The following is a 57,671-nucleotide window of genomic DNA, read 5'->3' on the forward strand; positions in this document are numbered from 1 at the left end:
CCCGTGGCAGCGCACGGGTGACCCGATGGAACTGGCCATCGGCAAAGCCGAAGCGGCGTTCGAGTTTTTTTCCAAACTGGGCATCGATTACTACAGTTTCCATGACACCGATGTAGCCCCCGAGGGCAATTCGATCAAGGAATACCGCAATAATTTTGCGCACATGGTCGATCATCTGGAGCGCCATCAAGAACAGACCGGGCTCAAACTGCTGTGGGGCACCGCCAACTGTTTCAGCAACCCGCGCTTTGCCGCCGGTGCCGCCAGCAACCCGGACCCTGAAGTGTTTGCCTATGCCGCCGCACAGGTGTTCAGTGCCATGAACGCGACCCAACGCCTGAAAGGCGCCAACTACGTACTCTGGGGCGGTCGCGAAGGTTACGAAACCCTGCTCAATACCGACCTCAGGCACGAGCGCGAACAATTGGGGCGCTTCATGCGCATGGTGGTCGAGCACAAGCACAAGATCGGCTTCAAGGGCGATCTGCTGATCGAACCCAAACCCCAGGAGCCGACCAAGCATCAGTACGATTACGACAGCGCCACGGTGTTCGGCTTCCTGCAGCAATACGGCCTGGAAAACGAAATCAAGGTCAACATCGAGGCCAACCACGCCACGCTGGCCGGGCACAGTTTCCATCACGAGATTGCCACTGCTGTTTCACTGGGCATCTTCGGCAGCATCGATGCCAATCGCGGCGACCCGCAAAACGGCTGGGACACTGACCAGTTCCCCAACAGCGTCGAAGAGATGACCCTCGCCACCTACGAAATCCTCAAGGCCGGCGGTTTCACCCACGGCGGTTACAACTTCGATTCCAAGGTCCGCCGTCAGAGCCTGGAGGAAGTCGATCTGTTTTACGGCCATGTTGCCGCGATGGACGTGCTCGCTCTGGCGCTGGAGCGCGCAGCGGCGATGGTGCAAAACGACAGGCTTCAGCAGTTCAAGGATCAACGCTACGCGGGCTGGCAGCAGCCCTTTGGCCAGTCCGTGCTGGCGGGTGACTTCAGCCTCGCCTCACTGGCCGAGCATGCGTTTGCCAACGAACTGGACCCGCAGGCGGTCAGCGGACGGCAGGAATGGCTGGAAAGTGTGGTCAACCGGTTTATCTATACCTGAAACCGGCAGAGAGGGACGCCGCAGTGACATTCTCATGACAAATCTGTACCTGCGACGTCCGACAACGTTCTACAGTTCTACAGTTCTACCGGCATCACGCTGCACCTCATGAAGTGTCTTTCAAACAACAATAAAAGGACGCACCCTATGAACACCCTGAAACGCACGCTGCTCGCCAGCGCCCTGGCATTGCTTTCGCTGCCGGTCATGGCCGACTCCGCCCACCCGAAAATCGGTTTTTCCATCGATGACCTGCGTCTGGAGCGCTGGTCACGAGACCGCGACTACTTCGTGGCGGCGGCGGAGAAACTGGACGCCAAAGTCTTCGTGCAATCGGCTGATGCCAATGAACAGAAGCAGATTTCACAGATCGAGAACCTGATTTCCCGTGGCGTCGACGTGATCGTCATCGTACCGTTCAACGCCACGGTGCTGACCAATGCCGTGGCCGAAGCCAAAAAAGCCGGGATCAAGGTGGTGTCGTATGACCGGCTGATCCTCAATGCCGACATCGATGCCTACATTTCCTTCGATAATGAAAAGGTCGGCGAGATGCAGGCCAGTGGTGTGTTGAAAGCGGCACCAAAAGGCAATTACTTTTTGCTTGGCGGCGCGCCCACTGACAACAACGCCAAGATTCTGCGCGAAGGTCAGATGAAAGTGCTGCAGCCGGCCATCGACAAAGGCGATATCAAGATTGTCGGTCAGCAGTGGGTCAAGGAATGGAACCCCACAGAAGCGTTAAGCATTGTAGAGAACGCCCTGACCAAAAACAGCAACAAGATCGATGGCATCGTCGCCTCCAACGACGCGACTGCCGGCGGTGCCATTCAGGCACTGGCTGCCCAGAAACTGGCGGGCAAGGTGCCTATTTCGGGTCAGGACGCCGATCTGGCAGCGGTCAAACGGGTCATTGACGGTACTCAGACCATGACCGTCTACAAGCCGCTGAAACTGATTGCCACTGAAGCCGCCAAACTCTCGGTGCAACTGGCACGCAACGAGAAACCCGCGTTCAGCTCGCAATACGACAACGGCAGCAAAAAGGTCGACACCATCCTGCTCACGCCGACGTCGCTGACCAAGGACAACATCGACCTGCTGGAAAAGGACGGGTTTTACACCAAGGCACAGATGGGCGGGCAGTAAGCTGTCGAACGTCAACACGTCGATGAGCGCCTGAGCATGGCCCTGTGCAACGCGGTTGCACAGGGTCTGTCTCACGCCAGCCCTGATGCCTGTGTATGAGCCTTTAGCCATGTCCGACTAACTGCTGCAAATGAACGGCATCGTCAAAACCTTTGGCGGTGTCAAAGCCCTCAACGGCATTGATATCAAGGTCCGGGCCGGTGAATGCGTCGGCCTGTGCGGCGAAAACGGCGCGGGCAAATCCACCTTGATGAAAGTCCTCTCGGCGGTCTATCCCTATGGCACCTGGGAAGGCGACATTCTCTGGGAGGGGCAGCCACTAAAGGCGCAGTCCATCAGCGAAACCGAAGCCGCCGGTATCGTCATCATTCATCAGGAACTGACCCTGGTCCCGGACCTGTCGGTGGCTGAAAACATCTTCATGGGCCACGAACTGACCCTGCCCGGCGGGCGCATGAATTACCCGGCGATGATTCACCGGGCCGAAGCCCTGATGCGTGAGCTGAAAGTCCCTGACATGAACGTGGCGCTGCCGGTTTCGCAATACGGCGGCGGTCATCAGCAACTGGTGGAGATTGCCAAGGCGCTGAACAAGCAAGCGCGCCTGTTGATTCTCGATGAGCCCTCCTCGGCCCTGACCCGCTCGGAGATCGAGGTGCTGCTGGACATCATTCGCGACCTCAAGGCCAAGGGCGTCGCCTGCGTGTACATCTCGCACAAGCTCGATGAAGTGGCTGCGGTGTGTGACACCATTTCGGTGATCCGCGACGGCAAACACATTGCCACCACCGCCATGACGGAAATGGACATCCCGAAGATCATCACCCAGATGGTCGGGCGCGAAATGAGCAATCTGTACCCCACCGCAGCGCATGACATCGGCGAGGTCATTTTCGAGGCGCGAAACATCACCTGCTACGACGTCGACAACCCCAAACGCAAACGGGTGGACGATATTTCGTTCGCGCTCAGGCGCGGAGAAATCCTCGGCGTTGCCGGGCTCGTGGGCGCTGGCCGCACAGAGCTGGTCTCGGCGCTGTTCGGCGCCTACCCAGGCCGCTACACCGGAGAAGTATGGCTGGACGGCCAGATCGTCGACACACGCACGCCGCTCAAATCGATCCGCGCCGGCCTGTGCATGGTGCCTGAAGACCGCAAGCGTCAGGGCATCATTCCCGACATGGGTGTCGGCCAGAACATCACCCTCGCCGTTCTCGACAATTACTCGAAAATGACTCACATCGATGCCGAAGCCGAACTGAGCAGCATCGACCGGGAAATTTCGCGCATGCACCTCAAGACTGCCAGCCCGTTTCTGCCCATCACCAGCCTGTCCGGTGGCAATCAGCAGAAAGCCGTACTGGCCAAGATGCTGTTGACCCGACCTCGCGTACTGATTCTTGACGAGCCTACCCGAGGCGTCGATGTGGGCGCCAAATACGAAATTTACAAGCTGATGGGCGCACTGGCCGCCGAGGGTGTTTCGATCATCATGGTGTCGTCGGAACTGGCCGAAGTGCTGGGGGTTTCAGACCGCGTGCTGGTGATCGGCGAAGGCCGGCTGTGCGGCGACTTCATCAACCACGAGCTGACCCAGGAACAGGTGCTGGCCGCGGCCCTCAGCCAGCCCGATGAACATAACAACAACGAGCGGAAGACCGAGTAGATGAATCAGGTCAAACAGTTCTTCACCCGCTACAAAATGCTCGCACTGGTGATTGCCATTGCGGTTATCTGGCTGTTCTTCAGTTGGCAGACAGAGGGCGGGTTTCTGACGCCGCGCAACCTCTCTAACCTGCTGCGGCAGATGTCCATCACCGGCATTCTGGCGTGTGGCATGGTGCTGGTCATCATCAGTGGCGAAATCGACCTGTCGGTCGGTTCGATGCTTGGCCTGCTCGGCGGGCTGGCGGCCATTCTCGATGCGGTCTATCACGTGCCGCTGCTGGCGAACCTGAGTCTGGTTGCACTGTGCGGACTGATGATTGGCCTGGCCAACGGCTACATGACGGCTTACCTGCGCATTCCTTCGTTTATTGTCGGGTTGGGCGGCATGCTGGCCTTTCGCGGCATTCTGCTTGGAATCACCGGTGGCACGACCATCGCCCCGGTCTCGCCTTCGCTGGTCTATGTAGGTCAAGGGTACTTGCCGCACGCGGTGGGCACAGGGCTTGGCGTATTGCTGATGGCGCTGACGCTGTTCCTGACGTGGAAACAACGGCGCAACAGAGCCCTGCACGGCCTGGTGGCGCACTCGATGATTCGCGACGTGTTACGGGTGGCGCTGATCGGCGCTGTGCTGGGCGGGTTTGTCTACATCCTGAACAGCTACGACGGGATCCCTGTGCCGGTGTTGCTGTTGCTGGTCCTGCTCGGCGTGTTCAGTTACGTCACCAGCCAGACGGTATTCGGGCGGCGCGTCTACGCCGTCGGCAGCAACATGGAGGCCACACGCCTGTCCGGCATCAACGTACAAGCGGTGAAGCTGTGGATCTTCGGCATCATGGGCGTGATGTGTGCCTTCGCCGGGCTGGTCAATACCGCGCGCCTGGCCGCAGGCTCGCCCTCGGCCGGCAACATGGGCGAACTGGACGCCATCGCGGCCTGCTTCATCGGGGGCACGTCCATGCGAGGCGGCTCCGGCACCGTTTACGGTGCCCTGCTCGGCGCGCTGGTGATTACCAGTCTCGATAACGGCATGTCGATGCTGGACGTCGACAGTTACTGGCAGATGATCGTCAAGGGCGGAATCCTCGTACTGGCGGTGTGGGTGGACGTGAGCACACGCGCCGGGCGGAGGTGATTCGGCGGTGCGTTGCGCACCAGGATCGCAGACGACAGAAGCCACTCATCGAGTGGCTTCTTCTTTGAGCCTGCAACAGTAACCAGGTCAGTAGCCCGATGCGTCGACAGACGCTCCGCTGACAATGCTGACGCCGGAACTCGTCCCCAGGCGGGTGGCGCCGGCCTCGATCATGGCCAGCGCAGTTTCATAATCACGCACACCGCCCGACGCCTTGACGCCGATATCGGGGCCTACGACGCTGCGCATCAACGCAACGTCTTCTACGGTGGCGCCACTGCGGCTGAACCCCGTTGACGTTTTGACGAACGCCACACCCAGTTCGCGGCACAGCTGGCACGCGAGCGTCTTTTGCGCATCGTCCAGCAGGCAGGTCTCAAGAATCACCTTGAGCGGCACCCCGCCGCATGCCTGTTGCACCGCGGCAATGTCGTCGCGCACGGTGTCTGACAGCCCGTCGCGTAGCGCGCCGATGTTGAGGACCATGTCGATTTCGCCTGCGCCGGCTGCAATTGCCTGGCGTGCCTCAAAGGCTTTACTCTCGCTAAGCCCGGCGCCTAGCGGAAACCCGACCACCGCGCAGACCTTGACGGCTTGCCCTGCCAATAGGTGTGCGGCATAGGGCACTTGGCCAGAATTCACGCACACCGAATAGAAGCCGTATTGCTGCGCCTCGGCACAGAGCGCGGTGACTTGTTGACGAGAGGCGTCAGGCGCCAGCAAGGTGTGGTCGATGAACCTGGCAAGTTCTGACGGTTTTACTGAGCTCATGATTCAGTCCTGATGATAAGTCATGGGAGGTTGTGGTTGAAAAACCACGCACCGTGCATGTTAGGATAATATCAATAAATGTTTAAATCACAACAATACTAGTCAATGGAATGCCTGTGGAAAGCAAACAGTCAGAACGCATCAAACTGATCCAGCAAGCGCTGCAACATCAGAAAGCGATCCATTTACGCGAGATGGCCGAGTTGCTTGATGTCTCGGAAATGACCCTGCGCCGGGACCTGAGTCGCTACCCGGAAAAGCTGCACTTGCTAGGCGGCCACATCACGCTGGCGTTCGAGCCCGCCGACGCCCCCGATTACAAAGTGACGGAACAGGGCACCCGGCACGTCGAGGAAAAGCGTCGTATCGGCAAGCTCGCGGCGAAATTCATCAACCGTGGAGACACGGTGTTCTTCGATTGCGGAACCACCGTGCCGTATGTCATTGACTTCATTCCCGATGAAATGGAATTCACGGCGGTGTGCAACTCGCTGAACGTTCTGCTCAAACTGCAGCAAAAGCCCAACTGCACCATCGTGCTGTGTGGCGGAATCTTTCATCGCAAAAACCAGGTGTTCGACCACGCCCACGAGCACAGCATTCTCGACAGCCTGCGCTTGACCTGGGCGTTTCTTTCGGCGGCTGGCGTGAGCGACACGTTTGGTGTGACGTGTTTCAACTTCAATGAGGTCGAGGTCAAGCAAAAGGTGCTGCGCCAGACACAACACAGTGTTCTGCTCGCTGATCACAGCAAGTTCGACGCCGTGCGCACCACCCATTTCGCCACGCTCGAACAATTCAACGTGGTGATCTCCGACAAGAAACTGCCCCGGTCCTACCGCGACTTGATCGCCAAAAACGGCGCCCGATGCGTGGTGTGAAGTGCTCACGGGTTCAACCGGTGCAGCTCTTTAGCCGACAGGTATCCGGTGGTGACATTGAACACCGCAGTTTGCCCGCCCGCCAGTAACCGCACATTGCCTTTGGCTTTTTCCGCCTTGTAGCCTTCCGGTTCACAGGTGGCGGGCAACACAAATGCAGCCACTCGCTGATCGGCGTTGTGAAGAATCCAGCGAACAGCACGGGGAAATTGCTCAGGCGAGTAACGCGTATAAAACGCAGGCCCCGAGGGGTGCTCAAGCAGAAAGTGTGCATGGCCTGCTGCATCCACAGGTACTTCGTCAAAGAAGCACACGATCTCCGGATCATAGAACGCAGGGGCGTCCAGCCGGCTCAGACGAGACGGGTCTTCACTCAGTTGCGCCATGTAAGCCGACCATTCCGGCGTCGGCTTCACGTGGGCGGGCACGCTTTGTCGTACCCGCGCGCCGGCACGGCCAAGTGGCTCGACCAGACGCCCGTCAGGCACGTAGGCGTAGTTCATATGAGCCATGTACATCAGCTCCATCGGACTGCCCGCCAGGTTGGTGACCTGCATGCCAATGTCGAACACAGCGGAGCCTGCGCGCAACGTGACCGAGGGTGCCGCCCGGTAGTGATCACCGAACCCTTGCACGTATTCATATTCCCCGCAGAGCCTCAGGTACGGGCCCGCAGCGTCTTCACCGACTTCAAGCCACGCGAGGTCCATCGGGGCGCAGGGCATTTCGCCATGCAGCGGGTGGTCATCGTCCGGTCCAGGGCAGCCGTTGCGCAGCAGTCCTGCGTGAAACATGAAGCAACCGTAGGTGCCGATAATCGTTGGGCTGGGTCTTGGCCGGCTGAACATGTTGTGCATGGTCAGGTCGCAGCCATCGAAGATCGCCGACCAGATCATCTGCCCCTGGTATGGCAAGACCACCAGGCGCCCGCGCGCGTTTTCCAGTGCCAGCGCCCTGACCCCTCCGGGATAGGTCCAGGCCAGCACCCGGAAATCGGCAGACTCCGCCAGGGTTGTCTCATTTGTGGTGAATTGTTCGGGCGTCAGGGCGATGGAAATTTTTTTCATGACGCGACCACCGCATCATCAGCAGACTGCGGCGCGCGAGTGTGGCGCATGCACGAGTAGGCGTAGGCAACGATCACCACAAAACAGAGCAACGGTACGACGTACGCCAGTTGCATGTTGCCGTGGGTGGCGTCGGAGAGCAGGCCCTGGAAAACAGGCAGTACGCCCCCACCCACAATACTCATCACCAGCAGCGATCCGCCGACACCCGTGTCTTCGCCAAGCCCGTCGATGGTGAGTCCGTAAATGGTCGGCCAGCACGGTCCGAGAAAAATACTGACGCCTACCGCGGCATACACGGCGCTGATATTAGGCACAAGAATGGTGTAGACCAGCAAGATAATGGCCAGCACCCCGTAGATCATCAGCACTTTGGCCGGGTGTGATTTACGCATCAATAGGTTGGCGATCATTTTGCCGATGAAATAGGCAGCAAAGGTGGTCAACAGGAACCATGAAGCACTGCGCTCGTTCATTCCCCCCATCTGCATCGCCAGCCGGATAGTGAAACTCCACACGCCCACCTGAGCGCCGACATAAAGGAACTGCGCCAGTACGCCAAAGGTAAAGCGCGAGTTGCGCGACAGCCGCGAAAGGCTCTGCAGCAGGCTGCGCTTTTTTTCAGTGGTCTGGGTGTTGCCACGGCAGGCAGGAAACCGGGTGATCAGGATCAGGATGAACATCAGCACCAGCACGGCGATCATCCATTTGTAAGGTAACAGCGTCGATTGAATCATTTCCAACTGCTGCGCAGCGGCTTCCGATGCGCTCATTTGAGCAAGCTGCTCATGCGTCGCGTCGGTGTCCTTGAACATGACGAAACTGCCGACGTACACGCCTGCCATCGCACCAAACGGGTGAAACGTCTGCGAGATGTTCAGGCGGCGGGTGCCGGTTTCACGCGGGCCCATCAATGTCGAATAGGTGTTGCAGGCCGTTTCCAGCAAGGACAGCCCGCACGCTATGACGAACAGCGCCATCAGGAACATGCCGTACGTGGCCGTCGACGCGGCGGGAAAGAACAACGCGCAGCCCAGCATGTAGAACACCAGCCCGATCAGAATCGTGCTTTTGTAGCCGAAGCGCCGCACGGCCATCGCCGCTGGAATCGCCACGAAAAAATAGCCCAGATAAAACGCCGACTGCACGAACGCCGTTTGAAAATCGCTGAGCAGAAACGCTTTTTTGAAGTGTGCGATCAGCACGTCATTCATGCTTGCAGCGGCCGCCCACAGTGCGAAGATACTGCACAGCAGCAGGAACGCGAACCAGGGTGTACGGTTGAGGTAAAAACCATCAGGTGTCTGTTGGAGCGGGACTTTTGTCATTGTTATTCTCCGGGAGTAAAGGGATTAAATAGCGCCGCGCGGCATCCACCGTGGATCAGGCTTCACCAACGAAGTGCGCGAAAGAGGCCGCGTCAGGGTAAGAACTCTGCGTACCGAGTGCGGTGACCGAACAAGCGGAGTAGGCCACCGCCTGAGTGATTGCCGCACGCATATCACCTTCTTTGGTCCAGTAGTGGGCAAAGCAGCCAATGAACGCATCGCCGGCACCGCAGGTGTCTCGTGCAACGACAGCGCGCCCCGGCACATGGAACTCGCCCTGCTCGCCGACGTACAAGGCGCCCTTCTCACCCAGGGTAACGATGACGTGGCGGATGCCTTGCGCAGCCAGCTCAAGTGCAGCGATCAGCGCGGTTTCGGGGCCGTCGACAGGCTTGCCGGTAATCAGCGCAAGCTCGCTTTCGTTTGGAACGATGAAGTCCAGCTGTGCCAGATGATCACGGCTCAGCCCTGCCAGCGCAGGTGCAGGATTGAGCAACACCTCAATGCCATGACGTTTTGCAAATTCGATGGCGTAGTAGACCGTCGTCAAATCGACTTCCAGTTGAAGGACGATAAGGCTGCATTCAGTCAGTGCTGTCTCGGCGCAATCCACATCCGCAGGTTTCAAATGCGCGTTGGCGCCTTTGACGATGAGGATGCTGTTATGCGAATCACTCTTCACAAAAATCGGCGCCACGCCGCTGGGCACACCGGCCACACGTGTGACGTAGCGAGTATCAATGCCATGCTGCGTGAAATTGGCGATCGTGTTATCGGCGAACATATCGTCGCCCACCTTGGTCAGCATCAACACCGGTGTGCCGAGTTTGGCAGCGGCCACTGCCTGGTTGGCGCCCTTGCCTCCGCAGCCCATCGCAAAGCCTGGCGCCTCCAGGGTCTCGCCCTGGCAAGGCATTCGGTCGATGTAGGTAATCAAATCCACCATATTGCTGCCGATGACCGCGATCTTGTTCATGAATATCGTTACCTTGTGAACGCCGTGGAGGGCACCGCGACGTTATTATTTTTGTTATTTAAATAACATTCGGTGTGATTATTCAACCTTTTTTTATGGCGACGCGCGCAAACGTCCTCCACACAGCTGGCAGGCCAGGCGCAGTAAAAATGATTGCAGGGGTGGTGAGTCAGGGTGTACGGCGCAATCCAGCCAGTGCAGGCTGCCCGCAATGATCGGATTACCCAATGGCGATTCCTGCCAGTCGACACCGAGCCATTTGTCCGTCCCTCGCCGGGCAAACTGGTTGGAAATATCGACCTGCTCACCCGACAGGATGTTGACCGCGAATCGACCTGCCTGGCGAATCTTGGGATAACTCGCTGAACTGGCCATGACGCTGAAAGATACCAGTGGCGAGCTCATCGACACGCTGTAGAACGACTGACAGTTAAAACCAATAGGCTCACCATCAACGTGTGACAAGGTGACTGTGATACCCGATGCGTAGTGCCCTAGCGCCTCGCGAAAGCTCAAAGGCTCAGTGGCATTACCAAGAAGTGACATGACAGCCCCTAAATAAGGCGTGCGGCTGGCATCTTCGAGAAAGTGGTGCGTTGATCAAACAGACCTGTATGCTCACATAAGCTGTGTATGCCACCGCGCAGTGCGGATTAGCGTCCGCTCAAAAGCTCTCTACGGACGATCTCTGCGCCGGCACTCAGCGCATTCAGCTTGCCGCTCGCCACTCGACGAGGCAGGGGCGCCATACCGCAGTTGGTGCAGGGATAAAGTTTGTCGGCATCGACGAATTGCAGTGCATTTCGCAAGGTATTGGCCACCTCTTCGGGCGTTTCAATAGCATGGTTGGCCACGTCAATGGCGCCGACCATTACTTTCTTGCCTCGGATGAGTTCGATCAGATCCATGGGCACGTGGGAGTTGTGACATTCCAGCGAGACGATATCGATGCTGGATTTTTGTAGCTTGGGGAAGGCTTCTTCGTACTGCCGCCACTCTGAGCCCAGGGTCTTTTTCCAGTCAGTATTCGCCTTGATGCCGTAGCCATAGCAGATATGCACGGCAGTCTCGCATTTCAGCCCTTCGATTGCCCTTTCCAGCGTGGCAACGCCCCACTCGTTCACTTCATCGAAAAACACGTTGAAGGCCGGTTCATCGAACTGAATGATGTCGACGCCAGCAGCCTCAAGCTCCATGGCCTCCTGGTTGAGGATCTTGGCGAATTCCCAGGCCAGTTTTTCACGGCTCTTGTAATGAGCGTCGTAAAGGGTGTCGATCATCGTCATTGGCCCTGGCAGAGCCCACTTGATAGGCTGTCCGGTTTGCTGACGCAGGAATTTGGCGTCTTCAACAAAGACCGGCTTTTTCCGAGCAACGGCGCCCACCACTGTCGGCACGCTCGCGTCATAACGATCACGAATCCTGACAGTCTCGCGGTTTTCGAAGTCAACGCCGTCGAGATGTTCGATGAAGGTCGTCACGAAATGCTGACGAGTTTGCTCGCCGTCGCTGACGATATCGATTCCGGCCAGCTGTTGTTCATGCAGCGACAGGCGCAGGGCATCTTGCTTGCCTTCAGTCAATTCGTCGTCTTGTAATTTCCAGGGTGACCAGAGGGTCTCAGGTTGAGCTAGCCAGGACGGTTTAGGCAAGCTTCCAGCGGTCGAAGTGGGCAACAGTTTTTTCATGTGTGAAAACCTTGATTTCTAAATATTCAGAGAGCGCAGCTAAGCGACCACTGTTCAAGCACGACGTGATAGGGCTTGATGAATTGTTCTTCCGCAAACTTTCCTTGCTCGGCAGCCAGCCGACTACGTTCCTCTCGGTCATACACAATTCGAGTCAGCGAGTAGTCCTGATTCTGCAAGCTCGGCTGATAGGATTTTCCAGCCGCCGAGTTAGCGTTATAAATCTCAGGCCGATAAATTTTCTGGAAGGTGTCCATGGTGCTGATGGTGCCAATCAACTCAAGGTTGGTGTAGTCACCTAGCAAATCGCCCGAGAAATAAAAGGCCAACGGTGCAGCGCTGTTGGGCGGCATGAAGTAGCGAACCTGCAAACCCATCTTCTTGAAATACTCATCGGTCAGCGAGTAAGCGTCTTGCTCGTATTCGAAGCCCAGCACAAGATGCTGATTCTCCGTGCGATGGTAGGTTCGGGTGCTCGACACGCTCAGGCAGATCACAGGCGGCTTGTCAGAATGCTCTTTGTAGGCATTTGAGTTGACGAACGACTTAAACAGCTTGCCGTGCAATTCGCCAAAGTCTTCTGGCGTACTGAACCCGGACTGGTTCTTGTTGTGCTCCAGCAACCGCACACTGAAATCATAGTCCCGCACGTAGGACGAGAAGTTGTTGCCGACGATGCCGTTGATGCGCTCACCGGTCTTCTGATCAACAATCGTGGTCTTTAGCACCTCAATCAATGGAATCGCAGGGTCTCGACTGTGCGCATCGATATTCATTTCGGCGGAAATGATATCCAGCTTGACCGTGTAACGATCACCCGTAGGGTTGTCCCAATGCGCAAGGGCATTAAAGCGGTTATCAATCATCTTCAACGTATTGCGCAAATTCTCCTCACGGCACTCTCCCCTGGCCAGATTGGCAAAGTTAGTCGTCATTCGCGTACTGTCCGAGGGAGAGTAATTTTCATCAAAGCAGATGCTCTTGATAGAAAAGGTGAGTTCGTTGTTCATCGTGCCTGGCACCCTATTCATCGTGCCAGATCTGAATCTGCTGAGTGCTTTTCAGATGTGGCCATTGTCCCGTTTTCTCACGCCGCAGACTCTAGATCGCCGGTCGTAAAGAACTGGGCGCATTTTATGCGGGGAGCGTGTATGAATAAAAACGAATTGATTTCAATAAAAATATTAGGAACGCTCATGATCACGCAGCGAGCGGCGCCAAGGGGAATGGGAAATGGGGAATGGGGAATCTTAGTCTGGTGTTACAGCTGCGTTTGCCGAGTGGAATCGCTGAAATCCCTCTTTTCGATAAGCGTGAAAAATATCGCTGCGTACCCGTATGTTTTTTGGGCTCGCCCGTAAAGTATTTGTGCTCGGCAATGGTTACCGGGCCATACCTGCGTGCAACCTTGTAGCGGGTTTGCCTGACTGATTCGACGACCGGAGGTGCTATTGACTAATTTTGCGGAGTCAAGCCGTTACTTTCTTGGCTCAATGCCTGCCGCGACTTCGACGTCAATCGGATGTCCCTCTGGCCTGGCCGCGTCAGCATCAAACCATCGAGGCCAAGAGCTGCTATGGCGGCTGCCCTGTTCAACGCAAGGAATCAGTCGATCCGCGATAACCTGAATTTGGCGAACCGATTTTGCAGTAGAGTACTTCACGCTATGGATGCACTCCCGACCTTCGAACTCGCACCTGTTGAGGTGGGTGCCGCCGCAGGGGCCATTGGACAACCCTTTCGGGCATGTCTGGCGTGACGCTATTGCACTCCTGCTGAAGCTGGTTGCCCCAGCGGCGTAGCGCGGATTCGACAATACCGAGCGAGCGGCAGTCTTCGATATGGCTATAGCCCTGATCAAGCACGAGGCCTGCGGCCTCGCGTTTGAATTCTGCGCAAAGGTACGGCTTTGCTTGGTCATCAGACATCTCTATCTGACGAGCATTCTCGCCTACAGCCACGTCAGCATTGGCAGCTACAACCGAGAGTAGCGTGCGGATCCAGACTTGATCGTAATCACGACAACTTTACCTGTACATGATCGCCACGGCGCGAACGAAACCTGCCGAGGCATGCTTGATCTTATACGGAAAGCAGGACACCTCGAATCCGTGGTCCGGCAGGCTCTCCAGGTTAGCCAGCTTTTCCATCTGGCCATAACCGATGTCACGACCGGCCTTGTGTCCCTCCCAAATGATCGAGGCATCACCGCTGACAAGAAAGCGCTCGCGGGTTGACTTGAAGGGAGCATCCCAACTCCAGGCATCAGTGCCGACCACTCGCACGCCACGTTCGAGCAGGTATAGCGTGGCCTCGCGGCCCATCCCAATGCCGGCATCCAGGTAACCCGGTTGGCCGAAGATTGCCCCGGCACGGGTATTGACCAGCACGATGTCCAGCGGCTGAAGGTTGTGGCCAATGCGGGCAAGTTCCGTTTCGACTTCAAGCGCGCTGACCACATGGCCATCCGGCAGATGACGAAAGTCCAACTTGACCCCCGGTTGCAGGCACCACTCCAGTGGCAGTTCGTCAATGCCGTAGGCCGGTTTTCCGCCATCGGTCGTCGAGGCGTAGTGCCAGGGTGCGTCCATATGCGTACCGCTATGGGTGGTGATCTGCAGGCGCTCCGCAGCCCAGGCTTCATGGCCTGGCAAATCCTCCAGGCGCAGGCCAGGGAACATCGCCAGCAGTTCAGGGGCGCCGCTCTGGTGATCGACATAATCGATCTTGGGTAACAGCGGTGGCGGGTCAGTATGAGGGTTGTTGTCCAGAGTGACCGACAAGTCGATCAAGCAGCGTTTAGGTTTATGCATGGCGAACCTTCTGGGCAACGATACGTTGGTCAATGGCGCCGAACAGGGTGTCGCCCTCTTCGTTCAAGGCCTCGATGCGCACGCGGTCACCAAAGCGCATAAAAGGGGTACGCGCCTGGCCGCAGTCGATCATTTCAAGCGCGCGACGCTCGGAAATGCAGGCTGAACCTGCCTCAGGGTCGCGATTGGATACGGTGCCGGAACCAATGATGGTCCCAGCCCGCAGACGCCGGGTTCTGGCCGCATGGGCGATCAGATCAGCAAAACTGAAGTTCATCTCGGCGCCACTGGGCTGGCCAAACCACTCTTCGTTAAGGCTTATCCACAACGACAGGCAAACACGACCGTCTCGCCAGGCACTGCCCAGCTCATCCGGGGTCAACGCCACGGGCGAAAAGCTTGAAGATGGTTTGGCCTGGAGAAAGCCGAAGCCGGACTTGATCTCCCTCTGGATAAAGCCCCGCAGGCTGACGTCGTTGACCAGCATGACCAACCGCACGTACTGCAGCGCTTCATCGACCGGGCAGCCCATGGGCACCTCGTCGACAATTACCGCGAACTCGCCTTCGAAATCGATACCGTCGTCCTCGCTGGGCAACACCACATCGGCGCAAGGGCCAAGGAAGTCATCCGAGGCGCCCTGATACATCACAGGAATATGCTCTTGCGCCTGCTCGGGCAGATTGAAGGCACGCTGGATCAGGTGACCATGATTGAGAAAGGCCGAGCCGTCACACCACTGCGGTGCGCGTGGCAGCGGCGCTGCGGCCTGCGAGGGAATGAACGGGAAGCTGTCACACGCTTCGCCGAGGTTCAAGCTCTCGCTCAAACGCTGTAGTCCGGGAGAGACGGTGTTCCAGTTTTCCAGGACCTGCAGCAGGTTGCGGGCATGTGAAGACGCATATACAGCGTGTCGTAAATCCCGGGAAACCAGCACCAGCCGGCCGTCCCGGCTACCGTCATCGAGGGTAGCAAGCTTCATGATCAAGTCCTCTTGAACAAAAATCAGGGCAAACAGCTCCCCGGGACCCGTCAGGGGCCGGAGGGGAACAGTTGTCAAAGGATCAGTGCAGCGGCGCGTCGCCAGAGTTCTGTATCGGGTCACGCAGGCGCAAACCCGCCAGGCGCGGTGCAGCAAGGCAAAAGACAGCCGTGAACAGCAGTCCGAAGCCAATCAATTCGACCGCCTCGGCTCGGTTACCAACCAGGCTGATCGCCGCCATGACCAACAGCGGGCTCGCGAACTGTCCACCGAAAAAGCTGGCGTTAAAGCCGCCCGTGCCCCGGCCACGATTCTGGAAGCTGAGACTCGACAACGCCCAGTTCACCACCGTCGGCAGCATCAGCCCGCAGCCCAGACCGTTGACCACCATCGCGATCAACACGGTGCGGTAGTCGTGAGCGCCGGCCAGCAGCACCAGGCCGAGACCTGAAATGAGGAACGCCACCGCCAGCAGAATTCCGGGCCCGGTACGGTTGAGCCAACGGAAGCTCAGCGCGCCGACGAGGACTGCGGCGTGGCTCAGGCCAATAGCCAGGCCGGTGCTTTTCGGCGAATCGATGCCAATACCTGCGAGCAAATAACCCGTTTGCACCGGTATCACGAAAAAGCCCAGGGTAGCGATGCTCGTCAACAGGTAGATCACCAGCAGCGTACGCCAGGGAAAGGCACTCGACGGGGTGATCGGTGCTACAGCCGCCATCACGTCAACCGTTTTCCGTAGCGGTTCCCAGAGGAACACATGCATCAACGGCACGAACAACAGGCCCACCATGTAAATCACAAAAGGCGTACGCCAACCGTTTTCCCCCAGAATGCCGCCGACCATGAAGAAAGTCGCTGCCGACAGCGCAGTGGCAATGGTTTGCCAAGACAACAGCCGGGCACGCTCACTGCCACTGTAATAGTCGCCGATCAGCGTGGTGCAACAGGTCATGATCGCGGCCTCGGCCAGGCCCAGCCCCGCCCTGCTCAACAGGATCAGCACGAGGTCGTCGAGCAGCAGCGGCAATGCCCCGCAGCAGCCGTACAGCCCCATGGCCAGGACGAGCAAACGCTTGCGCCCGAGCCGGTCGGCGAACCAACCGGCAAACGGCGAGAACAAAGCAATCATCAGTGCCGGCAAGGTCAGAACGATGGGCACCAACAGCGCGACATTGGCACTGCCGGCGAAATGCGCGGCGATGCGTGGCAGTACCGGGGCGATCAAGACCCCTCCTAGAATCGGCAGGCAACTGCCCAGTAACAGCAGCAACCCTGCCCATGAGCGCCGTTGGGTGCCGCAGGCGTTCTCAAATATCGGTGGGTTCATTGGGGTTGCCTCACTTCTGTTGTGGTTGGAATACACGTAGCGCGCTCGTCATCGCCAGTGCGCTGACCCTTGGCAGGGCTCGCGGGATTGCCGGGCCCAGGGGTATCGTCATCGCGCTGGACGGCATTCCAGGCCCAGCGCCACGTACGTGCATGGGGCAACAGGAAGTGCGCCAGAGCGGGTAGCAATACCAGTGCGCCGATCATGTTCCAGAGGAACATGAAGGCCAGCAGGACGCCCATGTCGGCCTGGAACTTGATCGGTGAAAACGCCCAGGTCGACACGCCTACCGCCAGGGTCACGCCCGTCAGCATCACCACTTTGCCGGTGAACAGCAGCGCGTGATAGTAAGCCTGTGACAGGCTCTCCCCGGCTTTCAGACGTGCCAGCAAGATGCTCATGACGTAGAGCGCATAATCGACGCCGATCCCCACACCCAGCGCAATTACCGGCAATGTGGCGACTTTCACGCCGATCCCCAGCCAGACCATCAGCGCCTCGCAGAGTATGGAGGTCAGCACCAGCGGCAGCACCACGCAGACCACCGCCAACATCGAGCGAAAGGTCACGAGGCACAGCAGAATCACCGCGCCATACACCCAGAACAGCATGTCACGGTTGGCCTGCTTGACGACGATGTTGGTTGCGGCCTCAATGCCCGCGTTGCCAGCAGCCAGAAGAAAACGCGCTTGCGCCGTATCATTGGCGGCGGCGAACGATTCCACTTCGTTGACCAGACGACTGAGGGTCACAGCCTTGTGGTCGCTCAGGTAGGCATAAAGAGTGATGGTATTGCAGCCCTGGTTGAACAGCTCGCGGGGCGCACGACTGGTGATGGAGTTGAGCAGCGTTTGGCTCTGTGTCAGGTCGTACCATTTGAGGTTGCCCTCACTCATCCCCACCAACAGCGTTCGGTTGAGGCTGGCCAGCGAGGCCGTCGATTCCACCCCAGGCAACTGGCGTAACCGCCATTCCAGTGCATCCAGGCGCATCAAGGCGTCGTAGTTTGAGCAGCCGCCATCGGGGGTGCGCACGATCACCGCAAACACGTCGCTGCTGGCGCCGTAGTGCTGAGCGATGAAAGCGTTGTCGCGGTTATAGCGCGAGTCGGCGCGCAGTTCGGGCGCCCCAGGGTCCAGGTCACCGACCTGCAACTGCAGGCTGACGAGGAAACCGCCCACGCCCAGCAGCAGGCTGACGATAAGGGTGACCGCGGCCCAGCGGCGTTGGGTGAAGAGGTCAAGCCAGGCCCAGAGCCGGTGCTTGCGCCCCTGCTCGGCTTCTTCCTCGCTACGCAAACTGCGTGTCGCCGCCTCGGCGCCGACACCGACATAGCTGAGCAGGATCGGCAGCAGGATCAGATTGGTGAAGATAAGCACAGCCACGCCGATACTGGCGATCAGCGCCAAGTCCTGGATTACTCGGATCTGGATCATCATCAGTACGGCAAAACCCACCGCATCGCAGAGCAAGGCCGTCAGGCCGGCCACAAACAGGCGACGGAAGGTGAAGCGCGCCGCCACAAGGCGGTGCATGCCCCGACCGATGTCCTGCATGATGCCGTTCATCTTCTGCGCGCCATGACTCATGCCAATGGCCAATACCAGAAACGGCACCAGAATCGAATACGGGTCCAGCTCGAAACCTAACAACGCTACCAAGCCCAGTTGCCACACCACCGCGATTAGCGAACAGGCCATCACCAGCAGGGTGCTGCGGATGCAGCGTGTGAACCAATAGAGCATGGCCGTGGCAATCAGCATGGCAGCGGCGAAAAACAACAGGATCTGGCGCAAGCCATCTATCAGGTCGCCGACCACCTTGGCAAAGCCGGTGATGTGGATGCTCAGCCCCTCGGCCTGAAACTCGCTGCGCAGTGCTTCGAGCTGCGCTGAAATCGCGGTGTAATCGAGTGGTTTACCGGTCTGCGGGTCTTTTTCCAGCAGTGGCACGAAGATGATGCTGGAGCGGCCGTCCAGCGCGATGGTCTGACCTATTTCACCGGAGCGTGAAACGTTGCGCCGAACCTCGGCCAGGCTTGCAGCGGAGCCATCGTAGTTATCGGGGACCACGCGCCCGCCTTCCACGCCCTCCTCGGTCACCGCCATCCAACGCATATTCGGTGTCCACAGCGACTTCATGAACGGCCGATCCACGCCCGGCAGCAGGAAAACCTTATCGCTGAGCTTGGCCAACAGCTCAAGGTAGCGGGCCTCGTAGATCGACTCGCCGGGCGCCTGCACGGAAATGCGCAGGGCATTGCCAATGCCCGTCAGCTCGGCCTGATTTTCCAGATAATTGGCGATGTAAGGATGACTGGTGGGGATCATCTTCTCGAAACTGGCGTTAAGCGCAAGGCGCGTGGATTGCGCCCCCAAAAACAGGCTTAGCAGCAGGCACAGCAGCACTATCCAGACATGGTGATTGAACAGGCTGCGTTCTATCAGTGACCCGGAATTCGGGTCGAACTCGCGCAGGCTTCGCTCAGGGTTCGTCGCATTGGCGGCAAACGTTGTCTCACTGATCATTGCAACACTCCTAGACGTTTCACGCCGCGTGGCCCAGCCACCACCAGGGCGCCGTCAGCGGCTTGCACCACGGCCGCAACGGGAAAGCCTTCGGCCTGCGACAACACGCGCAGGCGCGCGGCCGCGTCATCGACCTGCAGCAGCCGGCCGTTTTGTTCGGCAAGCACAGTGCGCCCATCGCTCAAGGTCACGATGCCCACCAGCGCACTCTGCGCATCCGTGTCCAGACGTTGCCATCCGGGCGCTTGGCCGGTGGAGCGCCAGGCGTTGCCACGCAAGCCCGCCAGTAACGGTGCGCCGCCTGCGTCCAGTTGCAGGGCAAAAAAGCTGCCTTCGTAAGGGCTTTGCAGACGCTTGAAATGCTCACCGGCATCCGTGGACTCAAGCAGAACGCCCTGCTCGCCGGCCACATAGATATGTGACCCGCGCCGAGCAATGGCATACAGGTGGTAGCCGTCCGCGTTATCAGCGCGGTCCACCCAGGAGACCCAAGTCTGGCCACCGTCGGCGGTGTGCAGCAGCAGCCCGAATGCACCCGCGACGATGCCGTTCTGTGCGTCGCTGAACTGCACGGCCAAAAGGGGTTTGTCAGGTCCTTCCTGAACGAAGCGTTCGGCTACCCGTTGCTGCACAAGCAGCGCGGGGTCTGCGGTGGTGTCCTTCGGCACTGCCGCGAGCACACGCTGGGCGGCTGCCCGGCCATCGAGCTGCAACTGCCAGCTCTCTCCGCCATCACTTGTATGCAGGATGCTGCCGGCATGCCCCACAGCCCATCCTTCGTGAGGCGTGGCAAAATCCACTGCGGTGAGCGTCACACTCACCGGTACCGGCACCTGGCGCCAGGCCTTCCCTCCATCGTCAGAAACGATGATCAAGCCCTGCGCCCCGACAGCCACCAGCCGGGGCCCGGCGCGGCCCAAGCCGATCAGCACGGCATGTTCGGGTTCGTCCACTTTGATGGCTGGGCGCAACAGGACATCCCCCACCGGCGCCTCGACCGCCAGTAGCGAACCACTACAGAGCAAGAGCCCCAGCGCCAGAACATGAGCGGCGCGCAGCATCAGCGAACACCCTCCGACGCCATTGCATCCGGGCTGAAATCGCTGTCGGGGAAAGGCTTGACGATTTCGTTGTGGACGCGCTTCTCGGTGACCACGTTATTTGCCATCCAGGCCCCGGTCAGTAAGTCGTACTGGGCGAACATCCCGCGGACCAGACCCGGCAACTCCGGCATCGCATAAGGCAGTTGCAGGTAGGTGCGCCATAATTGACCGTTGGCATCCCAGCTGTCGCCGAGCATGGCCATCCAGGTGTCTTCGTCTACATATAAGCGGCGCTTGGGCATACTGTGGCGTTTGCCGGCGACGAGGTTGCCTTCGATCACCCACACGCGGTGCTTTTCCCAGCGCATGTAATCCGGGTTGAGGAAGCGTTCCTTGAGGATCTCCTCGTCCTTCTTCGGCTGCAGAATTTTGTTGCTGTTGTAGGGGATCAGCATTTCCTGTTTGCCGACGATCTTCCAGTCGTAGCGATCCAGAGGCCCGGTGAATACCGAAACCTCGTCGAAATTGGCCACCCCCGAACTGGTGGGTGTCGGGGTGTCGTAAGACGAGACCGGCAGCTTGCGCACCCGCCGCTGCCCGGTCAGGTAGACCCAGGACTGTGCGCCGCCTTTGGCGTAATCCATCGGCTCACGCCCGAGCAGTGCTTCGCCGACACGCAACGGCGGGCCAAGGTTGACCAGCTTGGTCATCCAATAGATGCCTTTGTAGTCGCTCTTGGCGTCCTTGAAATAATACGGCATCTCGCGCTGCGACTGAATCACGCTGGACAGGATGCGCTGGCCATTGGCTGTAATGATGTAGACGTTGAAGTCGTTCTTCCACGCCTCGCCGCGCCAGCTCAACTGGTGGTTCCACACCACCTCGGCGCCGGTGGCAGGAATCGGAAACGGAATGCCGCCGCTGGCACCTTCAAGCGTGTTATTTTCGTTGATCAGGCGGGCATTGGTGGCGTTTTTCAGTGTGTTGTCATAAACCCACTGTGGGGCGGCGGCGGTGCGACGAGTCGGATACACGTCCATACGGTAGTCGGGGTACTTGGCAAACATCGCCTTCTGCCCTTCGCTCAACGTGTCTCGATAGTCGCCAAGGTTCTGTGCAGTCACCGAATACAGCTTGGTATCAGCGGCAAAGTAATCGGGAATACGGGGACCGGGGTTGACACCGGCGGGGACCTGGGTCAGCCCTCCATTCCAGGCCGGAATGCTACCGTCGGCATTGCCCGCGCGTTCACCACCCAAGGGCGTAAGGGTGGACGTGAGCTGCGCGGCCTTGTCGGCAGTTACAGCCCAAGTGGGCAGCGACAGCCCGACAAGCACGCCGGTCAAAAGCAATTGACTGAGCGGTTTTGATGTCATGACAGATTCCTCATTCTTTTATTGTTATTGCACACGCACTCAAAACGAACGTTGGGCGGTCAAGGCAACGAAGTCGCGATCTTTCAGTGGTTGGCCGAAGGTGTTGGCATTACCGGCGTCGAGAAAGTTGTCCGCCCCGCCTATATAACGGGTGTAACTCACACCGACTTTCCACGTTTGCAGGTAATCGCCCTGCACGCCAACCGTGATGTCGCCGCCCTTGTCACCGACCCCGTTGTTGAACTTGGTGATCACCGAAGACTTGCCTTTAGGGTTGTAGCCAATACCCAACGGCACACTCAGGTCGAGTCCTGGATAGACTTGGAAAAAATTCTGCGTAAACGTCATGCGCAGTCCCCAGGCGTCACGCTCGCTGTTGGGATCGAGTGCCTGAGGGTTCTTGGTGATGCTGGTACGCCGGTGCCAGGCGACCTCCGCGGCCAGGTTGGCGGAGTCCCAGATATCGTTGCGCGAAAACGAATAGAGCGTGGAGAGTTGGGCATGCAGTGAGTTGCCTACGGCATACAGCGGATTGCCGGAATTGTCGCCCGCACCGCTGGGGTTTGCCTGAGCCACGCTGACCAGCGGCGTATTGCGCCGTACCGATACTTCACCGGCGACGTTTGCATCGCCGATCGCGGTGCTGAAACTGGCACCGAAAGCGCGAATGGCCTCGCCATACACCAACTGATACTCACCCAATTGCCCGGTCAGGGGGTTGGGGCCGGTGGCGAACGGCCGGGTATATACCATCGGATCCTTGGCGTGGTAACGGATGACATACAGGCCGAAATCAGTATCCCAGTCCTCTGGCGAGAACCGCAATGAAAGTCCGTACTGCCCAGAGTTCCTGGCCTTCTGATCATCGCCCCGGAAGAACGCCAGACGCTGCTGATTGGGACCAATAGGCCCACCGGCAATCAGACGCTCGCCCCCGTCTCCAACCACATCGGAAGTAGAGAAATAACTGCCCACGGCCGGGATAAGATTTTCTTCCCACTCGAACTGGTAATACGCCGCCAGAGACAGGTTGGAACGCAGTTGCAACTGCCCGGAGAACTGGTTGACCGGACGGATCAATTCCTTGAACGGTGTACTCGGCACCGAAGTTGCCTTAATCACATCGACGGGCGCCTGGCCGCCCGCTATGCCGTTGGCCCCGAAAAACAGGCTTTCGCCCCACAGAACGGTATGCCGACCAAGACGGAAGCTGCTCGGTATCTCACCGATTCGGCCCTGACCGAATACGAATGCATCAAGAATTTCAGCCTTGCCGCCATGCAAGCGACGGGTGTCGTCAGTGAACGCGTCACTGGCAACGGAACGCTGGTTGGCGGTGAACGGCGAATCATTGTCGTTACTTTCCTGGTAGACCGTGTCATACCAACCGGCCGCGCTGACACGGGCGCCGAGATTCTTGTAACGCGCATCGAATTCGGACAACAGGTTCAGGCGATTGGAAATCAGCCCCTTATTGAAGTTGCGGTCCGCGTCGTCCTGGTTGACCGAGCTGGTTAGCTTGTCGTCCGCCTCCTTCAAGCGCCAGCCCGCGTTGTATTTGACGGTGTTATCCCAGCGCAAGCGCAGGTCGGGGTTATCGGTTTCAATTTCGAACGCATTGACCTGGGATCCGCTGGCCACACCTATCGCCACTGCAACAGTGGTGGTAAGGCGCGGCAGCCGACTGGCAAACGCGATACAAGTATCGGCACAACGACGATTGAGCATGATTGCGACCTCTCATTATTGTTTTTGTCGTAAAGGGGTAATCAACACCTGTCCGTGACATCGGCATGGGCCGATGCCCTGGGGCAAAGATGAACTCAGGACACCACAGTGCGTGAAAGCGGAAACGGTGGGATGAGATGGCGCCGACCTCGACACGGGAAAACAACTCGGACGATCTCCATGACCCACTCCTGCGTTTTATTTTTATGGGGGATTGATGTTCAAAAAAAGGCGGCATCTCGCGACCGCGGCCTATCGACTGTCCGCTTTTTTCCTCGATTGAACCTGTCGTGTGATGCAATCATAGGTATAAAAAATGGGCCCGAGAAATCGTTTATCCGGACCCAACCTATATAAATTTTTATATTTGAAAGTACCCTTGGAATCGGGAGTCATGCATGCGTTTCCATCACCTTGACCTCAACCTGCTGGTAGCGCTCGACACCTTACTGCGGGAACAGAGCATCACGCGGGCAGCCGAGCGCCTGAACATCAGTCAATCGGCGGCAAGTGGTCATCTGGCCAAACTGCGTGAGTATTTCGACGACGAACTGCTGGTATCGATGGGGCGTAAAATGATACCCACGGCGCTGGCCCAGGACTTGGCCGACCCGGTACGCCTGGTCCTGCTCGATATTCAGTCCAAGATCGTCAACCGCCCAGCCTTTGATCCGGGGACTTGCAGCCGGCATTTCAAGATCATCGCCTCGGACTTCGTCACCACCGCCTTTCTGGCGCCGCTGACTCAATACCTGCAGATGCACGCACCCAATATCTCATTGGATATCCTGCCCAATGGTAACCACTTCAATGAGTTGCTCAGCCAGGGCGAAGTGGACTTCGTGATTATGCCGGGGCAGTATCTGTCTGCCGACCACCCCAAGGAGTTACTGTTCGAAGATCAGTACGACTGCGTGTTGTGGCGGGACAACCCCTTGGTCGGGAAGCGCCTGTCACTTGAGCAATACCTGCAATTGGGGCATGTTGCGGTGAGTTTCGGTAACGCCCGGGCACCCAGCTTCGAGGAAGAGTTCGCCCGCCGCTTCGGCAAGGAGCGGCGTGTGGAAGTCACAACCAGCAACTTCAATACCCTGCCTCACCTGCTGATCGGCACTCACCGGGTGGCCATCATGCAGTCACGGTTATCGAAGCTGTACGCCCAGTTCCTGCCCCTGAAGATTCTGAAAATGCCGGTCAGCATACCGCCGTTGGTCGAGTACATGCAGTGGAACAGCGTCATGGACAAGGACCCTGCGCACCGCTGGATGCGCTGTGCGTTTCGCGAAGTCGCCCAGCAGCATTGAGCGCCCGGCCCTGAGACCCGATCAGTGCATCGGGCATGTCATCAATCCCTGCAATACAGCTTGTGCAGCAGCGTCAGCAACTGCTCGCGCTCCTCGACAGCGAGTACCGCGGTGCTCTCAAGATCGCTCTGCAACGCGATCTTCTGCAGTTGCTGAACCAAATGTTCTCCGGCATTGCTGAGAAACAATCCATAGGAGCGCTTGTCCGGATTACCGCGGATACGCATCGCCAGGCCCCGGCTTTCCAGCTTGTTGATCGTCCGTACAGCCTGGGGTAGTTCGACCACCAGCGCCTTGGCCAGATCGGCCGGCATCAATCCCGGGGACTGCTCGATGATGCTCAGCGCGGTGAATTACGCTGGGCGAATATCGTGCTCTTCGAATGGTTTGCTCAGAGACTGAGTGATATTCATCTGCGTGCGGCGCATCAGATAGCCGACCAGATTACCCAACCCGAGCAAGGCGCTAAAAGCGCCGATTCATTCGCTACAAAATCACTTGATCAGCGGACAGCGTCATCCGGTTCAGCACTAGCTGAAACTCAGCCAGCCGGGTTGCGCAGGCTGCGCTGACTCAGGACGCGCGGTGGCTAGTGAGCAAGGCGGCACCGATAAGCTACGAAGTTATTTGCTGTCGCAATCAATTGAGGGCACTCCCTCATCCAACATCGCAGTGTTCGACGAGCTGCAATCGCATGGAGTGGTTGAGTCTCCGCCGGAAAGCAATGCCGAACGGTCGTATCCGAGAGTGCAATCGCGAGCGCCTGAACAGAGTCAGGGCCAGATGCTCGTCTCGCTATCCAAGCTGCTCCAGCAAAAAACCGATTCAGTGCATATCCAGATCCAAGATCCTCATTCGGGACTTAAATCGGGACTTAAAAGCACTGGATGGAGCTGGATTTCAGTGGTTCTCGCTGGGACGAAAAAAGGGCCTGAAGGCCCTTATTTCAATCACTCACAGAATTCATTGGAAGTCTGTAGCGTAATATTTGGAGCGGGAAACGAGACTCGAACTCGCGACCCCGACCTTGGCAAGGTCGTGCTCTACCAACTGAGCTATTCCCGCATTGTCTTGATGACGGGCGCTATTCTAGCCTTTCAAATAGCGGCGTCAAGCCTTTGATTCAAAAACTTATTTCTTTTCTGCAGTGGTCTTGAGGTGTGGCCACGCAGCCCTGAGGTATTGCACCATCGACCATAGAGTGAGCCCCGCTGCGATCAGCAGCAATGCGTAGCCGAGAATCACCCAGACGGTAATGGCCGGCGGATTGCCCAGCAGAATGACCAGCGCCAGCATTTGCGCGGCGGTTTTCCATTTGCCCATGTTGGAAACGGCGACCTGCGCGCGTGCGCCTATTTCCGCCATCCATTCACGGAGCGCGGAAATCACGATTTCGCGACCGATGATCACTGCCGCAGGCAGCGTCAACCAGAGGTTGGCATGCGCTTGAACCAGCAGCACCAGTGCAACCGCCACCATCAGTTTGTCTGCCACCGGATCAAGAAAGGCGCCAAACGGCGTGCTTTGCTCAAGACGGCGTGCCAGATACCCGTCGAGCCAGTCGGTCGCCGCGGCGAACGCAAAGACTGCACTGGCCGCCATGTAGCTCCAGTGATAAGGCATGTAGAACAGCAGAATGAAGATCGGAATCAGTAAGACGCGTAATACGGTGATCAGATTAGGGATATTCATCGGCACAACTGGCTACGAGGTGAGCGGGCATTCTACTCGCTGTGCAGGTTTGCATAAATCGACTCTGCCAGCTTTTTACTGATTCCGGGTGCTTTTGCGATTTCATCGATGCTTGCACGGGACAATTCCTGTAATCCGCCGAAGTGTTTGAGCAGGTCTCGACGCCGGGTCGGCCCGACGCAGGCAACGCCCTCAAGGGTCGATGTGCGCCGGGTTTTGCCACGACGTGCGCGGTGACCGGTGATTGCGAAGCGGTGGGCCTCGTCGCGAATCTGCTGAATAAGGTGCAGCGCCGGAGAATCACCGGGCAGCGTGAACTCGTGCGCGGCGTCATTCAGATAAAGCGTTTCAAAACCGGCCTTGCGCGTAGTGCCCTTGGCCACGCCCAGCAGGATCAGGTCCGGGACCTGAAGCTCGTTGAGCACATCGCGCGCCATCGACATCTGCCCCTTGCCGCCGTCCACCAGCAGCACATCGGGCAACTTGCCCTCCCCGGCTTTTATGCGGCTGTAGCGCCGGGTCAACGCTTGGTGCATGGCGGCGTAGTCATCACCTGCGGTCACGCCTTCGATATTGAAACGGCGATAGTCGGACTTTATCGGCCCCTCAGGCCCGAATACCACACAGGATGCGACCGTCGCCTCGCCACTGGAGTGGCTGATGTCATAGCACTCGAGGCGCATGGGCGGTTCATCGAGATTGAGGACAACAGCCAGCGCTTCGAAGCGCGAAGCGACGTGTTGACGATTGGCCAGACGCGCTGCCAGCGCCTGCTCGGCATTGGTGACAGCCATTTGCTGCCAGCGGGCACGAGTACCGCGCACCCGATGGCTGATGACCATTTCAACACCGCGCAGCTCTTCGATGGCATCGATCAAGGCGGGAAAATCTTCGTTGACCACGTTGACAATGACTTCGCCAGGAAGCTCCCGGTCGATTCCGCCAAGAAAGTACTGGGCCAGGAACGCCGACATCACTTCGCCGACCTCCTCTTCTATGCCCACCTGCGGGAAGAAGTTCTTGCTGCCCAGCACCCTGCCGCCGCGTACGCTGATCAGATGCACGCAGGCACCACCGGGGTTCACGAACGCGGCGACCACGTCGACATCGCCCGTCCCGCCGTCCATGCTTTGCTGGTCCTGGACACGGCGCATCAGCGCCACCTGATCGCGAAGCTCGGCAGCACGTTCGAAATCCAGCGCCATCGCGGCTTTTTCCATCGAGGCGTTCAGCTCATCGCTCAGCGCGTTGCTGCGACCTTCCAGAAACATCACTGAGTGACGCACGTCTTCGGCGTAGACCTGCGGCTCGACAAGGCCGACACAAGGCCCTTTGCAGCGTTTGATCTGGTATTGAAGACAGGGCCGGGTACGGTTCTTGAAATAACTGTCCTCGCACTGGCGGACCTGAAAGGTCTTCTGCAACAGGCTGAGGCTTTCGCGAATCGCGCCCGCACTCGGGTAAGGCCCGAAATACCGGCCCTTGGCCTTTTTGGCACCCCGGTGGATGCTCAGCCGCGGAAACGCGCTGTCGGACAGAAACACATAGGGGTAGGACTTATCGTCACGCAGCAGGATGTTGTAGGGCGGTCGCCACTCTTTGATGAGTGTCTGCTCCAGCAACAACGCCTCGGTCTCATTGCCCGTAATCGTGGTTTCGATCTGAGCAATGCGTGCCACCAGCGCACCGGTCTTGGGCGCGTGCCCGGTCTTGCGAAAGTAACTGGCAAGACGCTTTTTGAGGTTCTTTGCCTTGCCGACGTAAAGCAGCATGGCGTCGGCATCGAACATGCGGTAGACGCCGGGGCGACCGCTACAGGTCGCGAGAAAAGCACTGGGGTCAAATGTATGGGTCATGTTCAGGCGCTGGCATCCACCATGCCGTGGCGTACAGCAAGCAAAGCCAGTTCGACATCGCTGCTGATCGAAAGCTTTTCAAAGATACGGTATCGGTAGGTGTTCACGGTTTTTGGCGACAGGCAAAGCTTGTCCGAAATGGTCTGGACTTTCTGGCAGCCGACAATCATCAAGGCGATCTGGATCTCGCGCTCAGACAAAAGATCGAATGGCGAGTTGTTGACCTGCGGCTGAAACGATTTCAACGCAAGCTGCTGGGCAATCTGCGGGCTGATGTAACGCTGACCGGCGAAAACCAGCCGGATGGCCTGAACCATCTCCGCCAGCCCTGCGCCCTTGGTCATGCAACCCGCAGCACCCGCCTGCAGCAAGCGAGTCGGAAACGGGTCCTCTTCACAGACGGTCACGGCGACGACCTTGATGTCCGGGTGGCTGCGCAACATCTTGCGAGTCGCTTCCAGGCCACCGATACCCGGCATCTTGACGTCCATCAGCACCACATCGGGTTTGAGTTCCCTGGCTTTTTTCAGGGACTCTTCACCGGAATCGGCCTGACCGACAACCTGCAGACCTTCTATGTCGGCCAGCATGCGCGTGATGCCTGTCCGCACAAGATCATGGTCATCGACAACTAGCACCTTAATCAAGCAGACACCTCGCGCAACGGTCATAACGAATGCCAATCACCATAACAAAAACAGTGAGGGAGACCTAGCACTGCGAACTCCGACACTCGACAATCTGACAATGACGCGCACCGCGCCCCTGCAAAAGCCTCTCGCCTCAACTGCCCGGAGAGAGTTTTTCCGGCGTCACACGAAAACCGGCATGCTCGGCAATGGTCGTGGTCAGGCGCCTTATTGCATCCTGATCTTCTTTTTCCAGCACCCGGTAGTTGCCCAGAATCTTTTCCTCGATGACGCTTAGATTATCAATCGGCACAGGCGTGTGCGTGCCGGTCAGCACATAAAGTACATCTACACCCTTGGCCGCAACGGCAGCCAGGTAATCAGCCTTTGGAGCACGGTCGCCGTTCTCGTACTTGCCTTGCGCATTCGCTTCAACGCCCCCGATTTCACCGAAGGTGCGTTGAGAAAGTCCCAGACGTTCTCTTTCTTTCCTTAGTCGGTATCCGATTCCACTCATTTGAATGTATAACCCTGTTGACACACCCTGACGGGTGGTAGAACCCAGCTGAATTAAACTGATTTGAACGGTTTTAAACTATGCCCGGAATACGCACCGCAGCACAAGCCAAGGCCTGGCTTGAACAACAGGGCAAATCTGTTCAGGAATTCGCTCGTGAAAACGGTATTGATCGGGCGACAACTTACCAGGTGCTGGCAGGCCGCAAGAAAGGCAGGCGCGGCGAAGCGCATAAAGTGGCGGTAGTGCTGGGCATGAAGAACGGGATTATCCCGACTGCAGAACCCCGGCAGAAAGAAGGCAACGAGTGACGGTCATTCATCTCATCAAGTGGAAGCTGACGGGCACAACGCTTCCAGCGGTATAAACAGGCTGGCAAGATACCTTGTTCCGCCCCCTCCTGTCATCCACCATCGGGCAGTTCGTCTGCCAGGCGTCGGTTCCTTTCCAAGGTCGAATTGATGAGCATGATTGAATTTCTTCATTGAACGCGCCTCAGGTCCTGAAGTAAGCTTCAGCACATTCAACGGAGACACACCATGCTGCAATCCATCTCGCCTGTGCTTCAAGTTCCTGCCGGCATCCTTTGCCTGGTCAGTGCTGTGGCCGTGCGGATTGCGTCGCTGAGCCCGCGTCTTCAGCTTGACTCCTACTATGGGTATTGGTTTAGCCACTGGCGCGCCTGATACCCATCCGGCGCCCACTTGAAGGGGACGCCAACCAGAGAATTCTCTAACCCCCGGTCGGCTTCCCGATCGGGGGTTTTGTTTTTCAGGCTCGACACTTTTTAACGCTTCATAAAAATCACGCTACCTACCGAGGATCACCCCATGAACTACGCCACTTATTACCGCAACGACATCGACTTCGCCTGGCGATTTAGCCACCTCCGTTCGGGACAGCCTGCCGCCTCCGTCCGGTCACTGCCAGGTGGCAACCCTAAACGCCCGGCCCACACGGCCCTTTGTCGAACACCCCGATAGGGTTCGCGCGGGATTGCCCCGCCAACCCAGGAAGACTGAAAAATGAATTCGTCCGTTGCCGTAACACCGTCCGACCTGTCCAGCCATGCACTGACACTGCCGGACAGCAGCCCCACCTCAAAACGCCTGCCGAGCACCCTCGAATTGAAGATGCGGCTACCGCTGACTGCGGAGCTGACGGTACAGGTCGCTGCACACCGTCGTGCCGTACGGGCCATTCTCAATGGCGAAGACTCCCGGCTGCTGATTATCGTAGGCCCCTGCTCCCTCCACGACCCGCAATCTGCTCGCGAATACGCCGAGCGCCTGGCCAGTCTGGCGGCAGAAGTCAGTGATCAGATGCTGCTGGTGATGCGCGCCTACGTTGAAAAACCCCGCACCACTGTCGGCTGGAAGGGTCTGGCCTATGACCCGCACCTGGACGGCAGCGATGACATGGCTGGTGGCCTGGCGCTGTCCCGCCAGTTGATGTGTGAAATACTTGGCATGGGCCTGCCGATTGCCACCGAAATACTCCAGCCAATGGCTGCAGGCTATTTTGACGACCTGGTTGGCTGGGTAGCGATTGGCGCGCGCACCACCGAATCCCAGATCCACCGGGAAATGGCCAGCGGCCTGCCCATGCCGGTGGGCTTCAAGAACGGCACCGATGGCGGCGTGGCCGTGGCCAGCGACGCCATGCGTTCAGCCGCGCACCCGCATCGACATTTTGGCATGGACCCTCACGGGCACCCTGCAATCATCGAGACCCAGGGAAATCCGGACACACACATTGTGCTGCGTGGCGGGCATGGCGGCCCTAATCACGACCGCCAGAGCGTTGCCCAAGTGCAGGCCAGCCTGAGCAAAAACGGGATCACGTCACGGATCATGGTGGATTGCAGCCACGCCAACAGTGGCAAGGACCCGGCACGGCAGCCCCACGTATTCAACGATGTTCTCGAGCAGCGCCTGTCGGGCAACTCATCATTGATCGGCATGATGATCGAAAGCCATGTGTTCGACGGCTGCCAGCCAATGAGCGAGACGCTGAAATACGGAGTGTCTGTCACGGACGGCTGCCTGGGCTGGACAGCCACCGAGCAATTGCTGCGCGACGCGGTTGACCGCCTGCGCTACCGATAGGCATGGCGAAGGAACTTTGTCAGGAAATACCGCACTGAATCCGGTACGCTGTTTCTTTTTTTTCACAGGAGGTTATTACCCATGGCTAAAGCCACTGCCCGCCACATCCTTGTTTCGAGCGAAGAGAAGTGCAACGAACTCAAGACCCAGATCCAAGGCGGCGCTGATTTCGCAGAAATCGCCAAGGCCAATTCCAGCTGCCCGTCCAGCCGTCAAGGCGGCGATCTGGGTACGTTCGGTCCAGGCCAGATGGTCAAGGAATTCGACACCGTCGTATTCAGCGCACCGGTCAACACTGTTCAGGGTCCGGTAAAAACCCAGTTCGGCTACCACCTGCTTGAAGTAACCAGCCGTCAGGACTGATCCTGCCGCGTTGAGTGCAAAACGGCTCATCTTCGGATGGGCCGTTTTCGTTTATGACCGTTGTATGATCCTTGATACAGCACCTGCCGACACTGGCTTGGCGAAACAGCCATTTATCTGTAGAAGATACCGCGACACCGAGGCTTTGCCCCTGTATGAATGCCCTCATGTGTTTGATCGCCCGTCGCCTTTAACCCTGATATTCGCTTGCGGACGTCACTCAGGATCCGAGTCATGCGTTTTGCCTGTTCATCATTGCTCGCTGTGACGCTGACCCTGTTCGGCGCTGTACCTTCCCTGTCCGCCGCACCGCAACATGCATTGACCGTGTATGGCGAGGCGCCGCGCTATGCAGCAGACTTCACGCATTTCGATTACGTGAACCCGCAGGCCCCCAAAGGCGGCAGCATGCGTCGCTCAGCCATCGAAATCGGTCAGTACGATCACCTGATGCCGTTCACCGACAAAGGCATGGGCGTATCGCAGATCAACGGCATGCTCTACGCGCCCCTGGCCGTGCGTTCGCTGGATGAGCCGTACACGGTGTATGGCCTGGTGGCCGAGAAAATGGAGCGTGGTGAAGACGGCCTGTCGTTGCGGTTTTATCTGAACCCGAAGGCACGTTTCACCGACGGCACGCCGGTCACTGCCAATGACGTCAGGTACACCTATGACCTGCTGATGACTCAAGGCAGTCTGCAGTACCGGACCCAGTTCGAGGCGGTCAAGGCCGTAGAGGTCGAATCGGCGACGCAGATTCGTTTCGACTTCAAGGACAGCGACAATCGCACCCTGCCCCTTGATCTGGCGTCATTGCCGGTATTCCCCGAGCACTGGTGGAAATCCCGCGACTTTGCCAGTGGCGCAGGGTTTGAGGTACCACCGGGCAGCGGCCCCTATACCATCAGCCGTGTCGATCCAGGTCGCACCATCACCTTTGAACGCAACCCCGACTGGTGGGGCAAGGACCTGCCGGTGAGCAAAGGCATGTACAACTTCGACAAATTCAGTGTCGAGTATTTCGGCGATATCGACGTGGCACGTACGGTGCTCAAAGGCGGAGCCTACGATTACAACCGGGAATTTTCAGCAACCGGCTATTCGATCCGCTATGACGGCCCGGCGCTCAGCGACGGACGACTGCAGAAGGCGCAACTGGCCAAAGGCGCGATACAGAGTTCACAGGGCTTCGTGTTCAACCTGAGCCGGCCGATGTTTCAGGACCGCCGCGTGCGCCAGGCACTGTCGATGCTCTGGGACTTCGAGTGGACCAACCGGCAGATGATGCGCAACATGTACATCCGTCAGGACAGCTACTTCTCGAACTCTGAACTGGCTGCCAGCCAACCGCCCACACCCGCTGAACGTGCCATCCTCGAACCTTTGCGTGGCCAGGTTCCCGACGAGGTATTCAGCACTGTGTTCAAAACGCCGAAGACCGATGGCACAGGCTTTATTCGCGATAAACAACTGCAAGCCCTGGCACTGATGAAGGAAGCCGGCTGGACACCGAAAGGCGATGAACTGGTCAATGCTCGGGGCGAACCGTTCAGCTTCACGTTTCTCAATGCCCAGACAGGTTTCGAGCGCATGCTGCTGCCCTACAAGCGCACCCTGGCGCAGATCGGCATCCACTTCGATATTCGCCGCATTGACGCTGCGCAGTACCTGAACCGCCTGATGGCGCGCGATTACGACATGATCGTGGCTGGCTACCCGGTGTCCACATCCCCTGGGGCCGAGCTGTACAACAGTTTCGGTTCGAAAGTGGCAATGGACCCCGGCTCCGGCAACTACATGGCACTGCAGGACCCCGCCGTCGATACCTTGATTGCGGGCCTGCTCAAAGCCGACAGCAAGCAGACCATGACCGACTATGCGCATTGCCTGGACCGGGTGCTGCAATGGAACTACTACTGGATTCCCAACTATTATCCGCCAGGCTCTTCGACCGTCTGGTGGAACCGTTTCGGCATTCCGAAAATCCAGGCCAGCAACAGCGAAGCCATCGAAACCTGGTGGGAAATCAGCCCGACACCGCTGACCAACGAGCAGTTCGCCGAAAAGCGCGGCGCCTCGGCCCTTGCTTCGGAGATGCAGTAAATGCTCGGTTACATCGTGCGGCGGCTGCTGCTTATCATCCCTACTCTGCTGTGCATTTTGCTGGTCAACTTCTTCATCGTTCAGGCGGCTCCGGGAGGCCCGGTCGAACAGGCCATCGCACGCTTGCAGGGGGTTGGCGGTGCAACCGCGAGCGCCGGAGCGAGCGAGTCGGCCAGCGCCGGACACTCCAGAGCATCACGAGGCCTCGACCCCGAACTGATCAAGCAGATCGAACGCCAATACGGCTTCGACAAGCCTTTGCATGAGCGCCTCTGGCTGATGCTGAAAAACTACGCACGGCTGGATTTCGGCACCAGTTTCTTTCGCGGTGCCACCGTGACCGATCTCATTCTGCAAAAGATGCCAGTGTCCATCTCGCTGGGGCTTTGGGCGACGCTACTGACCTACCTTGTGTCAATCCCGCTGGGTATTCGCAAAGCGGTCAGGCACGGCAGCCAGTTCGATATCTGGAGCAGCACCGCGATCATCATCGGCTACGCCACGCCGGCCTTTCTGTTCGCCATGCTGCTGGTGGTGGTATTTTGCGGCGGCACGTCCCTGAACTGGTTTCCGGTGCGCGGACTGGTCTCGGACAACTTCGATCAAATGACCACCGTCGGCAAGATCGCCGACTATTTCTGGCACCTGGTGCTACCGGTTTCCGCACTCGTCATTGGCGGGTTCGCGACACTCACCCTGCTGACGAAAAACTCTTTTCTCAACGAAATTACCCGCCAGTACGTGACCACGGCGCGCGCCAAAGGCATGAGCGAGCGGCGCGTGCTTTACGGGCATGTTTTCCGTAATGCCATGCTGCTGGTGGTTTCCGGCATTCCGCAGGCGTTCATCAGCGTGTTTTTTGCCGGATCGCTGCTGATCGAAGTGATTTTCTCGCTCGACGGCCTGGGCCGCATGAGTTACGAAGCGGCCGTCTCGCGGGATTACCCGGTGGTGTTCGGCTCACTGTTCATCTTCACGGTCTTCGGCCTGCTGATAAAACTGATCGGTGATATCTGTTACACGCTCGTCGACCCGCGAATCGACTTCAGCGCGAGGAATGCCTGATGCGCACCCTCTCTCCGCTGGCACGTCGCCGTCTTGAACGTTTTCGCAGCAATCGCCGCGGCTGGTGGTCGTTATGGCTGTTTTGCGGGCTGTTCGCTCTGAGCCTGGGCGGCGAACTGATCGCCAACGACAAACCGCTGCTGGTCAGCTATCAGCACTCGCTCTACTTCCCGGTGTTCAAGCGCTACACCGAGCAACAGTTTGGCGGCGAGCTGCCCTTCCAGCCGGATTACCGCAGCGACTATGTGCGCAAACTGATCGCCAAGGGTGACGGCTGGATGATGTTTCCGCCCATCCCGTTCAGTGACGACACGCCCAACTATGAACTGACCACCCCCGCGCCCAGCCCGCCCTCGGCGAGCAACTGGCTGGGCACTGACGATCAGGCGCGTGATGTGCTGGCCCGGGTCATCTTCGGTGCGCGCATTTCGATTCTGTTTGCATTGGTCCTGACCGTCATCAGCGCGTTGATCGGCATCGCCGCTGGCGCGCTGCAAGGCTATTACGGTGGCTGGGTGGACCTGTTCGGCCAGCGGCTGCTCGAAGTCTGGTCAGGGTTACCGGTGCTGTACCTGCTGATCATTCTGTCCGGCTTTGTCGAGCCTGATTTCTGGTGGCTGCTGGGCATCATGGCGCTGTTCTCCTGGCTCACGCTGGTCGACGTGGTGCGTGCCGAGTTCCTGCGGGGCCGTAACCTGGAATACGTCAAGGCCGCGCGCGCACTGGGCCTCGGGGACCGAAAAGTCATTCTGCGGCACATCCTGCCCAATGCCATGAACGCAACATTGAGCTACCTGCCGTTCATCCTGACCGGTGCCATCTCGACCCTGACTGCGCTGGATTTTCTCGGTTTCGGCATGCCGGCGGGCAGCGCTTCGCTGGGCGAACTCATCGCTCAGGGCAAGCAGAACCTGCAAGCGCCCTGGCTGGGCCTGACGGCGTTTTTCGCCCTCGCGCTGATTCTTACCCTGCTGGTATTCATAGGCGAGGCACTGCGTGATGCCTTCGACCCGAGGTCCTGACATGCCGGAAACCCTGATCGAAATACGCGACCTCTGCGTCGCCTTCAACGGGCAAAACGTGGTCAGCCACCTGAGCCTGGATGTTCGGCGTGGAGAATGCCTGGCGCTGGTCGGCGAATCGGGCTCGGGTAAATCCGTCACCGCCCACTCGATCCTGCAGCTCTTGCCGCGCAATGGCACGCAGACCACCGGCAGCATCACTTACCGCGGGCAACAATTGGTCGGCGCGGATGATCGTACCCTGCGCGAATTGCGTGGCAATCGGATCGCCATGATCTTCCAGGAACCCATGACGTCTCTGAACCCGCTGCACAGCGTGTCGCGACAGATCGGTGAGACGTTGTTGCTGCATCGCGGGATCAGCGGTCGTGAGGCCCGGAAACGGATTGTCGAATTACTGGAGCTGGTCGGCATTCAACAGCCGGAAAAACGCCTGAAAGCCTACCCGCATGAACTGTCCGGCGGTCAGCGCCAGCGAGTGATGATCGCGATGGCACTGGCCTGCGAGCCGGAACTGCTGATCGCCGACGAACCGACCACAGCGCTGGACGTGACCGTGCAGCGCAAGATTCTCCTGCTGCTCAAGGAATTGCAGCAACGCCTGAACATGTCGCTGCTGCTGATCAGCCATGATCTGAACCTGGTTCACAGCGTGGCGCAGCGGGTGTGTGTGATGCGCGCCGGCGAGATTGTCGAGCAGTCGGATTGCAAATTGCTGTTCAAGTCACCACAGCATCCCTACAGCCGGCTGCTGCTGGACGCCGAGCCTGCCGGCGAACCACTGCCCCGCGACACGCGGGAAACGGTGCTGCAGGTCGATCACCTGAAGGTCTGGTTTTCCCTCACCGGGGGCATTTTACGGCGGCATCAGGAGTACCTGAAAGCGGTGGACGACGTCAGCCTGAGTATCGAGCGTGGCAAGACGCTGGGCATCGTCGGCGAATCGGGCTCCGGCAAATCGACGTTGGGCCAGGCGATCCTGCGCCTGCTGGAATCGCAAGGCAGCATCCGCTTTCGAGGCCAGGCGCTGGACGGGCTCAGCCAGAAACAGATGCGGCCGTGGCGCAAAGAGATGCAGGTGGTTTTCCAGGACCCTTACGGCAGCCTAAGCCCGCGTATGTCCGTGGCGCAAATCATCAGCGAAGGGCTTGAGGTACACAGCCGTCTGGACTCTGCACAGTGCGACGCCGAAGTGATTCGCGCACTGGAAGAAGTCGGCCTCGACCCACAAAGCCGCCATCGCTATCCCCATGAGTTTTCCGGAGGGCAGCGCCAACGCATCGCCATTGCACGGGCCTTGGTGCTGAAACCTGCGCTCATCCTGCTTGACGAACCCACCTCGGCCCTGGACCGCACCGTACAGAAACAGGTCGTCGCACTGCTGCGCGACCTTCAGCAAAAGCACGGCCTGACTTACCTGTTCATCAGCCACGACCTGGCGGTGGTCAAGGCTCTGGCCCATGACATCATCGTCGTCAAGGACGGCAAGGTGATCGAGCGAGGCGCCAGTCACGATGTGTTCGAGTCACCGCAACATCCCTACACACGCGAACTGCTGGCCGCTGCGCACCCTGGCTAAACCGGTGTGCAGCGGAGCGCAGGTGCGAACGTGTTCGCGAAGACGGTTGTTCAAACGATGCGTGTCTAAAGCCTGCAGGCGCATGTCTGCTTAACTTACGCCTGCGGTCCCTGCTCGTCGTCGTCCACCAGGCCCCATTCAGCCGTGCTCGCGGTGCGGCTGCCGGTCGGTGCCGGGGGCGGCGTGGTCAGCGTGGCAGCCCCGCCTTCGCTGTGTAACTTGAGGCGCAAACGCACGTTGTTTTGCGAGTCGGCGTTTTTTAACGCTTCTTCTTCGCTGATCGCCCCTTCCACCGCCAGATTGAACAGCGCGGTGTCGAACGTCTGCATGCCAAGGCTGCCGGATTTCTCCATGATGCCCTTGAGTTCGGTCAGTTCGTTACGCTGGATCAAGTCGCGAATGGTCGGCGTCCCCATCATCACCTCCACCGCCGCGCGACGCTTGCCGTCAGGTGTCTTCACCAGCCGCTGAGAAACGAACGCCTTGAGGTTGTTGCCCAGGTCATGCAGCAATTGCGCACGTCGCTCTTCCGGGAAGAAGTTGATGATCCGGTCGAGCGCCTGGTTGGCATTGTTAGCGTGCAGGGTCGAGATCACCAGGTGCCCTGTGTCGGCAAACGCCAGCGCGTGCTCCATGGTTTCGCGGTCACGAATCTCGCCGATCAGAATGACATCCGGGGCCTGGCGAAGCGTGTTCTTCAAGGCAGCGCGAAAGCTGCGGGTGTCCACGCCGACTTCGCGCTGATTGACGATGGACTTCTTGTGCCGATGGATGAACTCGACCGGATCTTCAATGGTGATGATATGCCCGCTGGCATTGCGGTTGCGGTAATCGATCAGCGCGGCCAGGGACGTCGACTTGCCCGATCCGGTGGCCCCGACGAACAGCACCAGACCGTGTTTTTCCATGACCACCTCGAGCAGCACGGGCGGCAGGTACAACTCCTCGAAACGCGGGATATCCAGCTTGATGTTACGGGCGACGATGGACACTTCGTTGCGCTGCATGAAGATATTGATCCGGAACCGGCCGATGCCTGCCAGCGACACCGCGAGGTTCATTTCCAGCTCACGCAGAAACTCGAGCTTTTGCTCCTCATCCATCAGACCCTGAGCAATCGCGGCCACGTCACCGGGCTTGAAGGTTTCGCTGCCCAGCGGCTTGAGCACCCCGTTGAACTTGGCGCACGGCGGTGCTCCGGTGGAGAGATAAAGGTCCGATCCATCCTGGCTGGCCAGAATCTTCAACAACGCCGGGAAATCCATAATCAATACCGTGCAAATAAAGTAAAAACGGAAAGCCGTAACGACGGCACGCATGACGCGGGACACGGCTGCCAGCCGCGTGCGACCTGTCTGGGCATCAATTGCCAATGGCAGGCATAATGGCAGCCTTTTGCGACAGGTGATATTGCGACATGAAAGCCCAAGCCCGCCATATTCTGGTGAAGACCGCCGAAGAGGCCGAGCAGCTCAAACAGCGTATCGCCAAGGGTGAGGCATTTGACGTGCTGGCCAGGAAACATTCTAGCTGCCCGTCCGGAAAACGTGGCGGCGACCTGGGGGAAGTCAGGCCGGGGCAAATGGTCGGCGCTATCGATCAGGTGATCTTCAAAAAGCCGTTACGCGTCGTACACGGGCCGATCAAAAGCAAGTTCGGTTACCACCTGGTGCAAGTCTTCTATCGCGATTGACCCACCTCAAACGCTGAAAAACCCCGAACCTTGTGAGGTTCGAGGTTTTTCAGGCATTTGACCAGAACAGTGATTACTTAGGCGAAATAGCCCCGTCTACCAGCACCTGAGCTTCTGCCACCAGACGCTTGAGGTGATCTTCGCTGACAAAACTCTCGGCGTAGATCTTGTAGATGTCTTCGGTGCCGGACGGGCGCGCTGCAAACCAGCCGTTTTCAGTCATGACTTTCACGCCGCCAAACGCCTGATCATTGCCCGGTGCATGGCTGAGCACTTTCTGAATCGGCTCGCCTGCCAGCTCGGTGGACGTGACCTGCTCCGGCGACAGCTTGCTCAGCAGTGCCTTCTGCTGCGGGTTGGCCTTGGCGTCGACACGGGTCGAGAACGGCTCGCCGAGCTGTTCGGTCATGATTTTGTAGATCTCGCTTGGGTCGCGACCAGTACGGGCGGTCATTTCTGCGGCCAGCAGCGCCGGGATCAGACCGTCCTTGTCGGTGGTCCAGACCGAACCGTCGCGACGCAGGAACGAAGCGCCGGCGCTTTCCTCACCGCCGAAGCCCAACGAACCCTCGAACAGCCCCTGAGCGAAGTACTTGAAGCCCACCGGCACTTCATAGAGGCGGCGCCCCAGGCGTGCGGCGACACGATCGATCATGCCGCTGCTGACCACGGTCTTGCCGACCGCTGCATCAGCGCGCCAGTCAGGGCGGTTCTGGAACAGATAATCGATAGACACAGCGAGGTAGCTGTTGGGCGTCATCAGCCCACCGGTCGGGGTCACGATGCCGTGACGGTCGTGGTCAGGGTCACAGGCAAACGCCACCTGATAACGATCCTTGAGGCCGATCAGGCCCTGCATGGCATGGCTGGAGGACGGGTCCATTCGAATCTGGCCGTCCCAGTCCACCGTCATGAAACGGAAGGTGGGGTCGACAAATTGGTTGACCACGTCCAGATTCAGGCCGTAATGCTCGCCAATTGCCGCCCAGTAATTCACCCCGGCTCCGCCCAGCGGATCGACGCCCAGACGCAGGCCCGAATCACGGATGGCCTCCAGATCGATGACGCTTTTCAGGTCAGCCACGTAGGTGTTGACGTAGTCATGGCGATGGGTTGTATCGGCCCGCAAGGCTTTTTCATGGCTGATGCGCGATACGCCCTTGATCTTCTCGGCCAGCAGTTCGTTGGCCTTGTTCTCGATCCACTTGGTGATATCGCTGTCGGCCGGGCCACCATTGGGCGGGTTGTACTTGAAGCCACCGCTTTGCGGCGGGTTGTGCGAAGGCGTGATGACAATACCGTCAGCCAGGCCCGATGTGCGACAACGGTTGTAGCAAATGATGGCGTGGGACACCGCCGGAGTCGGCGTGTACTCGTCACCTTCGGAGATCATCACCTGCACACCGTTGGCAGCCAGCACTTCAAGGGCAGAAGCGGCGGCAGGCGTGGACAGCGCATGGGTATCGGCACCCAGGAACAGCGGGCCATCGATACCGTTGGCCTTGCGGTACAGGCAGATTGCCTGACTGATGGCCAGTACATGCCATTCGTTGAAGCCCAGTTCGAACGAGGTGCCGCGATGCCCGGACGTGCCAAACGCCACGCGCTGAGCAGGCACGGATGCATCGGGCTGGCCGGTGTAATAAGCCGTGACCAGTCTCGGAATATCGACCAGTAACTGCGCAGGTGCCAGCTTGCCGGCGAAAGGACTGAGACTCATACCACCTCCATGAACACATCGAACATCGAAAAAATAAAGAAAGGCTGCCACAGCCAAAACCATGATCAGTGCGGCAGTTTACTGGCAGTTCGACAGCGACGCTCGGGTATCGATCCCTAAGCCTCTGAGGTTTCGGGCCGCCACCACGCCGGAAACAGCCGTGTCACCTTGGCTTCGGCAAAGCGGTCATCGATCAGCATCACCACACCACGATCACTCTGGCTGCGAATCACCCGCCCCGCGGCCTGCACAACCTTCTGTACGCCGGGGTACAGGTAGGTGTAGTCGTAGCCCGCGCCGAACAGTGCAGCCATGCGCTGCTTGAACTGCTCATTGACCGGGTTGAGCTGAGGCAGCCCCAGCGTGGCAATGAAGGCGCCGATCAGGCGTTCGCCCGGCAAGTCGATGCCTTCGCCGAAAGCGCCCCCCAATACCGCAAAGCCGATGCCCTGACGGGTGGGGGTAAAACGCTCCAGAAACGCCTGCCGTTCGCCTTCGTCCATCCCTCGTGCCTGTTGCCACACGGTGATGTGCGGATGCGTGCGCGTCATCAGCTCGGCGACTTGTTGCAAGTAGTCGAAGCTGCTGAAAAACGCCAGATAATTGCCCGGCAGCTTCTTAAACTGCGCTGCCATCAGCTCGACAATCGGCGCCAGCGACGCCTGACGGTGCGTGAAACGGGTTGAAATACGGCTGACGATGCGCACGTCCAGTTGATCGTGATGGAAAGGTGACTCCACGTCGATCCACGCCGTATTGGCCGGCAGCCCCAACAGGTCCGAGTAGTAATGCCGCGGATTGAGTGTTGCGGAGAACAACACCGTGCTGCGTGCTGCGCTCAGACGCGGACGAATGAAGCGTGCGGGCACCACATTGCGCAGGCTCAGGCGGGACAGCACGCGCTTGCCGCCCGCCTCGCGCCGGGCGATATCGAAGATGAAATGCTCATCGAACAGCTCGGCGATCCGCGCAAACCCGATGGCTTCCAGATAAAACCCCTGCAACGTGCCATCTACCGCCTGCGGGTGCTCGTTGAAATGATCACCGATGGTCGAAATGCACTGGTTCAGGCTGTTGATGAACTTCTCCGGTGCCGCCGGGTAAGCCTGATAGGCACCCGGCTGCGCCTTGTGCAGGGCATTCCATTGCCGATCCACGCGCTGCAGGCCTTTTTTCACCGGTTCGGGCGCAATCTGGATCAAGGCTTTCAACTGGCTCTGATCCAGGCTGGCGCTGTACATCTGCCGTGCTCGCTCGACCATGTTGTGCGCTTCATCGACCAGCACCGCGACACGCCACTGGTTGAGCTGACCGAGGCCGAACAGCAGCGCACTCAGGTCGAAATAATAGTTGTAATCGGCGATCACCACGTCGGCCCAACGCGCCAGTTCCTGGCTCAGGTAGTAAGGACACACCTGATGCAGCAAAGCCGCGCTGCGAACACCCGCCTGATTCAGCCAGGGCGACGCCAGCGCAGCCGAGCGAGCCGCAGGCAGGCGGTCGTAAAACCCTTTGGCCAGCGGACAGGACTCCCCATTGCAGGCTTTGTCGGGGTGTTCACACGCCTTGTCCCGCGCCACCAGCTCCAGCACCCGCAGTTTGAGTTCAGGCGCACTGTGTCTGATCACCCCCAGTGCATCCAGCGCCAATCGACGTCCCGGGGTCTTGGCCGTCAGGAAGAAAACCTTGTCGAGCTTCTGACCGGGTACCGCTTTGAGCAACGGGAACAGTGTGCCCACGGTCTTGCCGATGCCCGTGGGTGCCTGAGCCATCAGGCAACAGCCGGTGCTCACCGCCTTGTACACCGACTCGGCCAGCACCCGCTGCCCGGTGCGAAACGCGGCATGAGGAAACTTCAGATCACCCAGCGCCTCATGAAGTGCTCGGGTGTGCGCCAGCTCTTGTTGTGCCCAGCCAAGGAATAACGCGCACTGCTGTTCGAAGAACTGTTGCAGGGTCGCGGCGCTGAACGGCTCACGAATCAGGGTTTCCTGCTCACTGACGATATTGAAATACACCAGCGCCAGCGTCACTTCCTCAAGCTGCAAACGCTGGCAAAGCAGCCAGCCGTAGACCTTCACTTGCGCCCAGTGCAATTGACGATGGTTGGCCGGCATGGCGTCCAGCTCGCCGCGATAAGTCTTCACTTCTTCCAGCTGGTTGCGGCCTGCGTCATAGCCGTCCGCCCTGCCGCGCACCGTCAGCTCGCGGTAGTCCCCCGTCAACGACAGCTCGGCCTGATAATCGGCGCCACGCCGCGAAGCCACCGTACGGTGCCCGGCAATACCTTCCTGAGCGGTCGGCGACGGCGTGAAGCGCAGGTCAAGATCGCCTGCCTTGGCCGTGAACTCGCACAACGCGCGCACGGCTACCTCATAACGTGTGGGCGAATGGCTGCCGACGTCGTGTACGCGATCAGGATCTGGAGGGGCAATAAGGGTCACTGCAGAAAATAGCCGTTGATGTCAGTACTGGACAGGCGTCCAGTTAACAGCCTTGAATCCTGTCTGGCAAATACAAATGGATCGACGGCCTGTCAGACCACGGGTCAAGACAGACGCGCACTCCTCAAGGCCTGTGCCAGCTCAGTCAGCAATATGGCCGGAGCCTCACTCCAGTCAATGGCGTAGCTGATGCGCAGATGTTGCCCGTAAGTGTCCTGGCGGCTGAACAGCTCACCCGGCGTCATGACGATGCGTTTGGCCAACAGCGTATGGCACACCTGGCGCATATCAACCCGATGCATGCTTTCGGCCCAGATTCCGCAGCCACCTTCAGGCACCTCATAGCGCAGCAGCCCGTCCAGCCGCTCATCCAGTTGCCGGGTCATGGCCTGCATGCGCATGACCAGAACATGCCGCAACGCCTTAAGGTACGCATCCAGACGTCCATTGCCGGAGAGCCTTGCGATGGCCCGCTGGCGAACCGGGGGCAGCCTGAACGCCCGCAGCAGAAAATACCGCTGCCATTGCACGTCAGGGTTTTTGCACAGCAGATAACCATAAGGTGCTTCAGGCCCCAGACTCTTGTCGAACGCACCGATGATCACCAGGCGCTGTGGGTCAATCAGGTGACGCAAATGGACTGGGGCTGGAACAAACCGCAGCGCGCTATGGCTGTCATTTTCCAGCACCCATACCTTGTGGCGATTGAGCACGTTGGCAATCGCCTGGTTATTGTTCGGCAGTCGAACGCTGCCTCGAACCGGGTTCAGCACCGAAGGCAACACAGCGAGACGGATGGGGTGCCTCTGCAACAATTGATCAAGCTGCTCCGGATCGAGGCTGCCCGTCTGACTCAACGGCAATTCGACGACCTGAATGTCAAATGATTGCAGCAAATGCAACAACGTCCAGGCACAGGGCGATTCCACCAGTACACTCGCGCCGCGCAACCCCAGGGTTTCGAGGACAGCCTTGAACGCCCCTGGCAGGTCAGGCGTGATATAGACGTGTTCGGCGTGCCAGCAGTGCTGCGCATCACGGGTGTAACGGGCCGCCAGTGCGGTGCGCAATTCCGGTTCGCCGAAGGGCTGAAAGCCTGCCGCCCGAGGGCGTGGATAGTGCCGAATCAACTCGCGTTCCATCGCCACCAGCGGGCTGTCCAGTGGATGCAGCAGCGTAGGCTCATCGCTGCCCAGCAGCACCATGCCCGGGTGCCAGGCGTTATGTTGCAAGGCATGCAACAAGTCGCCTTCGTCATCGCGCACTGCATGCCCTTCCTCGCTACGCGGTGCAGAATAGTAGCCAGACTTGGGCAGCGAATAGACCCGCCCTTCTTTCTCCAGCAGCGAATACGCACTTTGTACCGTGGAGATCGAAACACACAGCCGCTGTGCCAACTGGCGAAGAGACGGCAACTTGAACGCCTGCCCGCCTTGCTCCTGGTCAACCAGACGCACGAGATAGCGATACACCGCCTGATAGGCGAAATCCGGTTTATTGTTCATGAAAGGCCATCCGGCGATCAGCCCCAACAGGCTTCGGAAAATTCAACATGGCGTACAGCGGATGCAGTCAATGGTCGTGGTCTGACCCGGCTCAGCGTCCGGAAAGCACTTCGGCCACGGCCTGACCGGTAGACGGGTCAACGGTCATGATTCGCCGTTTATCAGGGTCGGCAGCGCGTATACGGGCAATGATCGAGTGATCGTCAGCGAAGTCCACCCGCTGCTTGCCGTAGAGATTCTGCAATGATTTGAGACTCAAGCCGCTGATTTCCACCAGCCATTGCATCACCTGATCCGGGGCAGTCGAGCCTGACAGCGCTTTGTGCAGATCCGGCAGCGCGACCAGCATGCCGGGATGACAGCGACGCAGAAACGACTCCAGGCCGTCGCCCTGATTCACAAATGGCGAGAACAGCATGCAGACCAGTTGAGCCTCGTTCAGACCGAACCCGTCCTGAGCGAAGCTGGACGCCAGCTCGCGACGCGCGTCGATACGCGCTCGACCGGCATAAGCGCCAAGCGCCTGATCGACCAGTCGTTTCGGCATCTGCTTTCTGCGCATCAGCGACGTTGCCAGTTGCAGGTACTCGGCTATCCCGTCTGCGTAATGACGCCCTTGCACATGTTGAGCGTTCAGGCCGCGCATGTGGGCCATGAGCAGAGGGTTGGCGCAATCCGACTCACTGAAGCTGAACGACAGATCGTCGAAGCGGAAATCCAGAAACTCGGTGAGCAGGGTCCAGTGTTCGTCTGCCTTGCAGCTGACCAGATCGGCAATGGTGATAAACGCGGGTGTACTGACCTTCTCCGGGTAGGCGTTGGGGCGCGGCGCTCGCGGGCCTTCATCGCCCTCCCCGTACAGCTCGTGATAATAGGCCTGGCCGATGGTGTCGATTACCTTGAGCACGCCGCTCAGGGTCTGGCTGCCCCAACTGCCCGAGTATTGCCCGGTGCGCTGGGCCAGCCGCATGATCCAGGTGATGTACTGCTTTTGCTCCCTGCGCGAATCGCCACTGACCACCGCATCGACACCGTTGCCCCAGCTCAGCGCACGCCCTAGAAACTCCGCCCTCCCCAGATAACAGGCGTTACAAAACGTGGTGCGGGCGTCTCCTGCGGACAGATGACCGCCCAGCAACATGTCCAGGCGATTCTGCTCCCGGCCTGCGCTGGAAAAAGGCAGGTCCGGCTCGAAGGCCTGGGTGTACTGATTGTCGATCACCAGCATTTCGACACGGGGGTCGTCATAAAGAAACAACGCGGAATACGTACGGTGGATATTGTCCATGACCGCTGGCGTCATGCCCGCGTGACGCCGATTGGCGACCCGCAAGCTGAACGTACCCGGCGATCGACAGGCAATGCTCAACTGAGCAGCGCGTAAAAAAGCCAGCGTATAGGCGCTGTCTTTGCCACCGCCAAAGGGCACCAACACCTTGAAACCGGAAATCCGCTCGATCCCGCCAGCCGCAACAATCAACCGCTGAATCAACAACTGCAGCGCTGTTCGTTCCGCACGCGTGAAATACCCCAAGACACGTTGCAGCACTTGTTGGTAGACGTAATTCATGGCTTGTTCGTGAATGGAGCTCATTGTGCGTCACCTGCCTGTCGTTCAAAACACAACAAGGCGCGGGCACAGCATCGAACATCAGGCTGACAATCAAGTGTGTGGTCGGGCATGACTCATTCCCTGAGTAATAATGACCGAAGTATTATCAGGACCCTCAGGATAATTACAATATACAGTTTGCTTTTGAAAAGCGTACACGCTTGCGATTATTATACTTATCTTAAACTTGCTGTTTATCCGCGCGATGAGTTCATTAACATCCCGGTTATTTAATATTTGTCAGCTTGCGCCTTGCAGGCAACCCAGCCAAGGCTTTGCGGCACGCTTTATCATTTGTCCAGTTCAAGTCTTCGTCATGACCTGTAGGAAACGCCTACTGCACAACACCCTCACTGACAGACTTGATAAACCCGAATAAACCCTCCACCTCAACTGAAAAAACGATACAACTTCATGCCCCTCGGAACTCTCCAGCCCCTGACGCCTGGCCCGCTGAAAATAGTGATTAACAGTGGTTTATTCCGACGCTAAATGCAAAAAGCCTTCCGGACGGAAGGCTTTCAAGACAACAACTGCGACCAGGACGGCGTACCGATTCAGACCGACTCGACTTCCAGCACCGCACGCCCGCCAATCGGGCAGACATCCATGTAACGGTGCGCTTGCACCACGTGCTCGAACGGGAAGCTGCGTGTTTGCAACGGCTTCAGCACCTTGTCGGCGGTCATCTGGTTGATGTCCTGCAATGCACGCTGCAGTGCTTCTTGATCCTGCGTAATCCCCAACTCAGGCTTACCGGTGAAGTTACCCAGGCAATGCACGTAAAACTGGATGTTCTTCTGAAAGGCGGCACAGGCCGGGAACGGCGTTTGATTGCCGCCTTGCAGGCCATACAGCACCAGGCTGCCACGGGGTGCAAGCACGTCGCCCATGATCGACATCTGCGGGCCGCCGAGGCCGTCGAAGACTGCGTCGACACCACGGTTGTCGGTGTACTTGTTGATCGCCATCAACAGGTCCTGCTCTTCAGTGACCACAACCTTGTCGGCACCCAGCGACAGCAGGTACTCACGGGCATCGTCCGTTTTGGTGGCCGCAATGACGCGGACGCCCAACGCCTTGCCCAGTTGCACGAACGCCGGACCAGAACAATGGCTGGCGTCGGTGACCAGCACGGTCTGGCCAGCCTTGATGCGCGCCAGATCGACATAGGCGAAATACGCCACCAGATACGGCGTGTAATGCACGCTGGCCTGGACCGGTGTCAGGATGTCCGGATAACGAGTCAGCGCACGACGCGGTAACACGATGGACTCGCCGTAGACCGGGTGCTGGTTGGCGTCGGCCGCCGGAAAGCTGGCCACCTTGTCGCCGACCTGCAGGTCATCGACCCCATCGCCAAGCGCGGTGACCACGCCCGCCATCTCATAACCCAGACCGGCAGGCAGCCGGGCCTGAGTGGACGCGAGATTTTGCCGCCAGAGAACGTCGTACCAGCTGACACCGATGGCCTGGACGCGCACCTGCACCTCGCCGGATACAGGCGACGCGACAGGCTGCTCTTCGAGCTTGAGCACCTCGGCCGGGCCAAACTGGTGAAAACGGATCGTGCGGGACATTTAGAACCTCGCCTGGTGAACCTTGATGCCACAAACTTTATCCGGGCATTGCCGGCAACACCATCGGTGGCTATTAATAGTCGACATGCCTGTCATCGATTGTGTCCTGTGAGCTGGATGTCGCGGCCAGACAGCGTCTTGACGCCTTAGGCATAATGGTCGCCATTGTTCGCATGTCGACGAAACATTGCAAGCCGTGCGCAAATTCCGCGACCTGATTGTCAATTTTCGCTGCGCCTCGGCAGCATTTGCTCGTACTATCGCACCCTGCTCACGTCCTCAACCGACAAATGGCCCGAGATACTCCGCATGAATCGTAACGACCTGCGTCGCGTCGACCTCAACCTGCTCATCGTTTTCGAAACCCTGATGCATGAACGCAGCGTCACGCGTGCGGCGGAAAAACTGTTTCTCGGCCAGCCAGCCATCAGCGCCGCGCTCTCTCGCCTGCGTGGGCTGTTCGACGACCCGCTGTTCGTGCGCACCGGTCGCAGCATGGAGCCGACCGCCCGCGCTACGGAAATCTTCGCCCTGCTCTCCCCGGCGCTGGACTCCATTTCGACAGCGGTCAGCCGGGCATCGGAGTTCGACCCGGCCACCAGCACCTCGGTGTTTCGCATCGGCCTGTCGGACGACGTCGAATTTGCATTATTGCCGACCCTGCTCAAGCGCTTGCGCTCCGAAGCGCCGGGAATCGTGCTGGTCGTCAGGCGGGTCAATTACATCCTGATGCCGCCGTTGCTGGCCTCCGGGGAAATCTCGGTCGGTGTCAGCTACACCCAGGACCTGCCCGCCAATGCCAAACGCAAGGTATTGCGCAGAAGCAAGCCACAACTGTTGCGCGCCGACTCGATACCCGGCCCGTTGAGCCTCGACGACTTCTGCGCACGCCCCCACGCACTGGTGTCATTCGCCGGCGACCTCAGCGGCTTCATCGACGAGCACCTGGAGAAACTGGACCGCAAACGTCACGTCGTCCTCGCCGTGCCACAGTTCAACGGCCTGGCCACACTGCTCACCGGCACCGACATCGTCGCCACCGTTCCGGACTACGCCGCACAAGTGCTGACCGCAGCAGGAGGCGTACGCGCTGAAGACCTGCCGATTGAAACCCGAACCTTCGAACTGCACATGGCCTGGCGCGGCGCGCAGGATAATGACCCGGGGGAGCGTTGGTTGCGGTCGCGGATTCAGATGTTTTTTGGCGACCCTGAGAGTCTGTAGGCGTCGTCGGGCAGGCTGTTCAGTTTGATCATTTCTGCCTTTTCCACAAACCATGGAGCTCCATTCACTTCCAGTGTATTGCTACATTGGGGGCATATCTGAGGGCATGCTTGGGATGGTTTGAAAGGATGCCCCCAGCCTTGGGCCAAGTGGGCTATTGATGAGGATAGCTCCGACCGGACACTCTGCGATTCGATAGACCGGCCTGAAGCTTTCAGCGGAACGGTGGACACTGGAATCGATGAGCGAACAACACCACCTCCGTACAGACTCGTTTTCCACCCAAGGAATTAATCGTTAAAAATCAATTAGTTAATTAGCATTCTCGCGTTAGCTCTGTCCGAGCAACTCAAAATCGGAGGGGCTGACACTTCCCATGCAAACCAGGAACCGAACTTCAACGGCAACGATGAAGTGATCGCCCCAGAGTTGGTAAAACTAGCCTTTCATCTGACAGTCAAGGCTCCGGAAAAGTTGATAATTCAAAGATGTTCCAGCGTTCAACGCGACCTTTATTTCCAAGGGCAAGAGATCTCAAAATTACGGTTGAGCAGCGCAGCTTTATCGAAAACTTGAGACCTAGATCTGACCAGGCAGACCGGAGACTCAAGGAGCCCCACCTTTACGAGGCTATTGAGGATTGGTTAGTCGGTACTTGCCGGCCTCAATCTTCACCATGAGCTTCTGCCCGCAGAGACTGCCTATTGTTCGGCCCGCAAGGCTCTCGATGGAGTCATCTAAATCACTGGGTACCAACCCTTCCCGCAACCATTGTACTACTTGGGATTTGGTGGCAACGGTCGCCTCGTTGCGCATCCGAAACTCGACGATCGTAGTGGCGAGGAATAGGACAGGGACTTCAGTAATCCCATACACAGGGTCATTAGAGCGCGGAAATTCAAAATTGCCGACCAGTGCCGCCACCTTGATTAAAGATTGCCCCCGCTTCATTGATCGCGCAGCCCCCAATTCAACCGCCTGCTGGGCGATCTCAAAAACATTGGCCTCGTCCAATGGTTCTGCGAGGCAAGTCAGACACGCACCGTACATGTTATGCGGTGTCATCGTATTGCATTCGGTGCAGGGCTTGAGATAGCCCTCTGTCAGTTCATTACGCACAAAGTCGATTCCAGCTATGGAAAGACCTGTCGATAGCGATATCCACCAGCCCCAAAGCTGAACTCCGCGATTGCTCCATCTGGCGCCGCCTTCATATACCCATCGCCTCCATCGGCTTGCGTAAACAAATCCTTCGCCGAAGATTTCGTGTCTTCCGCCCAAGTCGGCGTATTTCCGCATTCTGTTAACGATAAACCGTGGGGCCGGAGCACGGGCATCCTGATCGAGCACTGATTTGCGATCAATATTCTCCAAACCTTTGCGAAGGAAATCTGATTTTACGCTGCTCTGACCCACAAGCAGTTCAATAGGCACGATGATATAGGCACGGGTCGTGGCTCGTCCGAGAGCGCAAGCCAATGTAATGTCATCCATTTCGAAGCCTGCTACGACGATGACGACTGGCGCCTCCATACCGCGATACGCCGAGATAGTGGAGCGTGGAACACCGATCTCCTCAAGCGACGAGGAGAACTGACTGAGCACGATCAAGTCCTCGTTCATGACACCGGATTTAGCGAGGTTCGCCGTCATGGTCTGGATTGTCTTGGAAACATCCCAGCTAATGCTTCTGCACAAGTCCTCCACGGAGATCGGCCGAGGGCAATTCACCTCATGTCGTGGCGGTAGCATCTCCATCATCGTCTGAGTGATGCCTCCGGGATTCCGGTAGACCGTTGTCAGATAGAAGAATCGCTCGCCATAGGTATCCTCCAGAAATCGATAGGAACTGCCTTTTTCGATCCCGGGTAGTACCTGGAGCTCATCAGCAAAAACGAACTTGCGTGCGTTGGCGAAATGGTCGCGCAGCGCCAAGTGATCGGCCTCATTGAGCGCCTGGGCCTCATCGACGATCAACGCCGCGTACTGATCATCTACCGACCCATGCAGGGCCAGGTGATGCTCGTCATAGTTGGGCTCGCCGGAGCTGTTTTCCCTGTTCCGCTTGCCCTGGGACTCGCAGTAGGAATGAAAGGTTTGAACTGTCACGGCCCGGCCAAACTGGCTCAATTGAGCGGCCACCTTATGCGTAATCTGGCGGTTCTTCAGAAGGAACAGTACCTTGAGGTCCCGAGCGACAAACTGCTCAGCAAGAGAACGCGCTATCAACGTCTTGCCGCTGCCCGAAAACCCCGCGATCAACCTTCGATCAGAGTCGACGCACAATGCCACCTGATTCGCCTGCTTTTTGTCTAATTGAAGCCACAACTCGCTGTCCGCAACGATTTTCCGGCCAAGAGCCCCTTCCCGTAATTCCCGCGGCCAGACGGAGTCGAGAAATTGTTTGATTTCATGGCTGAAATTATCCTTGATGTTGTAGTTCAGTGCGGACTTCCAGTGCGCCATCAATTGCACGATGCGCGAAGGCATGTCCTGACGGTGCTTTTGGAGGATTAGAATACCGTCGGGCAACTGCCGGTCGAGCGGCACGTATGCACTGGCGATTTGCGAACTCTCCAGATCGAAGTCTGGAAAATGCACTGCGTAACCGACTGGGCACTTCATCTGCCACGATTGCAACATATCGACGAGAACGAAAGCGTTGTCCTTGACCTGATTCAGAGGATCGATTTCATAACCGTCACGTTCGTGAATAAATCGAACGCCCGACGGCTGATACAAACCTGACTTCGTCTCTATGCAAAGCATACCCAGTTCCGCATGTAAGATTACGAAGTCCACCTCGCCAGACAGGTGCATCCTCTCTAAGGAAACTCGCAGGTAGTGCTGCAGATCCTGCGAGTACACCCGCTTTGTCCGGCCGCGTAGCCAAGGTAGCGAGTGGATGACGACAAACCCATCGTCAAGTGCCGCTAGTTCCTGAAAAAGCGTAAATTCGCCTTTGCTGCGGAATTCCGCATGATCGAGTGCTGGAAAGAATTTGGCCATGAATGGAAGAAACGCTATGTCAGTTGGGGCATAGTAAGGCACTGGATGCACCCGTGTCCTCTCATCCACCAACCTATCAATGGTACCGCTCCGATCAGCCCAGACCGGGCGGAAATTACCGAGTCGATAGTCAAGTTGTACCCTACCCACCTACCAGGCGCTTGGTGCCCTGCCCTAGGCGACCAATCATCCAGGCATCCCCCGTGCAAGCCGAGTCTGACGTACATTGAAAGCCATCGACGACCACCCTGCTCCGCCTCAGAGATCGCCAATCTCGATCGCCCGCATATCCCGCGCTACTGGGGGCAAAACTGGGGGCACATTTGAATTTTTCCGCCTGAAAACACCGTCCTAGAGCCAAGTCAAAATGTTTTTTGGGGATCCGGATAGTCTTTAGGGGGCGTCGGGCAATCAGCTTATCTGATCGTTTTTGTCTTTCTATAAGAACGTGGAGTTCCATTCACTTCCAGTTTGTGGGCGTATCTGAGGGCACGCTTGGGATGGCTTTAAAAGGATGCCCCAATCCACAGTCCACCAGCCTCTCACGACAAATCACACGCTGCCGATTCCAGAGAGGATGAAACCAGTCACCCCGTGCGCCGATGCGTCGCATCGCCGGTTGGCATGCAAAAAGACCTTGCATTCAGGTCCAGACTGGCTCTATAAAATGTACATGACTAGACAGGTTCGATTCGACAAAAAAACCCAGGTTGTCACCGAGCTGATCCGCCGTATCGAAAGCGGTCAGATGAGCTCCGGTGCCCTGCTGCCCGGGGAAAATCTTCTGGCCCAGGAGTTTAATGTCAGCCGAGGCACGCTGCGCGAAGCGTTGTCCGAGCTCAAGCGGCGTAACTTCATTGCCACCCAGACCGGTGTGGGCTCGATTGTCACCTACGATGGTTTTAGCCTGGACCAGCACGCCGGCTGGGCCCAAGCCTTGGCCGACACTGGCGCCAGCGTGCGTACGGAAATCCTGCGTCTGGTAGCGGTGCAACGGCCAGACCTGGAAGTGCGCCTGGGCACCTCCAGCCTGGTGGCTCTGGACCGCCGCCGTATCGCCGCCGATGGCAGTATCGTTTCCTTGGAGCGGGCCTTGATTCCAGCGGTCGATGGCCTGGAAAATCTGCCGCAACAGGGCCTGCTGGAACAGTCACTGACGGTGACCATGGCCGCTCATGGTTTTATTGGCGACAAGGGCGACCAATGGATCGGCGCAGAGCCTTTGAATCGCGAAGACGCCAGGCTGCTGGCGCGGGACCCGGGCACGGTGTTTCTCAAGGCCGTGCGCACGACCTTTGACCGCCGTGAACGGTTTATGGAGCACGTAGAGAGCCTGTTGGATCCCGTGCATTTTCGCCTTCATCTCGCCTTCGGATCCTCCATATGAGCACAGCATTTCTGCAAGACCGAGGCCTGGGCGCTTTTTATGGCCTGGCCCTGGGCGACGCTTTGGGCATGCCGACGCAATCACTGCCGCGCGCGTTAATCCTGCAACGCTATGGCCGTATCAGTACGCTGATCGGCGCCGATGCCGACCAGCCGATAGCACCCAATATGCCAGCCGGCGCCATCACCGATGACACCGAACAGGCCATCCTGGTGGCTCATCTGCTGGTGGCTGGCGGCGGTAGCATCGACCCAACGGCGCTGGCTCACAGCCTGATCGAGTGGGAAGCCGCGATGAAAGCCAAGGGCTCCCACGACCTGCTGGGGCCTTCGACCAAACGTGCGATTGAAATGATCCTTAATGGCCACAGCCCTGAAGAGGCCGGCCGCTTCGGCACCACCAACGGCGCGGCCATGCGGATCACCCCGGTAGGCATCGCGGCCAATGTGGGCAACCGCGAGGCGTTTCTGACGCAGGTGGTGCAGGCCTGTCAGGTCACCCACAACACCACGCTGGGCATCTCCAGCGCAGCCGCGGTCGCGGCCGTGGTGTCCGCCGGGATCAATGGCGCGTCCCTGGCTGACGCTTTGGAGACAGGCGCGGAGGTGGCCCTGAGTGCCGAACGCCATGGCCATTGGGTTGCGGGTGGACGTATCGCCGCGCGCATTTACTGGGCCAAGGCGCTTTGCGCCGACTGCACGGACGAGCAACTGGCCGACCGAGTGCATGATGTGATTGGCACTTCGGTCGCCTCACAAGAATCGGTGGTTGCGGCCTTCACCCTCGCCCACCGAGTGGCGAGCAGCACGCTCAGCCCGTTCGACGCGGTGTGCATGGCGGCGAGCCTGGGCGGCGACACTGACACGATTGCCGCCATTCTCGGTGCCATGCTGGGTGCCTGTAACGGCATGCACGCCTGGCCGGCAGCGTTGATCGAGCAACTTGATGCGGTCAACACCCTCGACCTCGCCCCCTTGGTCGAACACTTGCTGGTGCTACGCACCGATTGATGGGCCGAGCGCTGCTCGCCCACTGAAACGAGATCACCCTCGCCCCCCGGCTCTCCGGGTGGCCGTCAGGCTGACCCGGCTTTGGATAGCCTATTTGCACTGGATTGCACCTGCTTACGTACTGCCACAACCAAAATAAAGGCAATAGGAGCAACGCAAATGAACACATCGCCCACCTCGCAAGGTGCAGGTCAGCTGGAAACCCGTGGCATCGAGCCGGTCCCTGAAAATGAATGCAACGGCCATCCATTGCAGTTGTTCTGGGTCTGGTTCGCAGCCAATATCAGCATCCTCGGATTGCCGCTCGGGGCTACTCTGGTCGCGTTTCAGGGGCTGGCCATCTGGCAGGCAGTTATCGTCGCTATCCTCGGTGCCGCTGGCTCGTTCGCCGTGGTGGGCGTTATCTCCATTGCCGGGCGGCGCGGTCGTGCGCCCAGCCTGACGCTGTCCAGGGCCATCTTCGGGGTGCGAGGCAACATCGGGCCTACCCTGGTTTCGCTGATGTCGCGCCTGGGCTGGGAAACGGTCAATACCACAACCGCCGCGTTCGTCTTGCTGTCACTGTTCGCGATCCTTTTCGGCACCCCCGTGGAGGCGAAAAACTCACCTGGCCTGACCCTCGTGTTCATCGCCTTGTTCGTGCTGCTGACCTTGAGCGTCTCGGGCCTGGGCCATGCCACCCTGCTGGTCATCCAGAAATGGGCGACGTACCTCTTTGGCGCTCTTAACCTGGTGGTCGGCGGCTTTCTACTCACCCACATCGACTGGAGCCTGGTCTTCAACGCGCCTGCCGCGCCCCTGAGTGCCATGATCATTGGTGTAGGCACCATGGCCGCCGGCACCGGTATCGGCTGGGCCAACGCGGGCGCCGATATGTCGCGCTATCAGCACGCCAGCGTAAAGGCCACCCGGCTGGTGGCCTCAGCGGCGTTTGGCGCAGGGATCCCGTTGGTTTTGCTGATCACCCTCGGCGGCCTGCTGTCGGTGGGCAACGATCACCTGGCTTCAACCACTGACCCGATCATCGCCATCCGCGAAATGTTGCCCACCTGGATGGCCGTGCCCTATTTGATCACTGCGTTCGGCGGCCTGTTACTGTCCAACAACCTGTCGGTTTACTCGGCCGGTCTGACCACCTTGACCCTCGGCCTGAAGGTCAAGCGAGTACACGCGGTAATCGTCGATATCGTCGCGATCTTTGCCGGTTCGATCTACTTCATGCTGATCGCCGACAGCTTCTACGGCCCCTTCATTACGTTCATTTCGATGCTGGCGGTGCCCATTACCGCGTGGGTCGGCATCTTTGTCGTCGACCTGCTGCACCGCCACGTCTACTCCCCCAATGACTTGCTGGACCAGACTCCACGCAGCGCTTACTGGTATCGCGGCGGCGTCGAATGGCGCGCGCTGGGCTCGTGGGCATTGGCCATCGTTCTCGGCTTCAGCTTCACCACTGTGGCCACTACCCCGGAGCATGTGCTGTTCAAAGGCATGCTCGCCGATTCCTGGCTGGGCCATAACGGTCTGGGCTGGATCGTGACCTTCATTGTCGCCGGAGGCCTTTACGCGCTACTCGGCGGGGCGCGTGATCGCCGTGTCTTTAACAAAGAGGCTGCCCATGCCCGCTAAATTGTTCTACACCGGCCAAGTGGTGGTCGACCTCGTCATGGCAATCGATCACCTGCCGTCTTCGGGGGGCGACGTACTGGCCACCAGCGCGACATTCGAGACTGGAGGCGGCTTCAATGTCATGGCCGCTGCCTGCCGCAATGGCTTGCGCACGGTTTACCTGGGCCGCCATGGCCAGGGCCGCTTCGGCGACCTGGCTCGCCAGGCCATGCGCGACGAGGGCGTGGAGATTTCCACGATGCCCGTCCCCGGAGAAGACACCGGTCTGGCCGTTGCCTTGGTGGAAGCCTCGGCCGAGCGCTCGTTCATCTCCTACGTGGGCGCTGAAGGCGGTTTGTCCACCGATGACCTGCACGGGGTGCGGGTCAGCCCCGAGGATTACGTATTTGTCAGCGGCTATAGCCTGATACACAAAAACAAGGTGACCGCCTTGCTTGCCTGGCTGAGCGGATTGCCCAGCGGCACTGCGGTGGTATTCGACCCAGGCCCATTGGTTAATGCTGTAAATGGCGCCGAGATAAACGCCGTACTTCCATTGATCAGCGTATGGTCCAGCAACCGCGAAGAAGCCCTGCGTTTCACGCAAACCCAGACACCCGCCGACGCCCTCCACAGCCTGGCCGCCCTTCTGCGCGACGATGCTCTCATAGTGATTCGTGACGGCCCCGCAGGTTGCTGGATCAACCATGCTGGACAGACGCGACACATACCCGGCTTTGCTGTGACGGCACTCGACACCAATGGCGCTGGCGACGCCCATGCAGGTGTGCTGCTGGCCGAGTTGGCCAAGGGTAGCAGCGTCGACCGGGCGGCCCTGCGCGCCAATGCGGCAGCGGCGATTGCGGTCACACGCCGGGGGCCGGCGACGGCTCCCGGCCGTGAGGAGGTAGATGCGCTGATAAACCGGCTAACACCGTGAAAGCCTGGTCAACCGAACGATCAGGCCGTTGAAGAAGCACCAGGAAAATGACTCCAGCCTGACGCTTATCGGCCCCGTTCTCGAAAGATAACCCGTTGCAGCCCCCAAACCTTCGCAG

General features: G+C 58.6%; 45 protein-coding genes, 1 tRNA gene and 3 pseudogenes (1 of these 49 running past the window's edge). 20 read left to right on the forward strand and 29 right to left on the reverse strand.

Features of this window, described 5'->3' with window-relative positions:
• From xylA to BW686_RS07870, 4 genes are all read left to right on the forward strand, one after another.
• A protein-coding gene (xylA, locus tag BW686_RS07855; RefSeq protein WP_084915777.1) for a xylose isomerase crosses the window boundary here: on the forward strand, positions 1–1,120 show its 3' portion. It extends 197 nt beyond the left edge of the window; the window shows 1,120 of its 1,317 coding nt (coding positions 198–1,317); the start codon falls outside the window, past its left edge; the stop codon is at positions 1,118–1,120.
• Positions 1,121–1,267: 147 nt separating this feature from the next.
• Positions 1,268–2,269 carry a D-xylose ABC transporter substrate-binding protein gene (gene xylF / locus BW686_RS07860; protein WP_084915778.1) on the forward strand — a complete coding sequence of 334 codons (1,002 nt, stop codon included), beginning with the start codon at positions 1,268–1,270 and terminating at the stop codon, positions 2,267–2,269.
• Positions 2,270–2,399: 130 nt separating this feature from the next.
• Positions 2,400–3,935, forward strand: coding sequence for a D-xylose ABC transporter ATP-binding protein (gene xylG / locus BW686_RS07865; RefSeq protein ID WP_256898332.1), 1,536 nt, complete (start codon positions 2,400–2,402; stop codon positions 3,933–3,935).
• Positions 3,936–5,072, forward strand: a complete 1,137-nt coding sequence (locus tag BW686_RS07870; RefSeq protein WP_084915779.1) for a sugar ABC transporter permease — start codon at positions 3,936–3,938, stop codon at positions 5,070–5,072.
• A gap of 87 nt (positions 5,073–5,159) precedes the next feature.
• On the opposite strand, the gene deoC is transcribed toward BW686_RS07870, so the two are convergent.
• On the reverse strand, positions 5,160–5,843 hold the full coding sequence (gene deoC / locus BW686_RS07875; RefSeq protein ID WP_084915780.1) for a deoxyribose-phosphate aldolase: 684 nt from the start codon (positions 5,841–5,843) through the stop codon (positions 5,160–5,162).
• A gap of 110 nt (positions 5,844–5,953) precedes the next feature.
• On the opposite strand from deoC, the gene deoR reads away from it, so the two are divergent.
• Positions 5,954–6,724, forward strand: a complete 771-nt coding sequence (gene deoR, locus BW686_RS07880) for a DNA-binding transcriptional repressor DeoR (RefSeq protein WP_084915781.1) — start codon at positions 5,954–5,956, stop codon at positions 6,722–6,724.
• Between the two features lie 5 nt (positions 6,725–6,729).
• Here deoR and BW686_RS07885 read toward each other — a convergent pair whose 3' ends face one another.
• The 15 genes and pseudogenes from BW686_RS07885 to BW686_RS07955 all read right to left on the reverse strand — a co-directional run bounded on the left by BW686_RS07885 (position 6,730) and on the right by BW686_RS07955 (position 23,583).
• Positions 6,730–7,791 carry an aldose 1-epimerase family protein gene (locus tag BW686_RS07885; RefSeq protein ID WP_084915782.1) on the reverse strand — a complete coding sequence of 354 codons (1,062 nt, stop codon included), beginning with the start codon at positions 7,789–7,791 and terminating at the stop codon, positions 6,730–6,732.
• Entirely contained in the window at positions 7,788–9,119 is a 1,332-nt protein-coding gene (gene fucP, locus BW686_RS07890; protein ID WP_084915783.1) for an L-fucose:H+ symporter permease, read from the reverse strand. Before fucP ends, BW686_RS07885 begins: the two co-directional genes overlap by 4 nt.
• A gap of 55 nt (positions 9,120–9,174) precedes the next feature.
• Positions 9,175–10,095 carry a ribokinase gene (gene rbsK, locus BW686_RS07895; RefSeq protein ID WP_084915784.1) on the reverse strand — a complete coding sequence of 307 codons (921 nt, stop codon included), beginning with the start codon at positions 10,093–10,095 and terminating at the stop codon, positions 9,175–9,177.
• Positions 10,096–10,188: 93 nt separating this feature from the next.
• Positions 10,189–10,641, reverse strand: a complete 453-nt coding sequence (locus BW686_RS07900; protein ID WP_084915785.1) for a flavin reductase family protein — start codon at positions 10,639–10,641, stop codon at positions 10,189–10,191.
• 107 nt (positions 10,642–10,748) lie between these two features.
• Positions 10,749–11,783 (reverse strand): methionine synthase, encoded by a 1,035-nt coding sequence (locus tag BW686_RS07905; protein ID WP_084915786.1) that lies wholly within the window; start codon positions 11,781–11,783, stop codon positions 10,749–10,751.
• Positions 11,784–11,809: 26 nt separating this feature from the next.
• A complete protein-coding gene (locus tag BW686_RS07910; RefSeq protein WP_084915787.1) occupies positions 11,810–12,793 on the reverse strand; it encodes a DUF1852 domain-containing protein in 984 nt (327 codons plus the stop codon).
• Positions 12,794–13,260: 467 nt separating this feature from the next.
• Positions 13,261–13,536, reverse strand: a pseudogene (locus BW686_RS07915) (methylenetetrahydrofolate reductase C-terminal domain-containing protein); the annotation flags it as partial.
• Positions 13,535–13,704 (reverse strand): annotated as a pseudogene (locus tag BW686_RS07920) (transposase); the annotation flags it as partial. The pseudogenes BW686_RS07915 and BW686_RS07920, both read right to left, overlap by 2 nt.
• Before the next feature lie 106 nt (positions 13,705–13,810).
• Positions 13,811–14,596, reverse strand: coding sequence for a cyclase family protein (locus BW686_RS07925; RefSeq protein WP_084915788.1), 786 nt, complete (start codon positions 14,594–14,596; stop codon positions 13,811–13,813).
• Positions 14,589–15,578, reverse strand: coding sequence for a fumarylacetoacetate hydrolase family protein (locus BW686_RS07930; RefSeq protein WP_084915789.1), 990 nt, complete (start codon positions 15,576–15,578; stop codon positions 14,589–14,591). Before BW686_RS07930 ends, BW686_RS07925 begins: the two co-directional genes overlap by 8 nt.
• A gap of 82 nt (positions 15,579–15,660) precedes the next feature.
• Positions 15,661–16,908 carry an MFS transporter gene (locus BW686_RS07935; RefSeq protein ID WP_084915790.1) on the reverse strand — a complete coding sequence of 416 codons (1,248 nt, stop codon included), beginning with the start codon at positions 16,906–16,908 and terminating at the stop codon, positions 15,661–15,663.
• Positions 16,905–19,436 carry an efflux RND transporter permease subunit gene (locus tag BW686_RS07940; protein ID WP_084915791.1) on the reverse strand — a complete coding sequence of 844 codons (2,532 nt, stop codon included), beginning with the start codon at positions 19,434–19,436 and terminating at the stop codon, positions 16,905–16,907. Before BW686_RS07940 ends, BW686_RS07935 begins: the two co-directional genes overlap by 4 nt.
• A complete protein-coding gene (locus BW686_RS07945; protein ID WP_256898333.1) occupies positions 19,433–20,497 on the reverse strand; it encodes a WD40/YVTN/BNR-like repeat-containing protein in 1,065 nt (354 codons plus the stop codon). Before BW686_RS07945 ends, BW686_RS07940 begins: the two co-directional genes overlap by 4 nt.
• Positions 20,497–21,855 (reverse strand): DUF1329 domain-containing protein, encoded by a 1,359-nt coding sequence (locus BW686_RS07950; protein ID WP_084915792.1) that lies wholly within the window; start codon positions 21,853–21,855, stop codon positions 20,497–20,499. The genes BW686_RS07945 and BW686_RS07950 overlap by 1 nt, the downstream gene beginning before the upstream one ends.
• A 39-nt stretch (positions 21,856–21,894) precedes the next feature.
• Entirely contained in the window at positions 21,895–23,583 is a 1,689-nt protein-coding gene (locus tag BW686_RS07955) for a DUF1302 domain-containing protein (RefSeq protein ID WP_084915793.1), read from the reverse strand.
• A gap of 398 nt (positions 23,584–23,981) precedes the next feature.
• On the opposite strand from BW686_RS07955, the gene BW686_RS07960 reads away from it, so the two are divergent.
• Positions 23,982–24,887: a LysR family transcriptional regulator gene (locus tag BW686_RS07960; RefSeq protein WP_084915794.1), complete on the forward strand. Its 906-nt coding sequence runs from the start codon at positions 23,982–23,984 to the stop codon at positions 24,885–24,887.
• A 41-nt stretch (positions 24,888–24,928) separates the two neighbouring features.
• Here the strand turns inward: BW686_RS07960 and BW686_RS07965 are convergent, their stop codons facing one another.
• Positions 24,929–25,231 (reverse strand): MarR family winged helix-turn-helix transcriptional regulator, encoded by a 303-nt coding sequence (locus BW686_RS07965; RefSeq protein WP_373270991.1) that lies wholly within the window; start codon positions 25,229–25,231, stop codon positions 24,929–24,931.
• A gap of 241 nt (positions 25,232–25,472) precedes the next feature.
• On the opposite strand from BW686_RS07965, the pseudogene BW686_RS27425 reads away from it, so the two are divergent.
• Positions 25,473–25,598 (forward strand): annotated as a pseudogene (locus tag BW686_RS27425) (TraI domain-containing protein); the annotation flags it as partial.
• A 278-nt stretch (positions 25,599–25,876) separates the two neighbouring features.
• Here the strand turns inward: BW686_RS27425 and BW686_RS07975 are convergent.
• The 5 genes from BW686_RS07975 to BW686_RS07995 form a co-directional block, all read right to left on the reverse strand.
• Positions 25,877–25,952: transfer RNA gene (locus BW686_RS07975), tRNA-Gly, on the reverse strand.
• Between the two features lie 66 nt (positions 25,953–26,018).
• A complete protein-coding gene (pgsA, locus tag BW686_RS07980; RefSeq protein WP_084915795.1) occupies positions 26,019–26,579 on the reverse strand; it encodes a CDP-diacylglycerol--glycerol-3-phosphate 3-phosphatidyltransferase in 561 nt (186 codons plus the stop codon).
• A gap of 32 nt (positions 26,580–26,611) precedes the next feature.
• Entirely contained in the window at positions 26,612–28,435 is a 1,824-nt protein-coding gene (gene uvrC / locus BW686_RS07985) for an excinuclease ABC subunit UvrC (protein WP_084915796.1), read from the reverse strand.
• A gap of 2 nt (positions 28,436–28,437) precedes the next feature.
• Complete coding sequence (gene gacA, locus BW686_RS07990; protein ID WP_179149198.1) at positions 28,438–29,082, reverse strand: response regulator transcription factor GacA; 645 nt, start codon at positions 29,080–29,082, stop codon at positions 28,438–28,440.
• Between the two features lie 136 nt (positions 29,083–29,218).
• Positions 29,219–29,581 (reverse strand): helix-turn-helix domain-containing protein, encoded by a 363-nt coding sequence (locus BW686_RS07995; protein ID WP_084915798.1) that lies wholly within the window; start codon positions 29,579–29,581, stop codon positions 29,219–29,221.
• Positions 29,582–29,661: 80 nt separating this feature from the next.
• On the opposite strand from BW686_RS07995, the gene BW686_RS08000 reads away from it, so the two are divergent.
• The 7 genes from BW686_RS08000 to BW686_RS08030 all read left to right on the forward strand — a co-directional run bounded on the left by BW686_RS08000 (position 29,662) and on the right by BW686_RS08030 (position 37,821).
• Positions 29,662–29,892 carry a DNA-binding protein gene (locus tag BW686_RS08000; RefSeq protein ID WP_084915799.1) on the forward strand — a complete coding sequence of 77 codons (231 nt, stop codon included), beginning with the start codon at positions 29,662–29,664 and terminating at the stop codon, positions 29,890–29,892.
• Between the two features lie 714 nt (positions 29,893–30,606).
• On the forward strand, positions 30,607–31,689 hold the full coding sequence (locus tag BW686_RS08005) for a 3-deoxy-7-phosphoheptulonate synthase (protein ID WP_084915800.1): 1,083 nt from the start codon (positions 30,607–30,609) through the stop codon (positions 31,687–31,689).
• 81 nt (positions 31,690–31,770) lie between these two features.
• Positions 31,771–32,052, forward strand: a complete 282-nt coding sequence (locus BW686_RS08010; protein ID WP_084915801.1) for a peptidylprolyl isomerase — start codon at positions 31,771–31,773, stop codon at positions 32,050–32,052.
• 234 nt (positions 32,053–32,286) lie between these two features.
• A complete protein-coding gene (locus tag BW686_RS08015) occupies positions 32,287–34,155 on the forward strand; it encodes an extracellular solute-binding protein (RefSeq protein ID WP_084915802.1) in 1,869 nt (622 codons plus the stop codon).
• Positions 34,156–35,220, forward strand: coding sequence for a microcin C ABC transporter permease YejB (locus tag BW686_RS08020; RefSeq protein WP_084915803.1), 1,065 nt, complete (start codon positions 34,156–34,158; stop codon positions 35,218–35,220).
• Positions 35,220–36,242: an ABC transporter permease gene (locus BW686_RS08025; protein WP_084915804.1), complete on the forward strand. Its 1,023-nt coding sequence runs from the start codon at positions 35,220–35,222 to the stop codon at positions 36,240–36,242. Before BW686_RS08020 ends, BW686_RS08025 begins: the two co-directional genes overlap by 1 nt.
• A gap of 1 nt (position 36,243) precedes the next feature.
• On the forward strand, positions 36,244–37,821 hold the full coding sequence (locus BW686_RS08030) for an ABC transporter ATP-binding protein (RefSeq protein WP_084915805.1): 1,578 nt from the start codon (positions 36,244–36,246) through the stop codon (positions 37,819–37,821).
• Positions 37,822–37,916: 95 nt separating this feature from the next.
• Here the strand turns inward: BW686_RS08030 and BW686_RS08035 are convergent, their stop codons facing one another.
• On the reverse strand, positions 37,917–39,086 hold the full coding sequence (locus BW686_RS08035) for a PilT/PilU family type 4a pilus ATPase (RefSeq protein WP_084915806.1): 1,170 nt from the start codon (positions 39,084–39,086) through the stop codon (positions 37,917–37,919).
• A 152-nt stretch (positions 39,087–39,238) separates the two neighbouring features.
• Between BW686_RS08035 and BW686_RS08040 the strand changes: the two genes are divergently transcribed.
• On the forward strand, positions 39,239–39,514 hold the full coding sequence (locus BW686_RS08040) for a peptidylprolyl isomerase (RefSeq protein WP_024646289.1): 276 nt from the start codon (positions 39,239–39,241) through the stop codon (positions 39,512–39,514).
• A gap of 73 nt (positions 39,515–39,587) precedes the next feature.
• On the opposite strand, the gene pgm is transcribed toward BW686_RS08040, so the two are convergent.
• The 5 genes from pgm to BW686_RS08065 all read right to left on the reverse strand — a co-directional run bounded on the left by pgm (position 39,588) and on the right by BW686_RS08065 (position 48,375).
• Entirely contained in the window at positions 39,588–41,234 is a 1,647-nt protein-coding gene (gene pgm, locus BW686_RS08045; RefSeq protein WP_084915807.1) for a phosphoglucomutase (alpha-D-glucose-1,6-bisphosphate-dependent), read from the reverse strand.
• A 116-nt stretch (positions 41,235–41,350) separates the two neighbouring features.
• Positions 41,351–43,678, reverse strand: coding sequence for an ATP-dependent DNA helicase (locus BW686_RS08050; RefSeq protein ID WP_084915808.1), 2,328 nt, complete (start codon positions 43,676–43,678; stop codon positions 41,351–41,353).
• Between the two features lie 104 nt (positions 43,679–43,782).
• The gene (locus BW686_RS08055; RefSeq protein WP_084915809.1) at positions 43,783–45,183 is read right to left on the reverse strand and encodes an aminotransferase-like domain-containing protein; all 1,401 of its coding nucleotides are present in this window, start codon (positions 45,181–45,183) and stop codon (positions 43,783–43,785) included.
• A 91-nt stretch (positions 45,184–45,274) separates the two neighbouring features.
• A complete protein-coding gene (locus BW686_RS08060; protein ID WP_084915810.1) occupies positions 45,275–46,777 on the reverse strand; it encodes a hypothetical protein in 1,503 nt (500 codons plus the stop codon).
• A 575-nt stretch (positions 46,778–47,352) separates the two neighbouring features.
• Positions 47,353–48,375, reverse strand: a complete 1,023-nt coding sequence (locus BW686_RS08065) for a zinc-dependent alcohol dehydrogenase family protein (protein ID WP_084915811.1) — start codon at positions 48,373–48,375, stop codon at positions 47,353–47,355.
• Positions 48,376–48,684: 309 nt separating this feature from the next.
• Here BW686_RS08065 and BW686_RS08070 point away from each other — a divergent pair, with 309 nt between their 5' ends.
• A complete protein-coding gene (locus tag BW686_RS08070) occupies positions 48,685–49,599 on the forward strand; it encodes a LysR substrate-binding domain-containing protein (RefSeq protein ID WP_084915812.1) in 915 nt (304 codons plus the stop codon).
• A 630-nt stretch (positions 49,600–50,229) separates the two neighbouring features.
• Here the strand turns inward: BW686_RS08070 and BW686_RS08075 are convergent.
• Entirely contained in the window at positions 50,230–52,608 is a 2,379-nt protein-coding gene (locus BW686_RS08075) for an NERD domain-containing protein/DEAD/DEAH box helicase (RefSeq protein ID WP_143514169.1), read from the reverse strand.
• A 667-nt stretch (positions 52,609–53,275) separates the two neighbouring features.
• On the opposite strand from BW686_RS08075, the gene BW686_RS08080 reads away from it, so the two are divergent.
• The 4 genes from BW686_RS08080 (at position 53,276) to BW686_RS08095 (ending at position 57,553) form a co-directional block, all read left to right on the forward strand.
• Positions 53,276–53,995: a GntR family transcriptional regulator gene (locus tag BW686_RS08080; protein WP_084915814.1), complete on the forward strand. Its 720-nt coding sequence runs from the start codon at positions 53,276–53,278 to the stop codon at positions 53,993–53,995.
• The gene (locus BW686_RS08085) at positions 53,992–55,005 is read left to right on the forward strand and encodes an ADP-ribosylglycohydrolase family protein (protein ID WP_084915815.1); all 1,014 of its coding nucleotides are present in this window, start codon (positions 53,992–53,994) and stop codon (positions 55,003–55,005) included. Before BW686_RS08080 ends, BW686_RS08085 begins: the two co-directional genes overlap by 4 nt.
• A 159-nt stretch (positions 55,006–55,164) precedes the next feature.
• The gene (locus BW686_RS08090) at positions 55,165–56,634 is read left to right on the forward strand and encodes a purine-cytosine permease family protein (RefSeq protein WP_084915816.1); all 1,470 of its coding nucleotides are present in this window, start codon (positions 55,165–55,167) and stop codon (positions 56,632–56,634) included.
• On the forward strand, positions 56,624–57,553 hold the full coding sequence (locus tag BW686_RS08095) for a PfkB family carbohydrate kinase (RefSeq protein WP_084915817.1): 930 nt from the start codon (positions 56,624–56,626) through the stop codon (positions 57,551–57,553). The genes BW686_RS08090 and BW686_RS08095 overlap by 11 nt, the downstream gene beginning before the upstream one ends.
• Positions 57,554–57,671: the final 118 nt, after the last annotated feature.

The sequence above is a fragment of the Pseudomonas syringae genome (genome assembly GCF_002157375.1).
GTDB classification, from domain to species: Bacteria; Pseudomonadota; Gammaproteobacteria; order Pseudomonadales; family Pseudomonadaceae; genus Aquipseudomonas; species Aquipseudomonas syringae_T.

What these genes read in the sequence shown, in the direction of transcription:
- xylF (WP_084915778.1), top strand. Translation starts at nt 1,268, where the DNA reads ATGAACACCCTGAAACGCACGCTGCTCGCCAGCGCCCTGGCATTGCTT.
- xylG (WP_256898332.1), top strand. Translation starts at nt 2,400, where the DNA reads ATGAACGGCATCGTCAAAACCTTTGGCGGTGTCAAAGCCCTCAACGGC.
- BW686_RS07870 (WP_084915779.1), top strand. Translation starts at nt 3,936, where the DNA reads ATGAATCAGGTCAAACAGTTCTTCACCCGCTACAAAATGCTCGCACTG.
- deoC (WP_084915780.1), bottom strand. Translation starts at nt 5,843, where the DNA reads ATGAGCTCAGTAAAACCGTCAGAACTTGCCAGGTTCATCGACCACACC.
- deoR (WP_084915781.1), top strand. Translation starts at nt 5,954, where the DNA reads ATGCCTGTGGAAAGCAAACAGTCAGAACGCATCAAACTGATCCAGCAA.
- BW686_RS07885 (WP_084915782.1), bottom strand. Translation starts at nt 7,791, where the DNA reads ATGAAAAAAATTTCCATCGCCCTGACGCCCGAACAATTCACCACAAAT.
- fucP (WP_084915783.1), bottom strand. Translation starts at nt 9,119, where the DNA reads ATGACAAAAGTCCCGCTCCAACAGACACCTGATGGTTTTTACCTCAAC.
- rbsK (WP_084915784.1), bottom strand. Translation starts at nt 10,095, where the DNA reads ATGAACAAGATCGCGGTCATCGGCAGCAATATGGTGGATTTGATTACC.
- BW686_RS07900 (WP_084915785.1), bottom strand. Translation starts at nt 10,641, where the DNA reads ATGTCACTTCTTGGTAATGCCACTGAGCCTTTGAGCTTTCGCGAGGCG.
- BW686_RS07905 (WP_084915786.1), bottom strand. Translation starts at nt 11,783, where the DNA reads ATGAAAAAACTGTTGCCCACTTCGACCGCTGGAAGCTTGCCTAAACCG.
- BW686_RS07910 (WP_084915787.1), bottom strand. Translation starts at nt 12,793, where the DNA reads ATGAACAACGAACTCACCTTTTCTATCAAGAGCATCTGCTTTGATGAA.
- BW686_RS07925 (WP_084915788.1), bottom strand. Translation starts at nt 14,596, where the DNA reads ATGCATAAACCTAAACGCTGCTTGATCGACTTGTCGGTCACTCTGGAC.
- BW686_RS07930 (WP_084915789.1), bottom strand. Translation starts at nt 15,578, where the DNA reads ATGAAGCTTGCTACCCTCGATGACGGTAGCCGGGACGGCCGGCTGGTG.
- BW686_RS07935 (WP_084915790.1), bottom strand. Translation starts at nt 16,908, where the DNA reads ATGAACCCACCGATATTTGAGAACGCCTGCGGCACCCAACGGCGCTCA.
- BW686_RS07940 (WP_084915791.1), bottom strand. Translation starts at nt 19,436, where the DNA reads ATGATCAGTGAGACAACGTTTGCCGCCAATGCGACGAACCCTGAGCGA.
- BW686_RS07945 (WP_256898333.1), bottom strand. Translation starts at nt 20,497, where the DNA reads ATGCTGCGCGCCGCTCATGTTCTGGCGCTGGGGCTCTTGCTCTGTAGT.
- BW686_RS07950 (WP_084915792.1), bottom strand. Translation starts at nt 21,855, where the DNA reads ATGACATCAAAACCGCTCAGTCAATTGCTTTTGACCGGCGTGCTTGTC.
- BW686_RS07955 (WP_084915793.1), bottom strand. Translation starts at nt 23,583, where the DNA reads ATGCTCAATCGTCGTTGTGCCGATACTTGTATCGCGTTTGCCAGTCGG.
- BW686_RS07960 (WP_084915794.1), top strand. Translation starts at nt 23,982, where the DNA reads ATGCGTTTCCATCACCTTGACCTCAACCTGCTGGTAGCGCTCGACACC.
- pgsA (WP_084915795.1), bottom strand. Translation starts at nt 26,579, where the DNA reads ATGAATATCCCTAATCTGATCACCGTATTACGCGTCTTACTGATTCCG.
- uvrC (WP_084915796.1), bottom strand. Translation starts at nt 28,435, where the DNA reads ATGACCCATACATTTGACCCCAGTGCTTTTCTCGCGACCTGTAGCGGT.
- BW686_RS07995 (WP_084915798.1), bottom strand. Translation starts at nt 29,581, where the DNA reads ATGAGTGGAATCGGATACCGACTAAGGAAAGAAAGAGAACGTCTGGGA.
- BW686_RS08000 (WP_084915799.1), top strand. Translation starts at nt 29,662, where the DNA reads ATGCCCGGAATACGCACCGCAGCACAAGCCAAGGCCTGGCTTGAACAA.
- BW686_RS08005 (WP_084915800.1), top strand. Translation starts at nt 30,607, where the DNA reads ATGAATTCGTCCGTTGCCGTAACACCGTCCGACCTGTCCAGCCATGCA.
- BW686_RS08010 (WP_084915801.1), top strand. Translation starts at nt 31,771, where the DNA reads ATGGCTAAAGCCACTGCCCGCCACATCCTTGTTTCGAGCGAAGAGAAG.
- BW686_RS08015 (WP_084915802.1), top strand. Translation starts at nt 32,287, where the DNA reads ATGCGTTTTGCCTGTTCATCATTGCTCGCTGTGACGCTGACCCTGTTC.
- BW686_RS08020 (WP_084915803.1), top strand. Translation starts at nt 34,156, where the DNA reads ATGCTCGGTTACATCGTGCGGCGGCTGCTGCTTATCATCCCTACTCTG.
- BW686_RS08025 (WP_084915804.1), top strand. Translation starts at nt 35,220, where the DNA reads ATGCGCACCCTCTCTCCGCTGGCACGTCGCCGTCTTGAACGTTTTCGC.
- BW686_RS08030 (WP_084915805.1), top strand. Translation starts at nt 36,244, where the DNA reads ATGCCGGAAACCCTGATCGAAATACGCGACCTCTGCGTCGCCTTCAAC.
- BW686_RS08035 (WP_084915806.1), bottom strand. Translation starts at nt 39,086, where the DNA reads ATGGATTTCCCGGCGTTGTTGAAGATTCTGGCCAGCCAGGATGGATCG.
- BW686_RS08040 (WP_024646289.1), top strand. Translation starts at nt 39,239, where the DNA reads ATGAAAGCCCAAGCCCGCCATATTCTGGTGAAGACCGCCGAAGAGGCC.
- pgm (WP_084915807.1), bottom strand. Translation starts at nt 41,234, where the DNA reads ATGAGTCTCAGTCCTTTCGCCGGCAAGCTGGCACCTGCGCAGTTACTG.
- BW686_RS08055 (WP_084915809.1), bottom strand. Translation starts at nt 45,183, where the DNA reads ATGAACAATAAACCGGATTTCGCCTATCAGGCGGTGTATCGCTATCTC.
- BW686_RS08060 (WP_084915810.1), bottom strand. Translation starts at nt 46,777, where the DNA reads ATGAGCTCCATTCACGAACAAGCCATGAATTACGTCTACCAACAAGTG.
- BW686_RS08065 (WP_084915811.1), bottom strand. Translation starts at nt 48,375, where the DNA reads ATGTCCCGCACGATCCGTTTTCACCAGTTTGGCCCGGCCGAGGTGCTC.
- BW686_RS08070 (WP_084915812.1), top strand. Translation starts at nt 48,685, where the DNA reads ATGAATCGTAACGACCTGCGTCGCGTCGACCTCAACCTGCTCATCGTT.
- BW686_RS08075 (WP_143514169.1), bottom strand. Translation starts at nt 52,608, where the DNA reads ATGGCCAAATTCTTTCCAGCACTCGATCATGCGGAATTCCGCAGCAAA.
- BW686_RS08080 (WP_084915814.1), top strand. Translation starts at nt 53,276, where the DNA reads ATGTACATGACTAGACAGGTTCGATTCGACAAAAAAACCCAGGTTGTC.
- BW686_RS08085 (WP_084915815.1), top strand. Translation starts at nt 53,992, where the DNA reads ATGAGCACAGCATTTCTGCAAGACCGAGGCCTGGGCGCTTTTTATGGC.
- BW686_RS08090 (WP_084915816.1), top strand. Translation starts at nt 55,165, where the DNA reads ATGAACACATCGCCCACCTCGCAAGGTGCAGGTCAGCTGGAAACCCGT.
- BW686_RS08095 (WP_084915817.1), top strand. Translation starts at nt 56,624, where the DNA reads ATGCCCGCTAAATTGTTCTACACCGGCCAAGTGGTGGTCGACCTCGTC.